The organism is Galactobacter sp., assembly GCF_022712295.1.
Lineage (GTDB): Bacteria > Actinomycetota > Actinomycetes > Actinomycetales > Micrococcaceae > Galactobacter.
Map to the genome: position 1 here is coordinate 1 of NZ_JALAGT010000111.1, position 55797 is coordinate 55797.

General features: G+C 66.2%; 54 protein-coding genes, 1 tRNA gene, 1 pseudogene and 1 riboswitch (1 of these 57 only partly in view). Of the genes and pseudogenes, 24 read left to right on the forward strand and 32 right to left on the reverse strand.

The window, feature by feature from the left end:
• Positions 1-1358 (forward strand): bifunctional 3'-5' exonuclease/DNA polymerase (locus Q0A15_RS08275; protein ID WP_291279054.1); only part of this gene is annotated, 1358 nt, incomplete at its 5' end.
• A gap of 5 nt (positions 1359-1363) precedes the next feature.
• Here Q0A15_RS08275 and Q0A15_RS08280 read toward each other — a convergent pair.
• Positions 1364-2059, reverse strand: coding sequence for a CoA pyrophosphatase (locus Q0A15_RS08280; protein ID WP_291279055.1), 696 nt, complete (start codon positions 2057-2059; stop codon positions 1364-1366).
• A complete protein-coding gene (gene nth, locus Q0A15_RS08285; protein ID WP_291279056.1) occupies positions 2056-2880 on the reverse strand; it encodes an endonuclease III in 825 nt (274 codons plus the stop codon). The genes Q0A15_RS08280 and nth overlap by 4 nt, the downstream gene beginning before the upstream one ends.
• Positions 2881-3059: 179 nt before the next feature.
• Here nth and acs point away from each other — a divergent pair, with 179 nt between their 5' ends.
• Positions 3060-5057: an acetate--CoA ligase gene (gene acs / locus Q0A15_RS08290; protein ID WP_291279057.1), complete on the forward strand. Its 1998-nt coding sequence runs from the start codon at positions 3060-3062 to the stop codon at positions 5055-5057.
• Positions 5058-5150: 93 nt separating this feature from the next.
• On the opposite strand, the gene Q0A15_RS08295 is transcribed toward acs, so the two are convergent.
• Entirely contained in the window at positions 5151-6338 is a 1188-nt protein-coding gene (locus tag Q0A15_RS08295; protein ID WP_291279058.1) for a MarP family serine protease, read from the reverse strand.
• 226 nt (positions 6339-6564) lie between these two features.
• Here Q0A15_RS08295 and Q0A15_RS08300 point away from each other — a divergent pair, with 226 nt between their 5' ends.
• Complete coding sequence (locus tag Q0A15_RS08300) at positions 6565-7242, forward strand: Crp/Fnr family transcriptional regulator (protein WP_291279059.1); 678 nt, start codon at positions 6565-6567, stop codon at positions 7240-7242.
• Positions 7243-7311: 69 nt separating this feature from the next.
• On the opposite strand, the gene Q0A15_RS08305 is transcribed toward Q0A15_RS08300, so the two are convergent.
• From Q0A15_RS08305 to Q0A15_RS08315, 3 genes are read right to left on the reverse strand one after another with little or no spacing between them, the layout of a single operon-like run.
• Entirely contained in the window at positions 7312-8343 is a 1032-nt protein-coding gene (locus Q0A15_RS08305) for an NUDIX hydrolase (protein ID WP_291279060.1), read from the reverse strand.
• Positions 8324-8797 (reverse strand): RidA family protein, encoded by a 474-nt coding sequence (locus Q0A15_RS08310; RefSeq protein WP_291279061.1) that lies wholly within the window; start codon positions 8795-8797, stop codon positions 8324-8326. The genes Q0A15_RS08305 and Q0A15_RS08310 overlap by 20 nt, the downstream gene beginning before the upstream one ends.
• A 33-nt stretch (positions 8798-8830) precedes the next feature.
• A complete protein-coding gene (locus Q0A15_RS08315; RefSeq protein ID WP_291279062.1) occupies positions 8831-9031 on the reverse strand; it encodes a DUF4177 domain-containing protein in 201 nt (66 codons plus the stop codon).
• A gap of 54 nt (positions 9032-9085) precedes the next feature.
• Here Q0A15_RS08315 and Q0A15_RS08320 point away from each other — a divergent pair, with 54 nt between their 5' ends.
• Both Q0A15_RS08320 and Q0A15_RS08325 read left to right on the forward strand, forming a co-directional pair.
• Complete coding sequence (locus tag Q0A15_RS08320) at positions 9086-11614, forward strand: transglycosylase domain-containing protein (protein ID WP_291279063.1); 2529 nt, start codon at positions 9086-9088, stop codon at positions 11612-11614.
• Positions 11598-12554, forward strand: coding sequence for a metallophosphoesterase (locus Q0A15_RS08325; protein WP_291279064.1), 957 nt, complete (start codon positions 11598-11600; stop codon positions 12552-12554). The genes Q0A15_RS08320 and Q0A15_RS08325 overlap by 17 nt, the downstream gene beginning before the upstream one ends.
• Positions 12555-12643: 89 nt before the next feature.
• Here the strand turns inward: Q0A15_RS08325 and Q0A15_RS08330 are convergent, their stop codons facing one another.
• Positions 12644-13573, reverse strand: coding sequence for a phosphoribosylaminoimidazolesuccinocarboxamide synthase (locus Q0A15_RS08330; protein WP_291279065.1), 930 nt, complete (start codon positions 13571-13573; stop codon positions 12644-12646).
• Positions 13570-14841: a phosphoribosylamine--glycine ligase gene (gene purD / locus Q0A15_RS08335; RefSeq protein ID WP_291279066.1), complete on the reverse strand. Its 1272-nt coding sequence runs from the start codon at positions 14839-14841 to the stop codon at positions 13570-13572. Before purD ends, Q0A15_RS08330 begins: the two co-directional genes overlap by 4 nt.
• A 42-nt stretch (positions 14842-14883) precedes the next feature.
• Here purD and Q0A15_RS08340 point away from each other — a divergent pair, with 42 nt between their 5' ends.
• The 4 genes from Q0A15_RS08340 to purM are packed head-to-tail and all read left to right on the forward strand — an operon-like array spanning position 14884 to position 17894.
• Entirely contained in the window at positions 14884-15924 is a 1041-nt protein-coding gene (locus tag Q0A15_RS08340) for an asparaginase (protein WP_291279067.1), read from the forward strand.
• Between the two features lie 3 nt (positions 15925-15927).
• A complete protein-coding gene (locus Q0A15_RS08345; protein WP_291279068.1) occupies positions 15928-16320 on the forward strand; it encodes a sterol carrier family protein in 393 nt (130 codons plus the stop codon).
• 33 nt (positions 16321-16353) lie between these two features.
• Positions 16354-16752 (forward strand): hypothetical protein, encoded by a 399-nt coding sequence (locus Q0A15_RS08350; protein ID WP_291279069.1) that lies wholly within the window; start codon positions 16354-16356, stop codon positions 16750-16752.
• Positions 16749-17894 carry a phosphoribosylformylglycinamidine cyclo-ligase gene (gene purM / locus Q0A15_RS08355; protein WP_291279070.1) on the forward strand — a complete coding sequence of 382 codons (1146 nt, stop codon included), beginning with the start codon at positions 16749-16751 and terminating at the stop codon, positions 17892-17894. Before Q0A15_RS08350 ends, purM begins: the two co-directional genes overlap by 4 nt.
• A gap of 21 nt (positions 17895-17915) precedes the next feature.
• Here the strand turns inward: purM and Q0A15_RS08360 are convergent, their stop codons facing one another.
• The 3 genes from Q0A15_RS08360 to clpB all read right to left on the reverse strand — a co-directional run bounded on the left by Q0A15_RS08360 (position 17916) and on the right by clpB (position 21975).
• The gene (locus tag Q0A15_RS08360; protein ID WP_291279071.1) at positions 17916-18881 is read right to left on the reverse strand and encodes a Sir2 family NAD-dependent protein deacetylase; all 966 of its coding nucleotides are present in this window, start codon (positions 18879-18881) and stop codon (positions 17916-17918) included.
• A gap of 104 nt (positions 18882-18985) precedes the next feature.
• Positions 18986-19204 (reverse strand): DUF3073 domain-containing protein, encoded by a 219-nt coding sequence (locus Q0A15_RS08365; protein WP_291279110.1) that lies wholly within the window; start codon positions 19202-19204, stop codon positions 18986-18988.
• Between the two features lie 158 nt (positions 19205-19362).
• Complete coding sequence (gene clpB, locus Q0A15_RS08370; RefSeq protein ID WP_291279072.1) at positions 19363-21975, reverse strand: ATP-dependent chaperone ClpB; 2613 nt, start codon at positions 21973-21975, stop codon at positions 19363-19365.
• Positions 21976-22183: 208 nt separating this feature from the next.
• On the opposite strand from clpB, the gene Q0A15_RS08375 reads away from it, so the two are divergent.
• Positions 22184-22525, forward strand: a complete 342-nt coding sequence (locus tag Q0A15_RS08375; RefSeq protein WP_291279073.1) for an ASCH domain-containing protein — start codon at positions 22184-22186, stop codon at positions 22523-22525.
• A gap of 81 nt (positions 22526-22606) precedes the next feature.
• On the opposite strand, the gene Q0A15_RS08380 is transcribed toward Q0A15_RS08375, so the two are convergent.
• From Q0A15_RS08380 to Q0A15_RS08400, 5 genes are all read right to left on the reverse strand, one after another.
• Complete coding sequence (locus Q0A15_RS08380) at positions 22607-22855, reverse strand: hypothetical protein (protein ID WP_291279074.1); 249 nt, start codon at positions 22853-22855, stop codon at positions 22607-22609.
• 106 nt (positions 22856-22961) lie between these two features.
• On the reverse strand, positions 22962-23321 hold the full coding sequence (locus Q0A15_RS08385) for a hypothetical protein (RefSeq protein WP_291279075.1): 360 nt from the start codon (positions 23319-23321) through the stop codon (positions 22962-22964).
• Positions 23322-23441: 120 nt separating this feature from the next.
• Entirely contained in the window at positions 23442-24200 is a 759-nt protein-coding gene (locus Q0A15_RS08390; RefSeq protein WP_291279076.1) for a methyltransferase domain-containing protein, read from the reverse strand.
• Between the two features lie 40 nt (positions 24201-24240).
• Positions 24241-25797, reverse strand: a complete 1557-nt coding sequence (locus Q0A15_RS08395) for an HNH endonuclease signature motif containing protein (RefSeq protein WP_291279077.1) — start codon at positions 25795-25797, stop codon at positions 24241-24243.
• Between the two features lie 170 nt (positions 25798-25967).
• Positions 25968-26705, reverse strand: coding sequence for a hypothetical protein (locus tag Q0A15_RS08400; RefSeq protein WP_291279078.1), 738 nt, complete (start codon positions 26703-26705; stop codon positions 25968-25970).
• 88 nt (positions 26706-26793) lie between these two features.
• On the opposite strand from Q0A15_RS08400, the gene trmB reads away from it, so the two are divergent.
• Positions 26794-27666, forward strand: coding sequence for a tRNA (guanosine(46)-N7)-methyltransferase TrmB (gene trmB, locus Q0A15_RS08405; RefSeq protein ID WP_291279079.1), 873 nt, complete (start codon positions 26794-26796; stop codon positions 27664-27666).
• Between the two features lie 212 nt (positions 27667-27878).
• Here trmB and Q0A15_RS08410 read toward each other — a convergent pair whose 3' ends face one another.
• The 4 genes from Q0A15_RS08410 to dnaK form a co-directional block, all read right to left on the reverse strand.
• Positions 27879-28358 carry a MerR family transcriptional regulator gene (locus tag Q0A15_RS08410; RefSeq protein WP_291279080.1) on the reverse strand — a complete coding sequence of 160 codons (480 nt, stop codon included), beginning with the start codon at positions 28356-28358 and terminating at the stop codon, positions 27879-27881.
• Positions 28359-28398: 40 nt separating this feature from the next.
• Entirely contained in the window at positions 28399-29379 is a 981-nt protein-coding gene (locus Q0A15_RS08415) for a DnaJ C-terminal domain-containing protein (protein ID WP_291279081.1), read from the reverse strand.
• Positions 29380-29500: 121 nt separating this feature from the next.
• Positions 29501-30154 carry a nucleotide exchange factor GrpE gene (locus Q0A15_RS08420; protein ID WP_291279082.1) on the reverse strand — a complete coding sequence of 218 codons (654 nt, stop codon included), beginning with the start codon at positions 30152-30154 and terminating at the stop codon, positions 29501-29503.
• A gap of 13 nt (positions 30155-30167) precedes the next feature.
• Positions 30168-32033, reverse strand: coding sequence for a molecular chaperone DnaK (dnaK, locus tag Q0A15_RS08425; RefSeq protein ID WP_291279083.1), 1866 nt, complete (start codon positions 32031-32033; stop codon positions 30168-30170).
• 289 nt (positions 32034-32322) lie between these two features.
• Here dnaK and Q0A15_RS08430 point away from each other — a divergent pair, with 289 nt between their 5' ends.
• The 4 genes from Q0A15_RS08430 (at position 32323) to Q0A15_RS08445 (ending at position 35630) form a co-directional block, all read left to right on the forward strand.
• Positions 32323-33159, forward strand: a complete 837-nt coding sequence (locus tag Q0A15_RS08430) for a class I SAM-dependent methyltransferase (protein WP_291279084.1) — start codon at positions 32323-32325, stop codon at positions 33157-33159.
• A 48-nt stretch (positions 33160-33207) separates the two neighbouring features.
• Positions 33208-33876, forward strand: a complete 669-nt coding sequence (locus Q0A15_RS08435) for a LysE family transporter (protein WP_291279085.1) — start codon at positions 33208-33210, stop codon at positions 33874-33876.
• A gap of 603 nt (positions 33877-34479) precedes the next feature.
• Complete coding sequence (locus tag Q0A15_RS08440) at positions 34480-35025, forward strand: low molecular weight protein-tyrosine-phosphatase (protein WP_291279086.1); 546 nt, start codon at positions 34480-34482, stop codon at positions 35023-35025.
• Entirely contained in the window at positions 35025-35630 is a 606-nt protein-coding gene (locus Q0A15_RS08445) for a hypothetical protein (protein WP_291279087.1), read from the forward strand. The genes Q0A15_RS08440 and Q0A15_RS08445 overlap by 1 nt, the downstream gene beginning before the upstream one ends.
• 32 nt (positions 35631-35662) lie before the next feature.
• Here Q0A15_RS08445 and cls read toward each other — a convergent pair whose 3' ends face one another.
• Entirely contained in the window at positions 35663-37144 is a 1482-nt protein-coding gene (gene cls / locus Q0A15_RS08450; RefSeq protein WP_291279088.1) for a cardiolipin synthase, read from the reverse strand.
• Positions 37145-37238: 94 nt separating this feature from the next.
• On the opposite strand from cls, the gene Q0A15_RS08455 reads away from it, so the two are divergent.
• Positions 37239-38153, forward strand: coding sequence for an aminodeoxychorismate lyase (locus Q0A15_RS08455; protein ID WP_291279089.1), 915 nt, complete (start codon positions 37239-37241; stop codon positions 38151-38153).
• A gap of 132 nt (positions 38154-38285) precedes the next feature.
• On the forward strand, positions 38286-38606 hold the full coding sequence (locus Q0A15_RS08460) for a hypothetical protein (RefSeq protein ID WP_291279090.1): 321 nt from the start codon (positions 38286-38288) through the stop codon (positions 38604-38606).
• A gap of 19 nt (positions 38607-38625) precedes the next feature.
• Here Q0A15_RS08460 and Q0A15_RS08465 read toward each other — a convergent pair whose 3' ends face one another.
• The 4 genes from Q0A15_RS08465 to Q0A15_RS08480 form a co-directional block, all read right to left on the reverse strand.
• Positions 38626-40065: a hypothetical protein gene (locus tag Q0A15_RS08465; RefSeq protein WP_291279091.1), complete on the reverse strand. Its 1440-nt coding sequence runs from the start codon at positions 40063-40065 to the stop codon at positions 38626-38628.
• Positions 40066-40130: 65 nt separating this feature from the next.
• Positions 40131-40943, reverse strand: coding sequence for an energy-coupling factor transporter transmembrane protein EcfT (locus tag Q0A15_RS08470; protein WP_291279092.1), 813 nt, complete (start codon positions 40941-40943; stop codon positions 40131-40133).
• Positions 40940-42544: an ABC transporter ATP-binding protein gene (locus tag Q0A15_RS08475; RefSeq protein ID WP_291279093.1), complete on the reverse strand. Its 1605-nt coding sequence runs from the start codon at positions 42542-42544 to the stop codon at positions 40940-40942. Before Q0A15_RS08475 ends, Q0A15_RS08470 begins: the two co-directional genes overlap by 4 nt.
• 14 nt (positions 42545-42558) lie before the next feature.
• On the reverse strand, positions 42559-43179 hold the full coding sequence (locus Q0A15_RS08480; RefSeq protein WP_291279094.1) for an ECF transporter S component: 621 nt from the start codon (positions 43177-43179) through the stop codon (positions 42559-42561).
• 57 nt (positions 43180-43236) lie between these two features.
• Positions 43237-43350: riboswitch (TPP riboswitch) on the reverse strand.
• Between the two features lie 105 nt (positions 43351-43455).
• On the opposite strand from Q0A15_RS08480, the gene Q0A15_RS08485 reads away from it, so the two are divergent.
• Entirely contained in the window at positions 43456-43725 is a 270-nt protein-coding gene (locus Q0A15_RS08485; protein WP_291279095.1) for a DUF4235 domain-containing protein, read from the forward strand.
• A gap of 50 nt (positions 43726-43775) precedes the next feature.
• On the opposite strand, the gene mnhG is transcribed toward Q0A15_RS08485, so the two are convergent.
• From mnhG to Q0A15_RS08515, 6 genes and pseudogenes are all read right to left on the reverse strand, one after another.
• On the reverse strand, positions 43776-44159 hold the full coding sequence (gene mnhG, locus Q0A15_RS08490; protein WP_291279096.1) for a monovalent cation/H(+) antiporter subunit G: 384 nt from the start codon (positions 44157-44159) through the stop codon (positions 43776-43778).
• Between the two features lie 3 nt (positions 44160-44162).
• Complete coding sequence (locus tag Q0A15_RS08495; protein ID WP_291279097.1) at positions 44163-44429, reverse strand: monovalent cation/H+ antiporter complex subunit F; 267 nt, start codon at positions 44427-44429, stop codon at positions 44163-44165.
• Positions 44426-45118, reverse strand: a complete 693-nt coding sequence (locus Q0A15_RS08500) for a Na+/H+ antiporter subunit E (protein WP_291279098.1) — start codon at positions 45116-45118, stop codon at positions 44426-44428. Before Q0A15_RS08500 ends, Q0A15_RS08495 begins: the two co-directional genes overlap by 4 nt.
• Positions 45118-46791 (reverse strand): Na+/H+ antiporter subunit D, encoded by a 1674-nt coding sequence (locus tag Q0A15_RS08505; protein ID WP_291279099.1) that lies wholly within the window; start codon positions 46789-46791, stop codon positions 45118-45120. Before Q0A15_RS08505 ends, Q0A15_RS08500 begins: the two co-directional genes overlap by 1 nt.
• Before the next feature lie 38 nt (positions 46792-46829).
• A pseudogene (locus tag Q0A15_RS08510) lies at positions 46830-47174 on the reverse strand (Na(+)/H(+) antiporter subunit C); the annotation flags it as partial.
• On the reverse strand, positions 47171-50287 hold the full coding sequence (locus tag Q0A15_RS08515; RefSeq protein WP_291279100.1) for a Na+/H+ antiporter subunit A: 3117 nt from the start codon (positions 50285-50287) through the stop codon (positions 47171-47173). The gene Q0A15_RS08515 and the pseudogene Q0A15_RS08510, both read right to left, overlap by 4 nt.
• 125 nt (positions 50288-50412) lie before the next feature.
• On the opposite strand from Q0A15_RS08515, the gene Q0A15_RS08520 reads away from it, so the two are divergent.
• Positions 50413-51744 carry an MFS transporter gene (locus Q0A15_RS08520; protein WP_291279101.1) on the forward strand — a complete coding sequence of 444 codons (1332 nt, stop codon included), beginning with the start codon at positions 50413-50415 and terminating at the stop codon, positions 51742-51744.
• 25 nt (positions 51745-51769) lie between these two features.
• Here the strand turns inward: Q0A15_RS08520 and dcd are convergent, their stop codons facing one another.
• Entirely contained in the window at positions 51770-52351 is a 582-nt protein-coding gene (dcd, locus tag Q0A15_RS08525; protein ID WP_291279102.1) for a dCTP deaminase, read from the reverse strand.
• 51 nt (positions 52352-52402) lie between these two features.
• On the opposite strand from dcd, the gene Q0A15_RS08530 reads away from it, so the two are divergent.
• The 5 genes from Q0A15_RS08530 to Q0A15_RS08550 all read left to right on the forward strand — a co-directional run.
• Complete coding sequence (locus Q0A15_RS08530) at positions 52403-53359, forward strand: hypothetical protein (protein ID WP_291279103.1); 957 nt, start codon at positions 52403-52405, stop codon at positions 53357-53359.
• Positions 53360-53401: 42 nt separating this feature from the next.
• Positions 53402-54211 (forward strand): M15 family metallopeptidase, encoded by an 810-nt coding sequence (locus Q0A15_RS08535; RefSeq protein WP_291279104.1) that lies wholly within the window; start codon positions 53402-53404, stop codon positions 54209-54211.
• An 84-nt stretch (positions 54212-54295) separates the two neighbouring features.
• Positions 54296-54748, forward strand: coding sequence for an SseB family protein (locus Q0A15_RS08540; protein ID WP_291279105.1), 453 nt, complete (start codon positions 54296-54298; stop codon positions 54746-54748).
• Positions 54749-54856: 108 nt separating this feature from the next.
• Positions 54857-54927 (forward strand) — tRNA-Gly (locus Q0A15_RS08545).
• 115 nt (positions 54928-55042) lie between these two features.
• A protein-coding gene (locus Q0A15_RS08550) for an AEC family transporter (RefSeq protein WP_291279106.1) crosses the window boundary here: on the forward strand, positions 55043-55797 show its 5' portion. The gene runs 175 nt beyond the window's last position; only the first 755 of its 930 coding nucleotides appear in the window; it begins with the start codon at positions 55043-55045; its stop codon lies off the right edge, out of view.

Here is a 55797-nt window from a genome sequence, read left to right on the forward strand (position 1 = left end):
ATCTGCAGGAACGTGTGGACACCCAGGACACCCTCTTCGCCGCGCTCGCCCCCGCCGGCCCGGATGCCTCCACCCTCGCCGCCGAATACCGCCGCCAACTCGCAGCCCGGTCACGAGCAACGGACGGCGCCCCCGCCCTCGACGGCCGCAGACTCTGGCTGCTGGCAGGCCTCGACTCGGCGGGCGCGCTCGCCGCCGCCGAGATGCACCACACGGGCATTCCGTGGGATCGATCCACGCATGAGCGCATGCTGACCGAGGCCCTGGGGCAACGTGTCCCCGAGGGGCAACGTCCCGCCCGCCTGGAGGCACTCACCAACAGCATCCGCACCTCCCTGGACGCGCCCCAGCTCAATCCGGACTCCCAGCCGGACCTGTTGCGGGCCCTGCACCGGGCCGGGATCGAGGCCACCAGCACCCGGAAATCGGATCTGGAACAGCTTGCCCACCCGGTGATCGCGGACGTGTTGGAGTACCGAAAACTCGCCCGCCTGCATGCAGCCAATGGTTGGGCCTGGCTCGACGCGTGGGTGAAGGACGGGCGCTTCCACCCCACTTACGATGTCGCCGCGGTGGTCTCCGGGCGTTGGGGCGGCCACGGCGGCGGGGTACAGCAGCTGCCCAAGGAGATCCGCTCGGCCGTCCGGGCCGATCAGGGACACACCCTGGTGGTGGCGGACGCCTCGCAATTGGAGCCCCGTGTGCTCTCCGCGGTGAGCGCCGACCGCGCCTTGGCGGCCGCCGGCGACGGTCACGATCTCTATCAGGGCATCGCGGACCTCGCCTTCGGCGGTGACCGAAAGGTCGCCAAGGTCGCGATGCTCGGGGCCATGTATGGCGGCACCACCGGCATCTCCGCCCAGATGGCGCCCCGACTGGCTCACGCCTTCCCCACTGCAACCGCGTTCCTGGAGTCAGCGGCCCGCACGGGCGAACGCGGCGGCGTGGTCGCCACCTGGTTGGGCAGGGTCTCCCCGGCTCCGCGCGAAATGCCCGACGACGCGGACGGCTCCCGCGGTTCCTCACCCGACGCGGGCGCCGCGCGCGCCAGATCTGCGGCACGGGCGCAGGGGCGCTTCACACGAAATTTCGTGGTGCAGGGCAGCGCCGCAGAGTGGGCGGCAGCGTGGCTGGCCACGCTGCGGACCCGACTGCATCGCGCCGTGCCGCAGGCACGGCAGGTGCTCTTCCTGCACGACGAGATCATGGTGCACACGCCCACTGAGTCCGTCGCGATCGTCGAACAGGTGATGAAGGACGCGGCCTCCGAGGCCTCCACACGGCTCTTCGGAGGCCTGCCTGTGCAGTTCCCCGTGGACGTGGGGCACGGCCAGGACTACGCCACGGCCAAGGGGTAGCCGCGTCAGAAGCCGGGCACGGGGAACTCCCGCTCCCGATCCCAGTCCTGGTCCCAGCCCAATTCGGTGAGCAGGGAGGAGACGATCCCGGCGGTGAACCCCCACAGCAGCCCCTGATCCAGCCGGAAGGCGTCCATCACGAGCGTCATCCCACGCCGCTGCAGGCGGGTGACGCCGCGGACGGCCGGGTCCACCAGATCCGCCACGGGAGCTCGGAACACCTGCGCGGACTCCCCCAGATCCACCACGCCGATCGGGCTCTGCCGCTCCCACCACCCCAACACCGGGGTGACAGCGAAGCGAGAGACGGTGGGGGCCTGCGGGAGGACCCCCAGGATTCTGACTCCGTCCGGATCCAGACCGGTCTCTTCCTCCGCCTCCCTCAGTGCCGTGGCGACCACGTCAGCATCGCCCGGATCCGCGCCTCCGCCGGGGAAGGCGATCTCTCCGGCGTGATGGCGCAGGGTGTCGGCGCGCAGGACCAGCAGCAGGTCGAGGTCTTCCGGCACCACGCCCGGTCTGTTCGTCTTGGCCGGAACGTCGTCCAGCACGCCGAAGAGCACCAGTACCGAGGCCGAGCGCAACCCTTCATGCCCGGAGGTTGCCGGCCGCATCCGTTTGGCGTAGCCAGGCGTTCGGGCGGGGTCCTCCCGGTAGGACCTGGCCAGTCTCGTCAGGTCAGCCAGCGCGTCCACGCTCATGCGCCGAGTCCGTAACCGAGGGCTCTCAGCTCCCGACGGGTGTGACCCTCCACCATGAGCCGATGCAGCTCCTCACGACCGGGCGCCAACTCGTACTTCAGCAACGTCCTGGCGGTCTCAGGGTCGGTCTCCCCAGCCCCGTACGACGGGCAGAGGTCGGCGATGGGGCACACACCGCAAGCCGGCTTCTTCGCGTGGCAGATCCGGCGACCGTGGAAGATCAGGTGGTGCGAGAGCATGGTCCAGTCACGTGGTTCGAAGAGGTCCGCGATCTCCTCCTCCACCTTCACCGGGTCTGTCTGCTCGGTCCACGCGAAGCGACGGGCCAGCCGCCCGAAGTGCGTGTCCACCGTGAGCCCGGGGCGCCCGAAGGCGTTACCGAGCACCACGAAGGCCGTCTTCCGCCCGACGCCGGGCAGGGTCACCAGGTAGTCCAGCTCCTCGGGAACCTCACCGTCCCGCTCCGCGACCAGGCGACGGGAGAGCTCCTGGATGTTGGCCGCCTTGGTCTTGTAGAACCCGGTGGGCCGCACCACGTCCATGACCTGATCCGCCGGGGCCGCGGCGAGGGCCACCGCATCGGGCCAGCGGGAGAAGAGCAGCGGGGTGACCTGATTGACCTTGACGTCCGTGGTCTGTGCGGAGAGCACGGTGGCCACCAACAATTCGAAGGGGTTCCCGAAATCGAGCTCGGGCACCGCATACGGGTAGGTGTCCGCCAGGACCCGATCCATCTTCCGTGCCCGGCGTTTACGCCCCAGGTGCGTTTCGGTGGCGTACTTCTTCGCGGCGCGTTGGTCCGGGGTGAGGCGTGCGGGCATGCGTCCCAGTCTACGAGGGCCGTTCAACGCGCCAGGGGCACCGCTCACCGACCCGCGCCGCCCAGGAAAGGCCCAGCGTGTCCTTCGCATCACATCTGCAACCTTCATGGATGTAACCTGACTCACAAGAAGGAATCACGCACGTGTTCCCACATCGACAACGACGTCTGGAAGGACCCATGGCAGAGAACCCCACCCTGGACAACCTGCTCCACGAAAACCGCACGTTCCCCCCGTCGGCCGAATTCGCAGCCAACGCCGTGGCGAAGGCGGACCTGTACCAGAGGGCCTCGGAGGACCGCCTCGGATACTGGGCGGACCGCGCACACGAGGCCGTCACGTGGGACACCGATTTCACGCAGGTGCTGGACGACTCGGAGGCACCCTTCTACAAGTGGTTCGCCGACGGCAAGCTCAACGCCGCCTACAACGCTCTGGACCGCCACGTCGAGGCAGGCAACGGCGACCGCGTTGCCATCTACTTCGAGGGCGAACCAGGCGACACCGTCACCTACACCTACTCCGAGCTCACGATCGCCGTGAAGCAGGCGGCCAACGCCTTCCTCTCCCTGGGCGTGAGCACCGGCGACCGCGTCGCCGTGTACCTGCCCATGATCCCCGAGGCCGTCATTACCATGTTGGCGTGTGCCCGCATCGGCGCCGTGCACTCCGTGGTCTTCGGCGGCTTCTCCGCGGACGCCCTTCGCCAGCGCATCGACGACGCCGAGGCCAAGCTCGTGGTCACCGCAGACGGAACCTGGCGCCGCACCAAGCCCTCCTCCCTCAAGCCCGCCGTCGACGCGGCGCTCTCCGCCCCCGGCCACACGGTGAACAACGTCCTGGTGGTCAAGCGCAACGGGCAGGACGTGACCTGGAACGACGACCTGGACAAGTGGTGGCACGACGTGGTCCCCGCTCAGAGCAAGGACCACACACCGGAGGCCTTCGAGGCCGAGCACCCGCTGTTCATCCTCTACACCTCCGGAACCACGGGAAAGCCCAAGGGCATCCTGCACACCACCGGCGGCTACGTGGTCCAGACCGCGGTGACGCACAAGGACTCCTTCGACCTGCACCCGGAATCAGACGTGTACTGGTGCACAGCGGACGTCGGCTGGGTCACGGGCCACTCCTACATCACCTACGGCCCGCTCGTGAACGGCTCCACGGTGCTGCTCTACGAGGGCACCCCGGACACGCCGGACAAGGACCGCTGGTGGGACCTCGTGGAGAAGTACAAGGTCACCATCATGTACACCGCCCCCACGGCCATCCGTGCGGCCATGAAGTGGGGTCGCGAACACGCTGACAAGCACGATCTGTCCTCGCTGCGCGTGCTCGGGTCCGTGGGTGAGCCCATCAACCCGGAGGCCTGGATCTGGTACCGCGAGGTGATCGGCGCCAACGCCGGGGCCGGCACCGACGGCGAGCCCGGTCCCCGAAAGGAGAACCCGGCGCCCATCGTGGACACGTGGTGGCAGACGGAGACCGGCGCGCACATGATCGCCCCTCTCCCCGGCGTCACCAACGCCAAGCCCGGTTCCGCACAGGTCGCCGTACCCGGCATCAGCGTGGACGTCGTGGACAACGACGGCAACTCCGTGGGAGACGGCGAGGGCGGCCTGCTGGTCATCCGCGAGCCGTGGCCGTCCATGTTGCGCGGGATCTGGGGCAACCCCGAGCGCTACAAGGAGACCTACTGGTCCCGCTTCGAGAACATGTACTTCGCAGGCGACGGCGCCAAGAAGGATGAGGACGGCGACATCTGGCTGCTCGGTCGTGTGGACGACGTCATGAACGTGTCCGGCCACCGCCTCTCCACCACGGAGATCGAATCCGCACTGGTCTCCCACGAGTCGGTCGCCGAGGCCGCCGTCGTGGGCGCCCGTGATGAGACCACGGGTGAGGCTGTGGTCGCCTTCGTGATCCTGCGCGGCGAGCCAGGGGACTGGCCCGACGACATCAACGAGACCCTGCGTCTGCACGTGGGTAAGCAGATCGGCCCCATCGCCAAGCCCAAGGCCGTGTTCCCGGTTCCGGAGCTGCCCAAGACCCGCTCCGGAAAGATCATGCGCCGCCTGCTCAAGGATGTCGCAGAGGGCCGTCCGGCCGGCGACTCCTCCACGCTGGCGGACACCACCGTCATGGATCAGATCGCCAAGACCATGAGTTCATGAGGTGCGGGGCCTTGAGGCCCCGTTCCGAGCCCGACGGCCGGCGCCCTACCAGCGGTAGGCGCGCCGGCCGTCGGGCCTTTGTACGTCAGGAGGTCAGTGGACCTGGCACTGACCGGTGTCCACCGCCGACTCGAGGCTCTCCGCACGGTCAGCCACTCGCTTGAATTCGTGGGTGCTGAGGGCGTACCCCACGTCCTTCTTGTCAGCTGCCCTGGCGAAGACCAGGCCCTGGACCCGGCCGGAAGCGTCCAGCAGCGGCCCGCCGGAGTTGCCCTGCTCAACGTCGGCGGCGAGCTGGTAGACCTCGAGCGTGGACTCCGATTCCCCGTAGATGTCCGGGACGCTCACTCCATGCAGCGACTGCACAGCGGCGGGCAGGGAGGAGAACGGGCCGCCGCCGGGGTACCCCATGAACACGCCGGTGTCCCCCACCGCCATCCCACGCCCCATGGGCAGGGCAGGCAGATCCAGACCGTCCACGGCGATCACCGCGACGTCACGGACCGGGTCGAAACTCACGACCTTCCCGGTCAACGCCCGACCGTCCTCCGTCTCGATCACAGGCTTCTCCACGCCCTGCACCACATGGGCATTGGTGACCACCCTGTCCTCTGCCACGACGAAGGAGGATCCGGTCTGGTTGACGCCGCATGCCACCGCGGTACCCGTCACCCGAGCCACCGAGTCGCGAGATTCGTCGATCTCCTGGCCTTCGGCCTCCTCCGACGGCACCGCCACGTCCTCGGTGGGCGCCAGTGGGACCAACAAGGAAGGCAGGTCCACGCCACCCACCACGCTGCGAGCCTCACCGAGGATCCTCTGCGCCCCCGGCGGCGTGAACGTGCGCGCCATCGACACGATCTTGGAATCGGCGATCTGCGAGGAAACCGTGGGAAGACCCAGCGGGGTGAAGGTGAAGGACAGTGCTGCGATGGCGACCAGGGACATCCCCGCGTGGACCATGGCGCCGGCCGTACGCCCCCACCAGCGAGGCCGCGGACGGTCCAACCAGCCGCGGATCGTGGACGCCAGCGCCTCGCCCGCGCCGTGACCCAGCGTCATCAGGACGATGAAGGCGGCCACCAGACCGGCGACACGCCAGCCGGGGTGGGGAACCCAAATTGACACGAGCGGCACCGCGAAGAAGGCGGTGACCGTACCGGCCACCATGCCGATGACCCCGCCCAAGGAGACCACGAAGGACTTGCGCCACCCGGAGAATCCGTACAGGACCACGACGACGAGCAGCACGTAGTCCAGGATGTTCAAGCCGAGGAACACTGTGCGGATCGTCCCCTTGTCGCGTCGTCAAAACCCCAGGTCAACGGACCAAGGCGTGTAGCCGTTGTGACGGCCAGGAGGTGCTCGCACTAGTCTATCCAGTGGGCTCTGTTCCCAGCATTCCGTAATGAACGCCACGCGGAAAGACGTTGTGGGGGTCGTCACAAGTGCAGACATGCGGCACAATGGGCTGCGAATACCAATCGATTTTTTGAACAGGAGCATCATGGATATCGAGGTCCTGCGGCGAGCACCGCTGTTCGTTCACCTCAGTGACGAGGCCTTCAGCGTCTTGACGGACGAACTGACCGAAGTGGACCTCTCCCGCGGAGCTTCCCTGTTCCACGAGGGCGATCAGGGCGATCAGCTGTACGTGATCGTGTCCGGCAAGATCAAGCTGGGCCGCACTTCTTCCGACGGCCGCGAGAACCTTCTCGCGATCCTCGGCCCCGGCGAGCTCTTCGGCGAGATGGCACTCTTCGACCCGTCACCGCGTAACGCGACCGCCACCGCCGTCTCCGAGACACGCCTGGCCGGCCTGCGCCACGAGAACCTGCGCAAGGCCATCCAGTCCTCACCGGACCTGTCCGTGCAGTTGCTGCAGGCTCTGGCCCACCGTCTGCGCCGCACCAACGACTCCTTGGCCGATCTGGTCTTCTCGGACGTCCCCGGCCGCGTCGCCAAGGCGCTGCTGGACCTCGCGGACCGTTTCGGTCGGCCCACCACCGATGGCATCCTGGTGCCCCACGAGCTCACGCAGGAGGAACTCGCCCAGCTGGTCGGCGCATCGCGAGAGACCGTGAACAAGGCCCTGGCCGATTTTGTTCAGCGTGGTTGGTTGCGGCTCGAGGCCCGTGCCGTGGTCATCCTGGATCTCAACCGTCTGCGCCAGCGTTCCCGCTGAGCGCCGCAGGCACAAGGGCCCCTACCGCCTCATGGCGGTAGGGGCCCTTTGCTCATGCCGGAGGGAGAATCAGCGGGCCTTCGCGACCCCGCCGCCTTCGGCGGCCTCGACCGTGGTGACGTCCAACCACAGCCCGTCGCCTTCAGTCACCAGTTCCGGCTTGTAGGTGCTCAGCGGCCGATTCGAGGAGAGGTAGGCCACGCAACCGCGAGTGCGTTGAAGTTTGCTCAGGAAGACCTGGGTGGCCGGGGTGGCGAGACCGGAGAGCGGGATGCCCTCGGTATCGGCAGACCCGATTTCCTCGCCCAGCCCGGTGGAGTCCGGAGCCGCTACCGGCTCCTTGACGCCGACCCAGCGGCCCCAGCGGGACTCACCGCGCTCACCGGACATCGGTGTGGACTGCTGGCCCGTGGGCAGCGCCGCCGCGAAGTACCAGGTGTCGAAGCGGAAGAGCTCGTAGTCGGCGGAGATCCACCGACCCAATGGCTTCAGGAGGTCGCTGCGGACACCCCATCCCCTGCGCTCCAGGAACTCTGCGAATCCGAGGTCGCCGTCGGCCAGTTGCTTGCGGGCGGATTGCATCTCGTCCGCAGGGGCGTCTTCCACCAGGGACAGATCGTCGGGCCCGGCCAGCAGGACGCCGGTGGCTTCGAAGAGTTCCCGCACGGCAGCGACCACCCGCCGCCTGGCTTCCACGAAGTCCGTGAACCCCAGTCGTGCGGCCCACTGGGTGGGCGTGGGACCGAACCACAGGGGCGCTGCGTCATCCTGCGCAGTGGATGATCCCCCCGGAAAAGACACAAGACCCAGCGGCGAGCGGGTGCTGCGCTGGCCCAGCCAGGTCTGCAGTCCATCGGGAGAATCCCTGATCAGGACGACCACTGCAGCTGCTCTGGGGTGACGAGGGGGACGTGGTGCGGCGGACTCGTCCAGCCACGCCCTTGCGGCGTCCTGACGCGAGGCAGGCACGGGAAAGAGCCTCCGCAGCAGACCCGTGGGCGCAGCAGGACGCTGCGCCCGGGAGGACTCCGCTCCGGAGGCGGCCCAGGTGCGACTTCCCCAGCGGCGCCCCGCCTCAGGGTCAGGCGTAGGCCAGGACAAGTTCCACTTCCACAGGCGCGTCCATGGGCAGCACTGCCACGCCCACGGCGGAGCGTGCGTGCACACCGGCATCCCCGAAAATCTGACCGAGAAGCTCCGACGTGCCGTTGATCACGCCCGGCTGCCCCGTGAAATCGGTAGCGGAGGCAACGAAGCCGACCACCTTCACCACGCGGGTGACGCGGTCGAGGTCACCGAGCACGCTCTTGGCGGCGGCGAGAGCGTTGATGGCCGAGATCTGTGCAAGCTCCTTGGCCTGTTCCGCGGTGACCGTGTCCCCGACCTTTCCCGTCACGCTGAGTTCGCCGTTGACCGAGGGCAATTGCCCCGAGGTGTAGACGAGGCCTTCATGGGCCAACGCAGGCGTGTAGGCGGCCAGCGGCTTGGCGACATCCGGCAGGGTCAGACCGAGTTCGGCCAGACGTGCCTCGACGCGGCTGGAGGATTCAGACATGAGGGTTCCTGTTCTTTCTCGAGTGGATGAGGGTCAGTCGAGGGGGCGCTTCAGGTACGCCACCAGGTTCACGTTCGGGGCCTGAACCATCTCCGAACCGGTCATACTCGGTCCGCCTGCCGACGGCATGGTGAGCACCTGAACGAGTTCCCAACCGTCTTGGCCCCAGTTGTCAAGGATCTGCTTGGTTGCATGCACCATGAGCGGCACAGTGGCGTATTCCCATTTCGTCATGGGGTTCAGCCTAGCTTCAGGATGAGTACAGAGTCCCCTTGTAGACTCACCACCATGGCCTCCCGTAAGTCTCCCCTGCTCAACACCGCCTCGACGCTGGGCAAGATCGTCGCATTCTTTGCTGCCTCTGCAGTGGCCGGAGTCCTGGTGGCCGGAACCTTGGTCCCCTTGGCCATCGGCACCTCGACCGCCACCACCGTGGCTCAGGACACCTACGACTCCATCGATGTGTCTGAAGAGAACTCTCCTGTGGCGCAGCCGTCCTACCTGCTGGACCGCGACGGCAAGCAGATTGCGAAGTTCTTCAAGCAGAACCGCAAGGAAGTGAAGCTGGACAAGGTCTCGCACTGGATGCAGAAGGCCATCATCGACATCGAGGACGAGCGTTTCTACGAGCACGGTGGCGTCGATGCCCGCGGCATCGCGCGCGCCCTCTACAACAACGTCTCTGGCGGCGGCCGTCAGGGCGCCTCCACCATCACGCAGCAGTACGTTGCCAACCTGAACGTCAATGACCAGGTCGCGGCAGGCCTGGATCCGGATCAGGTGGCCCGCAGCGGTAACAAGAACGTCTCCGACAAGGTCCTCGAGATCAAGTGGGCCAACGAGATCGAGACCAAGATGTCCAAGGACGAGATCCTGGAGGGTTACCTGAACCTGGTGCCGTTCGCAGGCGCCACCTACGGTATCGAGGCAGCCAGCCAGCGCTGGTTCTCCAAGCCCGCTTCGAAATTGAACCTCTCGGAAGCCGCGCTCCTGGCCGGCATGGTCCAGCGCCCCACCCTGTTCAATCCGGCGGTGAACCCCGAGGAGTCCACGAAACGTCGCAACGTGGTGCTGGGCACCATGTTGAAGAACGAGGACATCACGCAGAAGCAGTACGACAAGGCGGTCAAGGCCAAGATCTCCCTGAAGCAGTCCCAGGAGGAGTCCGGTTGCGAACAGGCCGGTGACAGCGCCTACTTCTGCTCATACGTCTTCAACACCATCAGCCAGGACAAGACTTTCGGCAAGACCGTCCAGGAGCGTCAGAATCTCCTCTACACCGGTGGCCTGAAGATCAAGACCACTCTGGACTCCAGGCTGCAGAAGGTTGCGGCCAAGGAGGTCGCCAATACGGTGCCGGTGGGCGACAAGGGCGGTACGCATGACGGGAACGGCGCTGGTTCGACGCTGGTCACGCGTAACAACAAGACCGGCGAAGTCCTCGCCATGGCCCAGAACACCAAGTTCGGCGAGAACAAGGCCAAGAACAACATTTACACACAGGTGAACTACAACACCACCAGGTTCCAGGGCGGTTCCACGGCCAAGCCGTGGACGGCCGTCGCCTGGCTGGAGGACGGTAAATCCCTGGGTAACACCGTCAACGCCACGCGCAAGGACTACTCCAGTGCCAAGTGGAAGGCCTCCTGCCTCCCTGGAGGTCAGGCCAGCAGCCCAGGGTGGACGGTCAACAATGCGACGGCCGGTACCAACAACGTCATGGCGGCCTCTGCGGGTCTGTTCTGGTCCATCAACACGGCCACCGTGGCGGAGGCTCACCAGCTGGATCTGTGCGACATTTTCGAGGTGCCCAAGCGTCTGGGGCTGCTGGACGGCAGCGACACCACCGTCAAGGACATGGCAGCCAATCCTGCGAACCTGATCGGCTCCACGAACGTGTCTCCCCTGGCCCAGTCCAGGGCCTTCGGCGCCTTCGCGAACGAGGGCAAGCTCTGCGGCACCACGCCACTGCTCAAGGTCACCGGGCCCAAGGGCGAGATCAAGTTGCCCAAGACCTCGTGCAAGCAGGTCATCGACGCAGATGTCGTCAAGAAGCTCAACGGTACGTTGAAACACATCGCCGGTGACCGCGTTGCCCCTGGGATCGCGGCCGATATAGCAGGCAAGACCGGCACCAACAACGGCGCGACCTCCACGTGGTTCGCCGGCTACACCTCGGATATCACCACCATCGCGTGGGTGGGGCGCAAGGACGGCAAGATGACCGATCCCACCGCCAACGCCCAGCGCCCGGCCAACGAGCGGATCTACGGCCTGAACAACGGACTCACCGTCAACGGTGTGGCCCGGGGTGACGCGGACTCCTCGACCTACGCCTCGCCGCTCTGGAAGCGGTACATGACCCAGATCCTGGATTACTACCCGCACGAGTCCATTCCGTCCGAGGGTCCGTTCAGCCGCAGCCTGAAGGGCGGCGGAACTTCCTCTGCCGAGGGTGCGAGCGCTGGGACCACGGGCACCACGGGAACCGCCCGGACCACCACCGGGCGGACCACCGGCTACGCAACCACCGGTGGCACGTCGAACGGTGGCACCAAGGCAGGCGACGCCAAGAAGGAGGCCGCCAACGGCAGTGAGACCAAGGGTGGGGCCACCAAGACTGAGGCTGCCAAATCTGAGGCCTCCAAGGGCGAGGTCACCAACAGCGGGAACGCCAAGGCCGGCGGTAACGACTCGGGTGCGGCCACCAAGGAGAGCGCGCCCAAGCCCACCAAGGCGGCTGCCCCCAAGGCCACCAAGGAGACCGCACCCAAGAAGGAAGCTCCTAAGAACGAAGGCAATGGTGACGGAGACTGATCGCGTACATCGGCCGGCCGTGGCCGGCCTGAGCAGGATCGGCTCGGGACTCGGCGCCGTTGCAGCGGCCGGCGTCGGTGCGCTGGCCCTTGCGAATGCGCAGACCCGCAATTTCCGGCTCAGGGAGGAGCACCTTCCGATCCTGCCTCCGGGGCAGCAACCGCGTAGGGTTCTCCACCTCTCCGACATCCACATGGTCCCTGGCCAGGACGCCAAGACCGCTTGGCTGCACAGCTTGGCTGACCTGGAACCCGACCTCGTGGTGAACACCGGTGACAACCTCAGCCACCGTCACGCTGTGGACGCGCTGCTGAATGCGCTCCAGCCGTTGATGCGTTTCCCCGGGGTGTTCGTCCCGGGTTCCAATTGTTACTTCGCTCCCCGGCCCAAGTCCCCCTTGCGGTACTTCCGAAAGGTGAAGCCGGGTGACGATCCGCGTGGACCCCGGGACGAGCTCGACTGGCGACGTATGCACCAGGCCTTCGCCCTGGCAGGTTGGCACGATGCCAGCAATCGCTCGCTCTCCATGCCCTTGGGTGGCATGCGCCTGGATGTGACGGGAGTCGACGACCCGCACCTCGGACTGGATGAGTTCCAGGGGTGGCCGCGCGGCTCATCGACGTCCGCGGATTCTCCGCATCTTCGTCTGGCACTGGCGCATGCCCCGTACCGACAAGTCTTGGACACGTTCGCGCGTGCCCAGCCGGATCTGGTGCTGGCCGGTCATACGCATGGAGGCCAGGTCTGCTCCCCCGGCTACGGCGCTTTGGTGTCCAATTGCGACCTTCCCACCGGGCTGGCCGCCGGGCTCAACTGGTGGCAGGTCGACGGACACCGTGTGCCCGTGAACATCTCGGCAGGGCTTGGTGCTTCTCGGTTGGCCCCGTATCGGCTGGCATGCCCGCCTGAGGCGATCCTGCTGACGCTCACCTCGCGCTGAATCGCTAGCGGAATGGCCGACGGGCGGTGCTCACCGAATGGGTGAGCACCGCCCGTCGCGCAGTGGGGCCGCTGTCGCGGCCCGAAAGGTCAGGCAGTGAACGTCCGCCCGGTGAGAAGCTCGTAGGCCTCCACGTAGCGTGCACGGGTCTTCTCCACGATCTCCGTGGGAAGCGCGGGCGGCTCGTCGCCGGAGTTCCGGTCCCAGCCGGATTCGGCAGAGGTCAGCCAGTCGCGGACGAACTGCTTGTCGAAGCTCGGTTGTGAGTGCCCCGGCTCATAGGCAGCCGCATCCCAGAAGCGGGAGGAGTCAGGCGTCAGGACCTCGTCGCCCAGGGTGATGACACCGCTGATGGGGTCCAAGCCGAACTCGACCTTGGTGTCTGCCAGGATGACGCCGCGTTCACGGGCGATCTCCTCGGCCTTGGTGTAGACCTGCAACGTGAGGTCACGCAGCGTTGCCGCCACGTCCTCCCCTACGCGGGCCACGGTCTCGGCGTACGTGATGTTCTCGTCGTGTTCGCCCACCTCGGCCTTGGCGCTCGGCGTGAAGATCGCTGGGTCCAGCCGGGACCCGTCCACAAGGCCCTCGGACAGCGGCTGCGAGCAGACGGTTCCGGATTCCTTGTACTCGGCCAGTCCGGAGCCCGTCAGGTAGCCGCGTGCGATGCACTCGATGGGGTACATGTTCAGGCGTTTGACGATCATGGCACGCCCGGAAACGGCCTCAGGAACGTCCGTGGAGATCACATGGTTCGGGACGTCGGAGAGCTGCTCGAACCACCACAGGGACAGTTGCGTCAGGATGGCGCCCTTGTCCGGGATGGTGGTGGAGAGGACGAAATCGTATGCACTGATGCGGTCGGAGGCCACCACCAGGACTCGGTCGGCCGGACCGTCGCCTTCCGGCTCGTAGAGGTCCCTGACCTTGCCGGAGTAGACGTGCGTCCATCCGGGCAGTTCCGGTGCGGAGGCGGCGAAGCCTGCACCCTGTCCCAATCCCGAGTTCTGTTCGCTCACAGGACGATCTTCCCTTCCGCAGCCTTCGCCGCGATGTCGGTTCGATGGTGGGACCCCTCCAAGTGAATGGCCTCCACCCCCTGATAGGCCTTGGCTCGCGCAGCTGACAGGTCCTCGCCCAGGGCAACGACGGCGAGCACGCGGCCACCCGCAGAGACGATGCGGCCCTCCTCATCACTCGCCGTGCCTGCATGCAGCACGCTCACGTCCGCGAGCGCCTCTGCATCCTCGATACCCGTGATGGGGTCCCCCTTGCGTGGTGAGGCCGGGTAGCCCTCCGCCGAGATCACCACACCGACCGCCGGGCGGGGATCCCATTCGAGCTCGGTCACGGCGTCCAGTTCCCCACGGGCTGCTGCCTTGAGCACCAGACCGAAGGGGGAACGCAGGCGCTGCAGCACGGGCTGCGTCTCCGGGTCGCCGAAGCGGACGTTGAACTCGATGACCCGCAGGCCACGACTGGTCACGGCCAGACCGCAATAGAGGACGCCCACGAAGGGCGCTCCGCGGCGGGACATCTCCTTCAGAGTGGGGAGTGCGACGCGGTCCATGACCTCGTCCACGAAGCCTTCGGGAAGCCAGGACAGCGGCGTGTAGGCACCCATGCCGCCGGTGTTGGGCCCCTCGTCGTCGTCGTCGATGCGCTTGAAGTCCTGCGCAGGGGACAGAGGGACGGCATTGGTGCCGTCGGAGAGGACGAAGAGGGAGACCTCTGGGCCGTCCAGGAACTCCTCGATGACGACCTTGGAGCCGGCTTCGAAGCACGCTACGGCGTGGGCCAGCGCTTCGTCGCGGTCCGAGGTGACGACCACTCCCTTGCCCGCCGCCAGGCCGTCGTCCTTCACCACGTGCGGCGCCCCGAACGCATCCAGGGCGTCTGCGACCTCGTCCACGTTGGTGGCGACGCGCGCCTTGGCGGTGGGAACCTCTGCGGCCGCCATGACGTCCTTGGCGAAGGCCTTGGAGGCCTCCAGCTCCGCTGCGGCCTGGGAGGGTCCGAACACATCGAAACCAGCTTCGACGAGAGCGTCGGACACCCCCGCAGCGAGCGGCGCTTCGGGGCCCACCACCACCAGGTCGGCCGTCAATTCCTGCGCAAGGGCCGTCACCGCCGCCGGGTCCGAAGCGTTCACCTGGTGTACGGGAACGTCCTGCGCGATTCCCGCGTTGCCGGGCGCGGCGTGCACCTCGGTCACCGAGGGGTCTCGCAGCAGGGTGGTCACAATGGCGTGTTCGCGGCCGCCTGGGCCGATGACGAGAACCTTCACGAGCCACGAGCCTACCGGCAGGGGACGCCTAAGATGAAGATCATGTCTCCCTCGTCAGACCTTCAGAACACCGTCTTATCTCCCGCAGGCCGGCACCCGTTGACCGCGGCCGATTGCGTGGAATTGGCCACTCTGGACCGCAACGGCGTGATCGAGTCACGCCATTCGGGGGTTCTGACCGTGGTGAATGCAGCGGGCGAGACCATCGCTTCTCTGGGTAACCCTGCGGCCACCACGTACCCACGCTCCAGCCTCAAGCCCTTCCAGGCCATCGCCTCGCAACGATCCGGCGCGAATCTGAGCGGGGAACGTCTCGCCATCGCCTGCGCCTCCCATGTCGGATCGCAGCGTCATCAGGACCTGGCGCTGGCCATGCTGCAGGATGCCGGGCTGGACGAGTCCGCGCTGCGCTGCCCTACCGCCTGGCCTCAGGACACGGAAACGTTCCACAGCATGATCCGAGGGGGCAGGGACAAGAATCACCTGGCCTTCAACTGCTCCGGTAAGCACGCAGGATTCCTCACCGCCTGCGTGAACTCCGGATGGGACACCGAGACCTACCTCTCCGCCGAACATCCACTGCAGCGCGAGGTGATCTCCGTTGTGGAGGAATACACGGGAGAACCCGTCGGCACTGTGGCCGTTGACGGCTGTGGCGCTCCGGTGCCGCAGATCAGTGTCACGGGACTGGCCCGCGCGGTGTCTCGCCTCATGACGGCGCCAGAAGCCGATCCGGCCGGCGCGGTGGCACCCGCGATGCTGGCTCACCCCTGGGCCGTGCACGGAGAAGGCGCAGAGAACACCGTGGTCATGGAACGCCTCGGAGTGGTCTCCAAGCTCGGTGCAGAAGGAGTGCTGATCCTCGGGCTCCGCTCCGGTACGGCCCTGGCCATGAAGATGCTGGACGGGAATTCTCGTGCCAACACCCTGGTAGGCCTCTCCGCACTCGTGGCGCTGGGCGAGCTGGATGCCGCCGAGGTGGCCTCCGTCCTGGCCGATGTGGTCAAGCCGGTCCTCGGAGGCGGCGAGCCCGTGGGTTCCTTGCGGGCCACCGACGCCGTCACGACCCTCACCCGGGCCTGAATCATGGCGGTCAAACGACGCATCGACGCGGCCACGGGCCGCGAGGCCGTGCGCGCGTGGGTGAACGCACAGCAGGAGCCGGGCACCACGGCGTCGGGCATCGGTGTTCCGCGCTCCGTCACCGCCACCGCAGTGCGGTACCTGCTGGAGGAGCTCTCCGAGGTCGCCGAGGGGAACTCCGTGGAGGTCCGCGTGCCGCCGTTCGGGGTCACGCAGTGCATCGAGGGGCCCCGACATACCCGAGGCACCCCACCCAATGTGGTGGAGACCGACGCGAGCACATGGCTTGAGTTGGCCACCGGGCGTCTGAACTGGGCGGATGCCGTTGCGGCCGGCCGGGTCTCCGCCTCCGGAACCCGCGCCGATCTGTCCGGTGTGCTGCCTCTCACTCGGTGAAGTCGTCACGGTTGCGGCGATAGAATCGACACCATGCCCACCTCTGGTTCCTCCCCCGAGACTCCCTCGTCGCAGACCCCTGCGCCGGCATCCGCCACGGGCCATCGCACCGTGTCCGTGCGCCTGCGCACCGCCCCCAAGATCTGGCCGTTCCTGGCCGCCGGAGCCGTCGTCGGCGCCCTGATCGCCTTCGTGGTCACGTGGATCTCCCACGCCGACCTCGTGGCCGCGTCTGAGGACGGAACCACCGAGCACTCCTTCGCATCCACCTTCGGATTCATGTTCATGATCTTCGCGATCGTCTGCATGGCTTTGGCCGGTCTGATCTTCCTGCTGGTTGATCGCGTTGGTCGCCGCCGCATGCGCACCGTGGACATGGTCGTGGAACCCGTCACCGATGAGGGCGAGGACACCGCCCCCGTGAAAGAATGAGCAGCATGAGCACCCAGCATGAGCCCACCGGGATCACTTACGCCCAGGCGGGCGTCGACGTCGAGGCCGGCGACCGCGCCGTCGAACTCATGAAGGCGTCAGTGAAGGCAACACATGGACCCAACGTGTTGGGAGGCGTGGGCGGGTTCGCCGGCCTCTACGACGCGTCCGAGCTGCTGAAGTACCGCAAGCCGTTGCTGGCCACCTCCACCGACGGCGTGGGAACCAAGGTCGCCATCGCGCAAGCCATGGACATCCACGACACCATCGGTTTCGACCTGGTCGGCATGGTCGTGGACGACATCGTGGTGGTGGGCGCCAAGCCCCTGGTGATGACCGACTACATCGCCTGCGGTCACGTGGTGCCCGAGCGCATCGCAGGGATCGTCTCCGGAATCGCCGCAGGCTGCAAGCAGGCAGGCACCGCCCTGGTGGGCGGCGAGACCGCCGAGCACCCCGGGCTACTGGCTCCCGATGAGTACGACGTGGCCGGCGCAGCCACCGGCGTCGTCGAGGCCGACGCCCTGCTGGGCCCCGAGCGCGTCCGCGCCGGCGACGTGGTCATCGCCATGGCCTCCTCCGGCCTGCACTCCAACGGCTACTCCCTGGTACGTCGCGTGATCTCCTCCGCAGATTGGTCCCTGGACCGTCATGTCGACGAGTTCGGCCGCACCTTGGGTGAGGAACTGCTGGTTCCCACCAAGGTCTACGCCGCCGACTGCCTGGACCTGATCGGTTCTCTCAATGTGGACGGAGCCTCACCCGTCCACGGCTTCTCCCACATCACCGGCGGCGGGTTCGCTGCGAACCTGGCCCGGGTGTTGCCGACTGGTCTGGCCGCCACTGTGGACCGTTCCACGTGGACCCTGCCTCCGGTGTTCCAGGTGGTCTCCTCGCTGGGTGGCGTCCCGCAGGCGGACCTGGAGCGCACCCTGAACGTGGGTGTGGGCATGGTCGCCATCGTTTCGGCCGACGCCGCCGACGCCGCCGTCTCCCTGCTCAACGCCCGCGGCGTGAAGTCCTGGGTGGCCGGCTCCGTGACCTCACTCTCCGACGAGATCCTGGCCGATCCGGAGACCGTACAGGGCGCCAAGGGCGTGGACGGCGGGGCCGTGCGCCTCACCGGCAACTACGCCGGCTGAGTTCGGACGCCGGCTCGGCCGTCAGACCCCGGCCCGCCGCAACGCCGCGTCCACCTCTTCCAATGCCGGCGTGAGCGGTGTGCGCCAGAGGACGCCCACCTTGGTGTCGGCACGTCCCGGTCCGCCGTTGATGACCGTGGTCCGCTTCCCTGCCTTCTCCGCATCCAGCACGAATCTGTAGCCGCTCATGACGGCCAGGGAGGAGCCGAGTACCAGCAAGGAACGCGAGTGACTTGCGAGGTCGCGGGTTCGTTCCCGCGTCTCCGCAGCGACGTTCTCACCGAAGTAGACCACCGAAGGCTTGAGCCGGTCCGACCCGCAGTTCAGACAGTGCAGGATCACGAAGCGATCTACGTCCGCCTGGTCCAGGTTCACATCGCCGTCTGCGTTCACCACCAGGTGCTCCGACATGACCGACTCACGGAACCCCGGGTTGGCAGCCTCCAGCCGCACCTCGAAATCGGTGCGAGCCTCGCGGTGGCCGCAGGCCAAGCAGTCCACCCAACTCATGTCTCCGTGGAGGGCCACCACGTCGGTGGCTCCAGCGGCCGAGTGCAACCCGTCCACATTCTGCGTGACGATTCCGGCCAGCAATCCCCGCTGCTGCCAAGACGCCACGATGCGATGAGAGAGATTGGGCTCGGCCTGACGCATCCTAGTGGCTCCAACGAAACCCCGGGCCCAGTAGCGCTTCCTGGCTTCGGGCGACGCCGCGAACTCCTGGAAGGTCATGGGCCGGGACCGGCGCAGAGAGCCGTGGTCCCCCCGATAGTCCGGGATGCCGCTGTCGGTGCTGATACCGGCCCCGGTCAGGACGAGTACCTCGCCGGAGCTGAGCTGATCCACGGTGGACGCGAGTGCCTCACCCGGTGGCGTGGGCGCTGCGGTCTCCCCCACGACCCGGTCCAGGCTCCGCAACGCAGCCCTGTGAGCCGCACTGATCCGTGTGTCCTCGAAACGAGGTTGTGGGTCCGACCTACTGGGCATGCTCGCTCCCTTCCGGAGTCCGGGGTACGCGTCAGGGCCGCCGGGGTGAAACCCCGACGGCCCTCGTCCGCGCCGCTGCTGCGATGCCTGACGTGGAGTCCAACTCAGCCGCGCTGAGCTTCGTCCTCGTCATCGTCGTACTCGCCGGCGTAGCGCGCATACGGATCCTCGTCCTCTTCCGGCTCCTCCCATTCGGGTGCGCCGGAATACCGGTTCCCCCCAGCGAGTTCGCGTTCCAAGGCGTGCAGATCCGTGCCCGGAGAGTAGTACTTCATCTCCCGGGCCTGTCGCGTTGCTTTTGCCTTCTGACGGCCGCGCCCCATGGCGTGACCCCCTTTATCGCTCGACATCGGGGGAGGTCCACCGTTCACACGGCGAAGGCCCCGATGGATGTGTCCATTTGTTCCGTGCTGCAAGCCTACACGTTCGGATGCGCGGGAACGCATGTACAGCGTTCCCGCACATCCTTATGCGTCATACATCACGCCACGATCTCGGCTTCCTCAGCGCTTCCACGCCGAACCACAAGGCCCTTGGCCTGCTCTGCATCGACGTCGACCACGACGTCGTCGCCGTCCACGATCTCACCGGCCAGGAGCTGGCGGGCCAGCTTGTCGCCGATCTCGCGCTGCATCAGGCGACGCAGCGGGCGGGCACCGAAGGCGGGGTCGTACCCGGTCAGCGCCAGCCACTCACGGGCGCCGTCCGTGACGGTCAGCTTCAAGCGACGATCGGCCAGCCGGGACTGCATGGAGTCCACCTGCAGGTCCACGATGTGGCCCAGGGCCTCGAGGGATAGCGGGTCGAACATGATGACGTCGTCCAGGCGGTTCAGGAACTCCGGCTTGAAGGAGGCGTTCACCACGCCCATGACCGCATGGCGTTTGGCCTCATCCGTCAGTTCCGGATCCACCAGGAACTGCGAACCAAGGTTGGAGGTCAGCACCAGGATCACGTTGCGGAAGTCCACGGTGCGTCCCTGGCCGTCCGTCAGGCGGCCGTCGTCCAAGACCTGCAGCAGGATGTCGAAGACCTCAGGGTGAGCCTTTTCGACCTCGTCGAGCAGCACCACGGAGTACGGGCGACGCCGCACGGCCTCGGTCAGCTGACCGCCCTCGTCGTAGCCCACGTATCCGGGAGGCGCACCGACCAGACGGGAGACCGAGTGCTTCTCGGAGTACTCGCTCATGTCGATGCGCACCATGGCGCGCGGGTCGTCGAACAGGAAGTCCGCCAGCGACTTGGCCAACTCGGTCTTGCCGACGCCGGTGGGACCGAGGAACAGGAAGGAACCGGTGGGGCGCTCCGGGTCGGAGAGACCCGCGCGGGAACGACGAACGGCGTCGGACACCGCCGCGACGGCGGCCTTCTGGCCGATCAGGTGCTCACCGAGGTGTTCCTCCATCGTAAGCAGCTTCTGGCTCTCACCTTGCAGCATGCGTCCGGCCGGGATGCCGGTCCAGGCGGAGATGACCTCGGCGATGTCGTCGGCGGTGACCTCCTCGGAGACCATGCGGTCTGCCTGTTCCTGCTTCTGGTCGGATTCAGCGGCTGCCAGTTGCTGTTCAAGCTGAGGGATCTCGCCGTAGAGGATGCGGGAGGCCTCGCCCAGGTCGCCCTGGCGCTGGGCCACCTCCGCTTGGGAACGCAGGTCGTCCAACTTGGCGCGCAGGTCACCTGCGGAGTTCAGCGTGGCCTTCTCGGCCTCCCAACGGGCATTGAGCGCGGCGAGCTTCTCCTTCTCGTCTGCCATCTCTGCCTGGAGGGCCTCGAGGCGCTCCACCGAAGCCGGGTCGGTCTCGTCCTTGAGCGCCAGTTCCTCCATGGTCATGCGGTCCACACTGCGGCGCAGCACGTCGATCTCCTCCGGAGCGGAGTCGATCTCCATGCGCAGACGGGACGCTGCCTCGTCCACGAGGTCAATGGCCTTGTCCGGCAACTGGCGTCCGGAGATGTAGCGATCGGAGAGGGCTGCGGCGGCCACCAGGGCGGAGTCGGAGATGCCGACCTTGTGGTGGGCCTCGTAGCGTTCCTTCAGGCCACGCAGGATGGCGATGGAGTCGTCCACGGAGGGCTCACCGACGTAGACCTGCTGGAAGCGGCGCTCCAAGGCTGGGTCCTTCTCGATGTTCTCGCGGTACTCGTCCAGGGTCGTCGCGCCGATCAGCCGCAACTCTCCTCGGGCCAGCATGGGCTTGAGCATGTTGCCGGCGTCCATGGAGCCTTCAGACGCGCCTGCGCCGACCACGGTGTGGATCTCGTCGATGAAGGTGACCACCTGCCCGTCGGAGTTCTTGATCTCCTCCAGAACGGCCTTGAGGCGTTCCTCGAACTCGCCGCGGTACTTGGCGCCGGCCACCATGGACCCCAGATCAAGGGAGATCAGGCGCTTGCCACGCAAGGACTCGGGGACGTCGCCGGCCACCATGCGCTGGGCCAGGCCCTCCACGACGGCGGTCTTGCCCACACCGGGTTCGCCGATCAGAACGGGGTTGTTCTTGGTGCGGCGGGAGAGCACCTGCACCACGCGACGGATCTCCTGGTCACGGCCGATCACCGGGTCCAGGTCACCCGATCCTGCGATCTCGGTCAGGTCCGTGCCGTACTTTTCCAGGGCCTGGAAGGTTCCTTCAGGGTCAGCGTTGTCCACCTTGCGTTCGCCACGCACCGTGGTGAGGGCTGCGGTCAGGGCCTCCACGGTGGCGTCGGCCTCGCGCAGGGCCTCCCCCGCACGAGTCTGGTCGGCGGCCAGGCCGATCAGCAAATGCTCGGTGGACACGTAGGAGTCGCCATTGCGCTCCGCAGCCTGCTGGGCCGCGGAGACCACCTGAAGGGTCTGGCGGGAGAACTGCGCCTGAGCCACGGAGGATCCGGAGCTCTTGGGGAGCGCGTGGATCGCGGCCGACGCCTGTACCGACACCGCATCGGGATCGGCGCCTGCGGCCTTGAGCAGGGCCACCGCGACGGATTCGCGCTGGTCCATGAGGGCCTTGAGCAGGTGTGCCGGTTCGATCTGGGGGTTGCCCGCAGTCGAGGCATTCATGCCTGCCGCGGAGAGCGCCTCCTGGCTCTTGGTGGTGAATTTTGCGTCCACGTGAGCTCCCTTCTGTTCCGTGCTCCGGACTGCGTCCGTCGGGCAATGCCCGACGGGTGGTGCCCGCCCTGGCGGCGGGCCTCATCTGAACTTGAGTCTACTCTGCTCAACTCTGGTGGCGCATGGTTTATTCCACACCCACTGCCTCATTTCCTGGGCACCAATGTGGGATCTCTGCAGCAGAACCTGCAGGGCGATAATGGTCGCCATGGGTAAGGATCACGTTCAGATCATCAACTTCCACCCGAAGCACTACACCGCCATAGCTTCAGGACAAAAGGTCTCGACCACACGCTGGAACGAAAGAGTTCGTACTGGCCCGGCACTCTTCCACTTCGAGGGAGAACCCAACAACGACCTGCACGGACAAGTCCTTGCCGTCCACTCCCACCCGATAGCCACGCTCACCCCCGAGCAGGCACACCAGCCACCAGAAACCGACATGGACAACTTCGCTGCACAACTGCGCGAGAACTACTACGCCGACATGCCCGACACCGCCATCGTCGACGTCGTCACGATCTCCCTGGACCCCCAGCCCCAAGCATGAGGGAGCGGCGGAGGCCAACATGGGTGGGATCGGCACGCTGTTCGGAAGTTGCTCTGAACGTGCTTCTTGGTGGCGTCACGCTCACGTGTCCGCCTGGCCGGGGTCTTCCTTCTCGGAGGCGTCGGCCGCGGCTTTGCTCCTCTCGGCTCCGAGTCTGGAGACGATCGTGTCGATGGTGTACTGATGTTGAGCTGCCGCCACGAGCATGACTATCCCGAGGATGGTCAGCGCGCTTCCTGCGGTCGCCGGAATCCAGGCAACATCCCGTCCGACAGTGCGTTCCGAAGTGACGACGTCGATGATGTAGATCGCCCAGACGGAAAAGATCACACATCCAATGGCCGTGAACACTCGCCCGGCGGTGCGCATGGGGGATCGCAAAGAATCTGGTTTCGTCGTGGTTTTCCTCCCGCACGGTAAGCACTCCCGCGAGACCCTACCGGTTCCGTGCTCCAGTGGCCTTGTGGCTGGGGTAGCCGCGGAACGTCAGATACTGGTCAATGGAGCCCGGCAGGGGCAACGACCATGGCGATGCCTGCGCCCCCAGATGCCATCCACGTTGCGGGTCGATCGCCCAAAGCGTCTGCACCTCACTGACGGCTCGCTCGGCCAGCCACACACCGCGACTGCGAAGCCCCTTCGGCACCTCGTGAAACAGCGGCAGGCGAGCATCGGTGCCCGGTTCGAGGTAGTCACCCGGCTCGGGATCCTGACCCCAATCGATGTTCACCCCTGACGCGTAGACGTCGCGTCGAAGCACATTGCCTTCCGGCACGAGAGCCTGGGAGAGGCCCACCGTATGCAGCTTGTCGGGCGAGAGCGCGTCGCCCTCACCGATACCGCCCCATTCGCGCCAGGCGCTGTCGGGGGGGATCGATTCCGAGTTCTGCGTACAGTTCGACTGCGCACATCACGATCAGTCCGCGATCAGGCTCAGGTAGGCCATACCCAGAACACCTCGGTACCCGTTCATGTACCGATCGCGCTGATCCTGCAGCTGCCTGTGTACCTCCTGCTGATCCTCGTGATCGGCAGGATGTGCGTGGATCCAATGTTCAAAGCCGGCCCTGAAACCCGCTTCGAAGGCATCCCATTCTCCTTGGGTTGCCACTTCAACGTTAGCCACGCTGAAACCGTGTTGCCGTGCCAGAGCGACGACGCTGTCCACCGCAAGGTATTCGTCCGGTCGCCCACCCAGTGCCGACATGGCCGCAGCTGTAGGCGGAACCGACCACACCGCCTCGCCGTAGACGAGACGCCCACCGGCGGGCAGCAGCTGCCGGAGGGCGACAAGCGCGGCGGTGTAATCGAGTGGCTGTTCCTCGTCTACCTGTGGCCCCCAGATCTGAGACGCGCCGATGCACACCACTGCATCGAAGGAACCCGTGAAGGTGCGTGCGTCACGTGCGTCGAACGACGCCCAGTCTGCCAGGCCCCGTTCGACAGCGCGTCTCCGCGCGTCCTCGAGGTGCTGAGACTCCAGATCCACTCCGAGTCCCCGGGCTTCCGGGACTGCGGCCAGTGACCGCAGCAACAGCTCACCCCAGTCGCACCCGATGTCCAGCACAGTGTCAGGGTGGGCGTCTGCGATGAATCCGACCAGGGATGCTGCACGCTCGTCCGAGAGCGGCGAGAGGAAGGTCAGGTCGTCGTAAAGGGGTGGCAGGTCAACCATGGCCTAGACAGTACGGCGCACCGGAAATGGAGTCGACCCTTCATCCGGTTCGAGGAAACACTCCAGGTGGGTTATCGCTGTTCTTCGCCAACGTTCCAGGGGTCTCCTGGGGCAGGCCGGGTGGTGCCCCGGACCGGATTCGGGTGTGTTCTTTGGCCTGGTTGCAGGCGGTGCAGAGTCCTTGGCCGTTGGTTGCGGTGGTTGCTCCACCTGCCGAGTGAGGTTTGATGTGGTCGATCTGCCTGATCGGCGCCCCGCAATACGGTGTCCTACAAACCTGGTCGCGGGCGCGGATGAATCTGGCCAGGCCCTTGGGGAAGAACCGGGATCTGGACTCCATCTGCGTCAGCGTCCCATCCTTCGGGTCGCTCCAGAGCCTGCGGAGGGTGGCCCGGTCCTGGGCCGCCGCGTCGCGAATGATCTGCCGGGCCAATCCGGCAGGGACGGCACCGTAGCCGTCCACGTGGGCCGGGGTATCGCTGAAACCCAGCAGGCCCAGGTCGGTGATGGTGATCAGCACTTCCACGCTGGGCCCGTGCTGGCACGTGGCATCGTCCCCGGTATCACGCGACGTGGTTCCTGGAGCACTGGCATCAACGTCAGACTGTTCAACTCCAGCGCCACCGTCGGTGAACGAACCGCTGCCGGTGCCACTGCCAGCGGCGAAGCCAGTTATCGCATCCGCGTCAGGGGTACTGCCGGGCTCATGGCTGTCGGTTTCGGTGCCTCTGGCAGTGGCGTTGCCGCTGCCTCCTGCGGGGCCAGCCAGGCCGCAGTTCCAGCGGGTGTCGTTCTGGTCGGCCTGGGCCGCCCCGTCGCGGACCCAGGCCACCAGTAGGGCGGCCTTGATCTGCCCCAGACTGCGGGTATCGCCGTGGGCCTTGAGCTTCTGCGCGTGCCGGGTCAGAGCCACTTCGATCGCGACCCCGTCCTTGAGGGGCAGGAGGGCGGAGAGTCTGGTCATGCAATCCGGGGCCGGTCTCACACTGACGTGGGCGTGTCTGGCCGCGCGTTCGGCCCGCTCCACCATGGTCGCCGCATCCAACTCCGCCGCACGCTTGAACGCGGCCGCCTTCGCCGCCCCCACCGTCAGGTCGGGCAGTTGATGCGCGAGGTCGTGATCCATGCGGGCCTGATCCTCCGGTTCCAACACGACGGCCTCGCGGAGAACGGCTGTGAGGTGGTCTTCTGTGGCCTCACCCCTGCGGACCTGGTCCACGCACTCGGGGAGGGCGTCGGTGGCGGTGCGCGCCAGTCCCACGCGTTTGCGGGAGGCGTTCGGGGTCATGTGCCAGGCCGGGGAAAGGTCCTGCCCCGTCACCCGCCGAGCCTGCTCGGCCAAACGCTGCCCGGTCAGCGGCGCCCTCCACCCTGCCGGATCAACAGCGGCCAGATCCTCGGTCACCAAATCCCGGTACCGATTAGCCAAATCAAGGTTCAGCGCCTCCAGCATGTTGTGCACCCGAGTCACCCGCGCGGCGGCATCGTAGAGCCCGGCACGGGTGAAGGAGGCATCACTGTTCAGAAGGTCGGCGACCTCCCGCAACACCTGCAAACTGTCCACCGCCAGGGCGATGGAACCGCTACCCGTTTCCATGAACCAAGTGTCCCGGGGACCCCTGACAAATTGATCGCGGTCAACTCCTCAGCCCCCGTCGCGGCAGAACGCCAACGTGCCTGCGGAAGAGCTGGACACACCTCGTCGGGCACAATGCGGGGCCGGTGCCGGTCGACAAACTCGCCGTCGTCTCCGTGGAATAGCCGACCTCAGTCCTGCGGCGCAGCGAGCTTCGCCAGCTGCGCGTCCGCGATCTGCTGAGCCACTTCCGCGTCCACGTCCGTGGTCTCCACGAGCACGTGGTTGGCACCCCAGTCCCCAGCAGCCACGGTGAGCTGCTTGGAGCCAGTCACCACGGACACGCCACTCAGCCCCCGCTGCGCTGGCGAGATCGAGTCCGGCTCCGCGACCGTCCCGGAGCAGGTGTCAGAGACCAGGCCTAGACCCTGCGCGGCCTTGGCATCGGCCCGTGTGGTGAAGATCGTGACCTTGACGGTTCCGACCTTCGAAGTCCCCGACGCGTCCTTCGGCACCGTCGCAGAGGCCTCCGCGCCGGACAGCACGGACACTCGCTGCTTCGTGGTGCTGCGGATGGCCGTGGAGCACTCTGAAGGCACACCGGATACTTCGGTCAAGATGCGCCCGAGATTCAGCCGCTGCGCCCCGACCCTTTTCTCCCGGTATCCCTGCACACCACCCGGGAACTCCTGCGCGGTCAGCACCTTCTGCTTTGACTGCGCCACGGTGAACGCCTTGGTCGGGATCCCCGCACCCTCGTTGACAGCTTGCTGTCCACTGCCCGACGGTGTGGGCTCGGGATCGCTCTCGGAGCCACTGCAGGCGGTGAGCACCAAGGCGGCCGCGGCCGCCACGGCTGCGGCGCCAAGGCGGACGGACCGCGGGCCGGGCACACGTCGTCGGGCATTGGTGGTCTTGTTCCCAGTCACTTCGCGGCCCATTCCTTAGCGTTCTGCGTCCACTTTCATCCTGCCCTCCCGCTGGGCGCTGGTCCAATCCCCGGTATCCTTGGGAGGCGTGACCGATCAGCCCGAATCCGCCCAGAACCACCGCCGCCAGCCCATCCAGGGACGCGCCGCCACCGACCCGAGTTTCCACCGGGCCGAGCCCGTCAGCTTCGTCCGCCGCGGCGACCGCATGACCACCGGGCAGCAACGTGCGTGGGATTCCATGAAGGACACCGTCCTGATCGACGTCCCACGCCACCACGCCTCCACTTCGATCCTGCCCAGCGCCGAGATCGACGTGCCCGGTGCGTTCGACGACCCGTCGGCGCCGTTGACGGTGGAGATCGGCTCCGGTCTCGGAGAGGCGACCGCGTACGCTGCGGCCCAGCATCCCGAACGGAACTTCCTGGCCGTGGAGGTCTACACGCCCGGTCTGGCCAAGCTCATGGAGGAGATCTCCAACCGTGGCTTGAAGAATGTGCGCTGCATGCAGGCCAACGCGCCCGAGGTGCTGGACATCGCCCTTCAGCCCGGCCAGGTGGACGAGCTCTGGGTGTACTTCTCCGACCCGTGGCACAAGAAGCGCCACCACAAGCGGCGCCTGATCACGGACGCCTTTGCCGAGCGTGCCGCGCGCGTCCTCCGCCCCGGAGGTGTGTGGCGACTGGCCACCGACTGGTCCAATTACGCGGAGCAGATGCGTCAGATCATCGCCGACTCCCCCGACTTCGACAACCCGCACGAGGGCGAAATGGCCGGGGAGACGTCCCCGCTGACGGACATCCGACGCAAAGACATCGAGAAGCGCGAGGCCGACCCCTCCTTCGTGGACGAGGTGGGCGGCTGGGCACCTCGCTACGACGGGCGGACGTTGACCAGCTTCGAGGCAAAGGCCGGGCGAGCCGGGCGGAACATCTTCGACCTCACCGCCGTGCGACGCTGACCTAGGCGTCCGGACATGAAGGAGGGCGGGTGCGGAATCCTAGGACTCGACGCACCCGCCCTCACCGCGTCCAGGGGTGGTGTGAACGGCGCTGGGGGGCTGGCCGTTCAACATGGACGCGTTACGGTGGCCACTGATGGGGGGATGTGGCCACCACTTGGGTAGCCTATCGCCTTTTGCTCGGGCAACGTCAAGTTACCCGCGGCACCGAATCAGATTCTCCTGTGTCCCTGCTGCCTGGAACTCGGCCCCGCAGTGAGTTCGAAGGGCCGCTGCCTGGTGACCTGTTCCCACAGGAAGGCGGCCCGCGCCTGAGCCAAGCGGGCGGACTCCACGGACACCTCGCCGGTGGCGCCGGCCGTGAACACCCTGTTCTGACCGTCTGCCTGGGCACGATCGCGCCAGTGGAGAACCGACGCGCGCAGCACCTGGATCTCCTCACGCAGGGCCTCTGCCTGAGACTCCAGATCCAGCACCCGCCGGGCACCCTCCAACGAGATACCCTCGTTGGAGAGTTCCTGCACCCGCCGCAATCGGGCGATGTCCGCAGCACTGTAGCGACGGTGCTTACCGCCTTGCCGGCGGGGCACCACCAGACCCATACGGTCGTACTGACGCAGGGTCTGAGGGTGCATGTGGGCCAGCTTCGCGGCCACGGAGATCACGTAGATCGGGTCATTCCGTTCCATCATGTCTCACCACCTTCCTGCTCAGTTTCCCTCAGGCCGTCCCTCAGAGTGTGGCGCGCTCGGCCAGATCCTTACGGGGATCCTCGCCGACCGTTGCCTCCGCGAATGCCTCCAACGCAGCCTTGGCTTCCTTGCTCAGCCGGGAGGGAACGGCGACGTCGAGCACCACGTACATGTCACCGGACTTCTTGGCCGTCTTCACTCCCCTGCCCCGAAGGCGCAGGGTCTTGCCGGAGGGAGAACCGGACGGAACCTTCACCTTGACATGGTCGCCGTGAATGGTCGGCACGGTGATCTGCCCGCCCAGCGCCGCCTCGGAGAAGGTCACCGGCACATGGACCGTGATGTCGTTGCCGTCGCGCTTGAAGAACGGGTGCTCCTTGACCCGCACCTTGACCATGAGATCACCGGGACCAGCGGCCCCTGCCTGCCCCTTCCCCTTGGCCCGCACGGACTGGCCGTCGCGGATACCTGCGGGGATGCGCACGTCGATCGTGGCACCGCTGGGTTCCCGCAGTCCGATGGTGGTGCCCTCGATGGACCCCTTGAAGGAGATGGTGGTCTCCGCATGCCGGTCGGCGCCGCGCTGCGGCTGCTGTTGGAAACCTCCGAAGCCGCCACCACCGCCGCCGAACATGCCGCCGAAGAGGTCGCACAGCTCCGGGCCGGCCGCACCGTTGGTGGAGTAACGCACACGCTGACCGCCGCCACCGCCGAACATGCCGCCGAAGACGTCGTCGAACCCGCCGGCGCCGCCGCCTGGCCCACCGGCCTGGAAGCGCGCTCCGGAGCCCATGGCCCGGATCGCGTCATACTGCTGACGTTCCTCGGGATCCGAGAGCACCGAGTTGGCCTCGGTGATGTCCTTGAACCGCTGCTCGGCAGCGGCATCCCCCGGGTTCGTGTCCGGGTGGTACTGGCGCGCCAGCTTCCGGTACGCCTTCTTGATCTCTGCGGAGTCAGCGTCCTTGGACACACCGAGTACCGCGTAGAAGTCCTTGTCCACCCAGTCCTGACTGGCCATGTGGGCGCCTCCAACACATACAGGATCGAAAACTTATGAAAAATACTTGGATGTGGCAGCGGTGGGGTAACTCGAAGCTACCCCACCGCCCCACGGGACCCGCGTCACGCGGGCCTAGCGATCACTCGCCGTCCGACACCATGACCTGCGCTGCACGCAGCACGCGGTCACCGCGCTTGAAGCCCACTCGGAGCACCATGCCGACGTGATCGGCAGGGATCTCAGGGACGGGCTGGCGCAGCAGCGCCTCGTGGATGGCCGGGTCGAACTCGACCCCGACCTCGTTGACCTTCTCCAGGCCGATGCCCGCGAGAGCGGTCTCCAGCTTGGTGGCGATCGAGGCGAACGGGCCGTCCTCGAGGTCACCCGCGGAACGGGCGGCCTCGATGTCGTCCAGCACCGGGATCAGTGCCGACACCGCGGCGTTGAGGCCGTTCTCCTTGGCCTGCGTCTTGTCACGATCGACTCGACGCCGGTAATTGGTGAACTCTGCCTGCAGTCGCAACAGGTCGGTCCTCAGTTCCTCGGCTGCAGGGTCGGAGGACTCTTGCGAGTCCTCCTCACTCTGCTCCGCAGCTGCGGCGTCGAGGATCTGCTCAGCCTGGCTCAGCGCGTCTGCACCCTCGGTGCCGTCGGTGCTGTCCGCGGCTTCGGTGTCGGCGTCCTCACCGCGCACGGCGCCCGTCTCCGGGTCCACCTTGCGCTTGTCGGTGAAGCGAACCGGCTCCTCGTCCGAGTTGCCCTGCTGCTCTGGGTTCAGTTCCTCGTTGCTCATAGCGTGTGGTGCCTCAGTTCTTCTTCTCGTCGTCCTCGTCAACGACCTCGGCGTCGACGACGTCCTCGTCAGCAGAGGCGCCGGAACCGGTGGAACCGGCATCGGCGCCGTCGGCCGGAGCCTCCTGCTGGGCCTGGGAGTAGAGGGCCTCACCGATCTTGACCTGAGAGGCCTGCAGCTTCTCGAACGCGGCCTTGACCTCGTCGTCATTGTCCTGGGACTCCAACGCCTTCTTCAGGGCGTCGACGTCGGCCTGGACCTCGGTCTTGACCTCCTCGGAGAGCTTCTCATCGTTGTCCTTGAGGAGCTTCTCCACGGAGTAGGCGGAGGACTCGGCTGCGTTGCGGGTCTCTGCTGCCTCGCGACGCTTCTTGTCCTCTGCCGCGTGCTCCTCGGCCTCCTTGACCATGCGGTCGATGTCCTCCTGCGGCAGCGAGGAGCCACCGGAGATGGTCATGGACTGCTCCACGCCGGTGCCCTTGTCCTTGGCGGAGACGTGCACGATTCCGTTGGCGTCGATGTCGAAGGTGACCTCGACCTGCGGGACGCCACGGGGAGCCGGCGCGATGCCGGTCAGCTCGAAGGTGCCGAGCGGCTTGTTGTCACGGGTGAACTCACGCTCGCCCTGGAAGACCTGGATGGACACGGAGGGCTGGTTGTCCTCGGCGGTGGTGAAGGTCTCGGAACGCTTGGTCGGGATGGCCGTGTTGCGCTCGATGAGCTTGGTCATCACACCGCCCTTGGTCTCGATGCCGAGGGAAAGCGGGGTGACGTCGATGAGCAGAACGTCCTTGCGCTCGCCCTTCAGCACGCCTGCCTGCAGTGCTGCGCCGACGGCGACGACCTCGTCGGGGTTCACACCCTTGTTGGCTTCCTTGCCCGCGAGCTCCTTGACGAGCTCTGCCACGGCGGGCATACGGGTGGAGCCACCGACGAGCACCACGTGGGCGATGTCGGAGACCTTCACGCCGGCCTCGGCAATGACGTCGTTGAACGGCTTACGAGTGCGCTCCAGCAGATCGTTGGTCAGATCCTGGAACTTGGCGCGGGAGAGGTGCTCGTCCAGGTGGACCGGGCCCTCGGGCGTCACGGACAGGTACTGCAGGGAGATGTTGGTGGAGGTGGCGGAAGAGAGTTCCTTCTTGGCCTGCTCTGCTGCCTCACGCAGACGCTGAACGGCGATCTTGTCCTTGGACAGGTCGGCACCCTTGGCCTTGGCCTGAGCCAGCAGCCAGTCGACGATGCGCTGGTCCCAGTCGTCGCCGCCCAGGCGGTTGTCACCGGCGGTGGCACGGACCTGGATGGTGGCGAAGCCGTCGTCGTCCTTGCCGACCTCCAGCAGGGACACGTCGAACGTGCCGCCGCCCAGGTCGTAGACCAGGATGAGCTCGTCCTCGTTGCCCTTGTCCAGGCCGTAGGCCAGAGCAGCTGCGGTGGGCTCGTTGACGATACGCAGGACGTTCAGGCCTGCGATCTCGCCGGCCTCCTTGGTGGCCTGACGCTCTGCGTCGTTGAAGTAGGCGGGGACGGTGATGACCGCATCGGTCACGTCCTCACCGAGGTAATCCTCGGCGTCGTGCTTGAGCTTCATCAGGGTACGCGCGGAGACTTCCTGCGCGGTGTACTTCTTGCCATCGATGTCCACGCTCCAGTCGGTGCCCATGTGGCGCTTGACGGAGGCGATGGTGCGGTCGATGTTGTTCACGGCCTGGCGCTTGGCGATATCGCCGACCAAGACCTCGCCGCCCTTGGAGAAGGCGACCACCGACGGGGTGGTGCGGGAGCCTTCAGCGTTGGCGATGACGGTGGGCTCGCCGCCTTCCAGCACGGAGACGACAGAGTTGGTGGTTCCGAGGTCGATACCCACGGCACGGGACATGGTGTTCCTACTTCCTACTCGGTTCAAGAGTTCTGTGGCCTGCAGGTCCGCGTCGGGACCCTTGAGCCATCTGTACTCAAGTCTTGAGCAGCCCGTTCAGGGTGTCAAATTAACTTGAGCCAAGGTGACTCAACTTTGGCCTTTGCTCTATACAACCGGATGCTCACTCATTTCATTCCACAGGGGTCTCCTCCTCTTGAGTGACCCTCGCCACTCTCGCTTCCATGCCCGACGGCGGGTCCCCCGTCCGCGCGGAACCGCACCTTCGGTGCGGGTCTAGCCTGAATGCATGAGCGATACCCCCGACACCTCCCACTACGCTCACGGGCATCATTCCTCCGTCCTGGCCTCGCACGCCTTGCGAGGGATCAAGGACTCCGCGCCTCACCTGGCACCACTGCTCAGGCCCAGTATGAATATCCTCGACCTCGGCTCGGGCCCCGGTTCCATCACGCTGGAGCTTGCCAAGGCCGTTGGCCCGGACGGGCACGTGACCGGCTTGGACTTCTCCGCCGAGGCTGTCCGTACGGCATCCGCCGCCGCGGAAGAGCGGGGGACCTCCAACGTTGATTTCCGCATCGCCGACCTGTATTCGCTGAGGCCGGGAGGAGACGGATTGCAGTCCGGCTACGACGTGGTGCATGCACACCAGGTACTGCAGCATCTACCCGATCCAGTCCAGGCCATCCGGGTGGCCGCATCGCTGGTCTCCCCGGGTGGGATCCTGTCGCTACGCGAGGTGGATTACTCGGCCACCACGTGGTCGCCACCGTCCATCGGGCTGGACACCTGGCTGCGCGTACTACGCGGCTACATGAGTCTCGAGGGGCATGATGCCGACGCGGGAGGCAAGATGGCCACATGGCTGGACGAGGCGGGTATCCCGGCCTCTGCGGTCAGACTCACCCAGCGCGAGCAGACCTACACCACCCCGGAAGCCCGCAAGGCCTGGGGAGAGTCCTGGGTGCAGCGCGCCCTACACTCAGCGTTCAGGGACCTCTCCATCAAGCATGGTCTGCTGGACCAGGCTGGAGTGGGGGCCGTGGCCCAGGCATGGCAGGACTTCGCCGATGCACCTTCGGGGAACTTCACGTTCCGGCATACCGAGGCGCTGGTTCGGTTCTGAACTGGCGCAGTTTTTCAGGTCCGCCCTCCACGCGGCACACTTGAACACGTGTCTCTTTCCGTCTGGTGGACCCTCTTCGCCGCCGCCACCGTCATCTCCCTGACGCCCGGCGCCGGAGCCGTGAACACCATGGCCAATTCCATGAACTACGGGTGGCGCCGCAGTTTCTGGGGTATCACCGGCCAACAGATCGCCCTGATCATCCAGGTGGTGATCGTGGCCGTGGGCGTGGGTTCCGTCGTGGCCGCGTTCCCTGTGGTGCTGGAAGTGGTGCGGTGGCTCGGCGCCGCCTACCTAGTCTTCCTCGGCGTGCGGATGATGCTCTCTCGCCCCACTCCCGCGGCCACCGTTGAGCACGCTGAGCTGGACACCTCGCAGATTCCCGTGGTGACCTCATCGCACGGCGAGCGCAGGGAAGGCGTCTGGGCCATGATTCGCCGCGGAATCCTGGTGAATCTGTCGAATCCAAAAGCCATCGTCTTTTTCCTGGCCTTCATCCCCCCTTTCATCGATCCCACTCGTGGGGCAACACTGCGGTACGTGATCATCGGGACCACGTGTGTTGCGGTGGACATCCTGGTGATGTGGTTCGGGTTTGCGGCCTTGGCTCGCCCGCTGGCGCGTTTCACGGGTTCGGAGCGAGGGCAGCGGGTGCTGAACATCGTGTTCGGTTGCTGCTTCATCCTGGTGGCTGCACTGTTGTTGCTCACCCACTGAGCGTCCCGAAAACAGGGCCCGTGCCCGTGCCCACTGCCGCATCGGTCCAATTGCCCTCTCCGTCGTACTCGATCACCAGCCGCAGCCCCGGCCAGTAGAAGTCCACATACATAACCCCTTTCCCATCCCGGAATTCGGTCTGGATCTCGGGCGGTTGGAAACCATAGCACTGTCTCCACGCAAGCGATCCCAGGTGGCACCACATTGAATTGGCCCGCCCGAATCGGCTGACCATCCCAGGGGACTCCTCTCCGATGAACAAATCTTCGGAGAGCTCCCTTCACTTCCTTACCGCGCGCACCGAGGATGGTCTGCGGCAGCAGCCCTGCATGCTGCCGATTGGTTTGATCCAGATGGACCTTGGAGGGCCTGGTCTCCCCGGGCAGACCAAGGAGCTGTGCCGCAGTGAGACCGCAGGCACTGCCACCAACTCTCGAAAATGCTCGCCCCACTCATCCGGCAACGCGGGAACCACGTGTCCAGATGGGTACGAAGGGCAAAACCAGAAGCGAAGAGGGTGGGCCCAAGAACGGAGACAGAAACGCAGCGCCCCATGGGCGGCCACGGACCGGTAGCGTTGGGCAGGTGAGAACTCTTGCCGTCATGGCTGTATGCACCGGGAACATCTGCCGTTCCGCGTTGGCCGAGTACGTCTTGCGTGATGCCCTCGAGAAAGCCGGCCTCGGCGACCAGGTCCAGGTCACCAGCTCAGGCATCTCCGACGAGGAGGAGGGCCGCCCCATGGACCCTCGGATGGCAGCCATCGCTCGGAGCCTCAACCTGGACCCCAGCGCCCACCGGGCACGTCCCATGCCCCATTCGGCATGGGAAACCCAAGACCTGTTCCTGGCCGCTGACCTGAATCACCTGCGTACGCTGCGTCGTTGGGCGCCCACCCCTGAGCTCCGTGGCAAGATCCGCCTCCTGCGCAGTTTCGACCCTGCTTCCGTCGCGCTCACAGAAGAACAGCAGGGCATGGCGGACCCTTGGTACGGCGGCCAACAGGACTTCGAGCTCACGCGCGACCAGGTCCTGGCCTCGATCCCCGGGGTCGTGGACCACCTGATGGCAACGCTCAAGGGGACCCACCTCAACAGCTCCGGCCCTGGCATCACCCGCATTCACAGCTCACGCCTCCGCCGCCACTGATGGCCCACCCCCTCGACCGCCCGGTTCTGCTCGCCATCGACGGCCGCTCCGGCTCCGGGAAAACGTCCCTCGCCGCTGCACTCCAGCGGGCACTGGCCGCACAGCACCACCTGGATGTCGAGGTCTTCCACGTGGAGGACACGTACCGCGGGTGGGAAGGCCTCCAGGCCGGAGTGGACCACTACGTGCAGGCCGTGCTGCCGCCCCTGCACCGGGGTGAGACAGCGACCTGGCATGCCTGGGATTGGGCGGCAGGCAGAGTGGAGACCACGCAGCGCGTTGCCCGCCCGGCTTCGGTGGTGATCTGTGAGGGAGTCGGCGCCGCCTGCAAACAGGCCCTTCCCATGCTGGATGCCGCACTGACCTTGGACGTGCCGGCAGACCACCGCAAGCAGCGCGCCCTGGCCAGGGACGGCGAGACCTACCGTCCGTACTGGGATGTGTGGGCAGCGCAGGAAGACGACTTCCTTCGCGACCAGGAAACGGTGCCGGAACCGGCTCGCGGCTTGGACCTGACGTTGGCACCGCCAACGACCGCCGATCTCGCCGCTACATACCAAGCGGCCGAGACCTGGGCGCTTCAAGTCATCACGTCAACGCTCTGACTCGAGGCGTGCGTCGTCACGGTCGGCAGGAGCTACTGCATCACAGAACTGAGCCGGGCGATGTTGTCCAGCCACTTCTGGGTCCGGCTGCGCTGCGCCCAGACCTCCTGAGTGAGCTGCGTGCAGTCCTCGCGGTAGCCGTCCATGACCTTGTTCAGCGCCATGACCGGTGCGGAACCCATCAGCATGAGGGAGACTTCCGCGTTCAGGGAGAAGGAGCGGATGTCGAAGTTGGAGGAGCCGAAGATCGCGGCCTGGTCGTCAACGGTGATGCACTTGGTGTGCAGCACCATGGGGTCCCTGTAGCGGTAGAGCTTCACCCCTGCGTTGAGCAGATCCTCGTAATAGGACTGCTGTGCGTGGTTGGTGAGGGCGTGGTCGCCGCGCGCGGAGACGTAGACCTCCACGTTCACCCCACGCTGAGCCGCCGTGGTCAACGCATACAGCAGCGAATCGTCCGGCACCAGGTAAGGGCTGGTGAGCCTGATCTGCGACTGGGCGTTGTAGATCAGGGTGTTGAACAGACGCAGGTTGTTCTCGGTAGGGAACCCCGGCCCGGAGGGGACCACCTGCCCGGTGACGCGTCCGGGACGGTGACCGGTGTCCAGTTCCAAGGACCCGAACAGGTTCTCACCGGTCTCCAGCATCCAGTCCGTGGCGAAGACCAGGTCGAGGTGGTCCACGAGCGGACCCTGGACGCGCCCCAGGATCTCGACCCATTCTCGGCCGATCTTGGCCGACTTCTTGCGCTTGTATCCGGGTTCGATGAGGTTTTGAGAACCGGTGAAGGCCACACGCCCGTCCACGACCACGATCTTGCGGTGGTTACGCAGATCGGGACGGCGCCAGCGCCAGCGGAGAGGGGCGATGGGCAGCATGACATGCCAATCCACTCCCCCACGCGTGAGTTGACGCTTGAGCTTGCGGTAGCCGGGGATGCGCCATGAACCGATCTGGTCGTAGAGGAAGCGAACCTTCACACCGCGCCCGACTGCCCTGATCATCGCGTCGAACACCGGACCCGCATAGTCGGGGTCCGATCCCACGATGTAGAACTGCACGTGGGCATAGTTCTCGGCGGAGTCGATGGCTTCCACCAGCTGGCGCATGGAGGTCTTGTAGTCGGTGGACAGCTCCAGCGTGTTGCCGGGAACCGGCGGGAAGGCTCCGAGCATACGGTTGAGGACCACCGCCGAATGCACCCATTCCTTGGCCGAGGTCGGCACGTCCTTGGGGTCGAAGTGGTCCGTGGTGGACTTCATGATGGCCTGATTGATCGAGGCCTGCCGCTTGAGCCGGTTGGCGCTGAGCCGGTTGGATCCGAAGAGCAGGAAGGCCAGCAGCCCCACGTAGGGGATGAAGAAGATGGCGAGCAACCATGCCATGGCCGTGGTGGGCCGGCGCCGCCCAGGCACGATGCCGAGCATCAGAACGCGCACCAGAATATCCACTGCGAAGGCGATACCCACGACAACGCTCGGCCACCCGTCGGGGACACCCGTCCACAGGAACATGCTGCTCTTGGACTCCTCACCTGCACTCGTACTCCGCGGTGCCAACGAGTCTATCGGTAGCAGGCATCCGGCCGGTCGGTTCTACCATGAGGACATGCCCACAACACCTGAGACCGTGGTGCTCTCCGCCGTCATGTTGACCGAGGCCCACCCCAGAGGAGTGCTGGTGGATGTGGAGCAGCCGCAGTTGCTGCTCTCGGACCGGGCAGCGAGTCGTGGCGACGGAGTCTTCGAATCCCTGCTCCTGCGCCGCGGTGCACTACGTTCCCTCGAGGAGCACCTGGCCCGGCTGCGCCGCTCGGCTGAGGCGCTGCGCCTCCGCGGTCCGGATGACGCCGCGTGGAAGGCGGCGATCGGCACCTGCCTGGATGCCGCCGTCGGGCAGTGGGACGCGCCTACTGCACCCGAAGTCAGCGTGAAATTGGTGCTCTCGCGCGGCCCGGAGGGCCGTGGACAAGGCCCGACGGCGTGGGTCCTCGTGGCACCCGTGCCTCACCGGACCCGGTACGGGCCCGAGCGTGGGCTCAAGGTCATCACGTTGGACAGGGGGTATCCGGCAGGAATCGGGCAGCGCGCGCCGTGGCTTCTGATCGGCGTGAAGACGTTGTCCTACGCCGTGAATCTGGCGGCCCAGCGCTGGGCCGTGGAGCACGGCGCGGATGACGCGATCTTCGTCTCCACGGATGGAGTGGTCCTGGAGGGCGCGACGTCCTCGGTGATCCTGGCGAACGTCGGCCAGGACGGCGTTGTCACGCTGACCACCCCGGCGGACGAGGACGGCCTGCTCCCTGGCACCACCCAGGCGGCCGCCTTCCGGGTGGCCACGTCCCTCGGTTGGAGGGTGGAAGCACGGCGCGTGAGGGTTGATGACCTCGAGCGAGCCGACGCACTGTGGCTGGTTTCCTCTGTGCGGTTGGCCGCCGCGGTCACAGAGCTGGATGGGGTGAAGATCCCCTGCGACCCGAAACTGCATCGCCAGTTGTGGGAGGGATTGGACCGCGAGCTCTGATCGACGGTTAACAAAAGTAAAACGTTGTGACATAATGGTCTGCACCACTCGTGCTGTTGTCCTGGATCACATCTGATCCCAAGAGCACCGTTCAGTGGTCAAAGGAACTAGATCGACCAATGGAGGTCGTCGATGTCGATCAATGCAGCCGTCGTGAGCGCCGGAGGCGCTTCGGTGTTCCGACGCCCAACCACCCGTTCCTTGCAGCTGCTCTGCATGACTCCGGACCAGGTGGAACAGCTTGAACTTCCCACCACTCGTTCGGGGCACCGATACGCCGTCCAGAGCGTCGATGACCTGCTGGCCTCGGTGGTGTTCTCGATGCGCAACGACAGCCGACCGGTGCACGTGCTCCGCCCCAAGACCGCAGGAATCTTTGCCACCGGGTATCCGGCCGACCGCGTCGATCGGCTCCTCAAGCGACTGCGCGCCCAGGGCGCCCTCACCTACTGAACCTGTTCGGTCCGGGCCTTCAGAAAGTGTTGTAGGCCTTCCGAGACATGAAGACCCCGTGCCCCGTGCGGGTGTCCCAGCACGTCATCCCGGTGTCCAACATGGCGCAGACGTTGTCCCTGTAGTAGACGGTCTCCCCGTAGTCCATCTGATGCGGCTTGGCGTCCTCGGCCTGGAAACGCGCCAGGCTGTTGTGCTCCTGCAGCGAACTGTCGTCGCCACCCTCCAGATCGAACCACCACTGGCCGGAATTCGAGTCCGTGCTCTCGGGGTCGTCTCTGTAGGACAAAAGGCCACAGCCCTTGCTCGTCTCGGTGAACTCGCAGCCGATGTTCCCCGCCGGGCTCATCAGCATCGCCAGCCCTCCTTCGGATTCGTTGAGCTGCTGGGCGTTGGCGGGCCTTGGACCACCCGCACCAGGTGCACCACCGGCGTCGATCGCGGCACGCACCTGCGATGAAGGGAACGACAGAGAACTGCGGCCGTCATCACCCGAGGTCGGTAGCACCGTCACCGTGGAATCCACATAGTTGACGCCCTCCCTGGAGCTGGCTGCGACCACGTCGTAGTCGCCGGGGAGAGCGGCCAGCCGAACCTTGTCCTGGTCCGAGGGCAACGAGACGTTCTGCCCGTTGACCGTCACCGAGGACACAGGCTGGTCCACCACGAGCTCCTGCTCGGGTCCATCCGTGACCTTCCAGGACGCGCCGGACTGATCCTTTCGCCGCAGGTCGAAGGAGACCGGGAAGGTCTCGCTCGACTGGGTGAGATCCGCCTTGACCGTCACCTCGTCATCGTCCGCCGTCACGCTCTGGATCTCATAGCGTGTCGGGCGGTTCTTGGAGGCGGAATAGATCTCGGGGTCGAGGATGAGGTCCTCGCCGCTGACGGTATCGGGGCGCCAGATCTTCAGTGCGGTAGCGGCATCGCCGTCCACGAGTGCGTCCAAGTAGCCCTCGACCGTGTCCTGAGCCGCGACCGTATCCGTCTTGGTCTTGTGGTTATTTGTCACGGCCAGGACAACCACCACAGCCACCACGAGCACAACGGCGAGGACGGGCACCCACCACCAACGACGCCAGCCGGGAACCACCGGCGGAGTCGGCTTCCGCGCAGCCGACGCTCCCGCGTCGACCCCTTGAGCGGAGAAATTCGGCGCGGCCCAAGGAAGGACGGGCTCTCGGATGGACACGAAGGTCTCGTCCGGATCCGATTCCGGGATGGTGTGACGCTCCGGCATCGTGGAGCGCACCGATTCTCGACCTGGGTCCGGAACCGGGGGAAGGCCCACCCGAGTGGCTTCAGGATCCACCGGAAGACCTACCCGGGTGGCGTCGGGATCCACGGGGATCCCCACGTGAGTGGCATCCGGATCCCAGGTCAGCCCAACACGTGTGGCGTCGTCATCGTAGCCACCGGAACCCTCCCCAGACCGGCCCGCGGGTGACGGCTGCGCCATACGTATCCTGCTCCTCGACTCTTCAGGGGACGGCCTCCATCATGCCATCCCGCCGTGGTCCAGGTTCACCAAACGAGGTTCCAGGTGCCCAGCGTCACCGAGGTCACGACCGCCAGAACAGCCACGATGACGGATCCCAACAGAAGCACCAGGTCGGACGGCCCGGTCACCACCGGCCGCGCCCAGCTGCGAGCCCAGCCCCGCCCGGATCCTGCGAACCCCTTGGCATCCATGGTGGTGGCCAACCGCGTTCCACGCCGGATGGCCTGGACCAACAGTGCGAAGGCGACGGACACGAACCCGGCACCACTCAGTCCCCTGGCGCGCCGCGCCGAGGCCAGGATCCGCCATTCCTCGGTGAGTACGCCACCGAGCCGCAGCGCACCGAGGGCACCGAGCACAAAACGCACGGGCAGTCTCAGCCGTACGGCCAACCCGTCCGCCAGACGGGTCGCGTCGACACTGCCCAACAGGACCACTGCAGGCACGGCCACGGCCAGGGCACGCAGCCCCACCAACAGACCCAGGTAGAGCGACCCAGCGGTCACGGTGTAGGGGCCAAAAGCAAAGAGTTCCGGCCCCGAGTCGGTGGCGATGAGGGCCGTCCCCCAGACGGCCATGAGCCCACCGAGGACGAAGGCCAACACGAACAGGGCCAGGCGTTTGGGAGGTACCGAGGAGAACGGCAGCGCGATCACCGCTGCGGCCAACACCACGGCGGCCGTAGCAGGGTCCAGCGACACCACGATCGGCACGGCGAGCACCAGCGCGCAAGCTGCGATGATCAGCGGATCACGACGGGCCAACCAGGCACCAGGGCGCAGCTGCTGCGCGGCCTCGGCCGGGAATTCGACGGGGGCAATCACGGTTGCCTTCATGCTGCGCCGACCTCCTCTGCTCGTCCGGCTTCCACGAGGACCCGCCGGGCGCCAAGAGCCGCAGAGAACTCCTTGTCATGGGTCACGGCGATGATCCCGGTCCCACGGTCCAGTTCCTCCCCCAGCAACCGAACGAGGTCTCCCCAGGTGTTGGCGTCCTGCCCGAAGGTGGGTTCGTCCAGGACCAGTAGGCGTGGACGCGTAGCCAGTGCCGTACCGACCGAGAGCCGACGCTGCTGGCCACCGGAGAGCTGATACGGATTCAGTTCTGCGACGTGTTCCAGGTGCAATCGCCGCAGCAGGGATTCCACACGGGCCTCGATCTCGGCCTGGTCCAGTCCCACGCGTCGCGGTCCGAACGCGAGTTCGGCGCGCACGTTCCGCGTCAGGAATTGATGCTCGGGGTCCTGGAACACCATGCCGATGCTCTGGACCAGTTCCTTGGGTTTGAGCCGTTCGGGTTCCCTCGACGTCCCTCCGAGCAACGCCTCGGTTGCGGTGAGGTCACCGGAGCGTTTGCGCTGCAGGCCGGCCAGCGTCAGCGCTAGCGCGGTCTTCCCCTGGCCGTTGCTGCCCACCAGGCATACCGCCTCACCCGCGCGCACGTCCAGGTCGACATGCTCGACGGCGGCACTCACCTTGGTTCGTTTGCCCGCCCTGCGGGGCAGAGCAGCGCGGGTCGCGGAGAGGTCGCGTGCACTCAGCAGTACGTCGCCGTCTGGCCTTGACCCGAGTGGCCGAACGGCAGCACCCGGCACTCGGCCGGGCACTCTCACACCCGCGCTCACCAGGGTCTCCACGACCTCGGTCCGCCCGAGCAGTTCCGCCGGATTGCCGTCCGCCACCAAGCCGGCCGGCTCACCCGGTTCCGCCGCAGCCAGTACCATCAAACGGTCCACGTGGCCCAGCCACAAGTCCAAACGGTGCTCCACCACCATCACGGTGGCCCCGAGGTCACGCGCGGTCGACACGACGACCCGGCGCAGTTCCTCCGCGCCTTCCGGATCCAGGTTGGCCGTGGGCTCGTCCAGGAGCCACAGTCTGGGCCCCATGGTCAACAGCCCGGCGACGGCTAGACGCTGTTTCTGGCCGCCAGAGAGCGCGTTCGTGGAGTGGTTCAGGGGTTGTGTCCCCAGCCCGACGGCGGCGAGCGACGCCCGCACCCGCGGCCAGATGGCTGCGGGGTCGGTGCCGAGGTTCTCGGCTCCGAAGGCCACGTCGTCGCCCATCCGAGCCATGACCACCTGGGTCTCCGGATCCTGTTGGACCAGGCCGGCGCGCCCGGCGCTTGGCTGCTTGCCATCCACCGTGAGGCTGCCTGACATCCGGATTCCGTGGGGAGCCTCAGGATCGACGTTGTTCCCGTCGGCCTCCTCCGGTTCCAGAACGCCGGCCAGTGCATGCAACAGGGTGGATTTCCCGGCGCCGGAGGGCCCTGTTAGCAGGACGATCCGGCCAGGCTCCACTCGGAAGTCGAGCCCATCGAGAACCGGAACCTGGGAGCCAGCGGGCGTCAGCCCGAAGTCCTCGGCGACCACGGCGGCACCGGCCGCTGCCGACCACCGAGTACCGCCGTCGGGCAGAGAATCGCCGCTGGGCATGACGGAAAACGTCATCAGCCCAGCAAGGGCTCACGGTTGGCGCTGCGGGAGCGCAGCGCGGAGAGCGCTCCGGTGGCCGCGAGGCCCCGCGTGGCGAACCACATCAGCAGCCCGATCACCAGGCCGGACAGGGTCACGGACCCCACATACGCCCACTTCCAGACGGTGGAATACTCCGGGTACCAGTTGGCGATAAAGGCGTCGTTGATACCGCAGGCGAAACCGGTCAAAGCGCCGGCCAGAAGGCCCACCTGGATCCCGAAGCGCTTGTATCCGCCCGCGAGCGCGACACCCAGTTCGGCACCGGCACCCTGGATCAGGCCGGAGAGCAGCACCGTGGCTCCCCACGACGAACCGAAGACCGCGGAAATCACCGCAGCGACGATCTCGACGAACAGGCCGGCGCCCGGGCGACGCACCACCAAACCGGCCAGGACGCCGGGGAAGAGCCACAGGCCGCCCTTGAGACCGGACAGCGGGGGGAAGCCCACGAACACCGGGTCCCAGAGGTGATCGGCCCAGTTGACGACCGCGAAGATGACGCCGCCTGCCACCGCGAGCACGGCGGCGACCACGATGTCCACGGTTCGCCACCGAGCCACCTTGATGGGGGCAGACGTTGAAGTATCGGTCATGATGTCCTCCTTGAGTCCCCTGGTAAGGGGTGTTCAGGAGGGGAGGCGAGCGCGAGCCCACCCGAGATCTCGACTCCCTATCGCCGGTATGACCCGGATCAGGTTCGAGGGTCTGCGGACCGTATCCGCACTCTCAGCGCCTGTTCATGGGGCGCTCCCCTGTCGTATGTAGCAGCACCCATGATAGTCCACTTGGCGTTCGGGGTCTGAGCCCGATGCGTCATGAGCGGATAGGCTGGGGACCAGTTCAATGCACACCTCGTGAGGAGTCCCCAAGTGAAGCCCCTGATCAAGATTCTCTCGTCCGTGGCCGCCATCGTGGGCGGCATCGTGGGCGGCAAGATGCTCACCAAGACGTGGACGCAGGTCACCGGGGAAGACGCCCCAACCAAGAAGAACAAGGAAGCGCAGGCCGAACAGTCCGTCACCCGCGTGGCCGTCTTCACCGCCGCGTCAGCTGCCCTTGCCGTGGTCATCAAGCTCGGGACCCAGCGTGCGGGAGAACGGATCATCGCCCGGGGGAAGCAGAACCCGGAAGAGGTCTGAGAAGCATCGCTGGAAGAATGCCCGCCCGGTCATGACCGGGCGGGCATTACTCATTTCTTGGGTGCTTCGCTCTTGCCGGCGGCCTCTTCCGCGTATTGGACCACCTCGGCCAGATCATCAGAGACCAAGGTCCCGGAGTCCAAGTGCTTGGAACGGTAGGCGGCACGTCCCACCATGTGAGCGCTCACGGGAGCCGTCAGCGCCTGCAGCACGAAGATCAGCACAAGAATGGGCAGCCAGGACCACATGGACTGGTGCACGGCCACGGCCGCCAGCAGACAGGCCAGGCCGAGCACCTGCGGCTTCGTGGCCGCGTGCATGCGGGAGAGGATGTCGCCGAAGCGTAAGAGGCCGATGGCCGCGCCGAGGGACATGAGGCAGCCCACGATCATCAGCACGGACACGATGACGTCCCTGACCAGGATCCAGTCCATGACTCAACCCTCCTCTCGTGCGGCCACGGTGCGGGCCACGGTCACGGAACCGAGGAAGCCCACGGCAGCCACCAGCAGGACGAAGACCAAGTTGATCAGGTCGCCGGTCACGGCGGCACGAAGCAGCAGTGCGGACGCGATCACCACCAACAACACATCCGATGCCAGCATGCGGTCCAACAGACTGGGGCCGCGCACGATCCTGATGATGGCTGCTGCAGCGCCCGCTGCCAGCATGGCCGAGCAGACCCACACGATCACGGTGATCATCGGTGTCCCCCTTCCTTGGTTCCTGCATTGGTTCCTGCCGGTGCTTTCCGTGAACGCGTGAACGCCGCGTAGGCGTCCGCCACGGACTGTGAGGAGTCATCCGCGTCCCCAGCAGCGACGCGCTCCTGGTCTGCGGCAGAGCCCATGATCTTCACCAACCGTGCCTCGGTCCGCAGCACGGAGGCACGGAACCCTTCTGCCTGCTCCGGGGTCTTCACGTTGAGCACGTGCAAGAAGAGCACCGAGTTGCGTCGGTCCACCTCCACCACCAGCGAACCAGGAATCAGGGAGGTCACGTGCCCCACAGCCGTCAGCAGCAGGTCGTCACGACTGCGCAGCGGGACTCGGACCACCGCGTTGTGGACCTTGCGTCCCTGCGAGATCGCAACCCACAGCACCTGGAAGGAACCGAGCACCACCTGCCAGGCGAACCAGAGCAGGAAGAGCAGTCCCCAGCCCAGGTGGAAGCGACCGGAGAGTCGCACGGGTGGAAGCCGGAAGCTCCTCACCACGATCACGGACACGATCAGTCCGAAGATCAGATTGGCCGGGGACCAGTCCTGCCAGATGGCGCCCCAGACCAGGAGCAACCAGACCAGCAGTGGGAGTTCCACCAGCAGGCGGTGGGCCTCGGCGCGCCAATAGCCGCGCAACGCGCGGCGGTACCCGCGCCCTCGTGCAGATCTCATCAGTGCCCTCCCTCGTCACCGTCGTGAGCATCGGGGACGTTGCCGCCATGGTGTTCCGGGATCTCGTCGTCGGAATCCATGACGGTTTCGACGTAGTCGCTCGGATTCATGAGGCTGTGGGCGCTGCGTTCGGCGAAGTCGAACAGTGGACCGGCGAACACGGTCAGCGCGATACCCACCGCCACGAGCGCGCCCGTGGTCCAGACCATCACGGCAGGAAGCACCTTGGTGTCGCCGCGATGGGAATACTTGGACTCCGGCGTGTCAGCGACGACCTCGTAGGTGCGCACGCGAGCCCCGGACTCTGCGGTGGCCAGCAGCAGCGGATCCGGGCGTTCGGCCTGGGAGGCTGGCCGCCAGAAACCACGGTTGAACACACGGGCCACGGCCAGCAGCGTCAACAGCGAGGTGATCATCGAGGCGGCCACCAGCGTCCAGGACAACGGCGTGTCCAGTTGAACGCCGGCCTGCACCAGGCCCAACTTGCCCAGGAAGCCGGAGAACGGAGGGATACCGGCAAGGTTCATGGCCGGGATGAAGTAGAGCACCGCCAAGACCGGAGCCACCTTGAGCAACGAGCCAAGGCGGTCGAGGTTCGAGGTGGCCGCCCGACGTTCGATGAGGCCGACCACCAGGAAGAGCGACGTCTGCACCACGATGTGGTGTGCCACGTAGTAGATGGCAGCGGTGAGCCCGACCTCCGTTCCGGTGGCCAGGCCGAAGACCATGAAGCCGATGTGGCTGGTCAGGGTGAAGGAGAGCATTCGTTTGATGTCCGTCTGTGCCACGGCACCGAGGATCCCGACCACCATGGTGGCCGCCGCGACCCACATCAGCAGTATTGAGACATCATCGTCCGGGAAGAGCAGCGTCTCCGTACGGATCATCGCGTAGACGCCCACCTTGGTCAGCAGGCCAGCGAACACCGCCGTGACGGGCGCCGGAGCCGTTGGATAGGAGTCCGGCAACCAGAAGGACAGCGGGAAGACCGCGGCCTTGATCCCGAAGGCCGTCAGCAGCATCAGGTGCAGCACGGTCTGCGTGCCCAGGTCCAGATCCGCCAGCTTCCCCGACAGATCGGCCATGTTCACGGTTCCGGTTGCACCGTAGATCATGGCGATCGAGGTCAGGAACAACAGCGAGGAGATGATGGAGACCACCACGTAGGTGGTTCCGGCGCGGACCCGCTCCCGGGAACCGCCCAGGGTCAGCAGCACGTAGGAGGAGGTCAGAAGGATCTCGAAGCCCACGTAGAGGTTGAACAGGTCCCCGGCCAGGAAGGCGTTGGACACGCCCGCGATCAGGATCATGAAGGCAGGGAAGAAGACTGACACGGGTCCGTCCTCGTCGCCGTCGGCGGAGCCCTGAGCGGTCGCGTAGACCAACACGGCCAGGGACACCACGGAGGAGACCACCAGCATCAGCGCGCTGAACTCGTCCACCACCATGGTGATGCCGAAGGGCGGCGCCCAGCCGCCGAGGAATACGGCGGAGGCTCCGTGGACCCATGCCCACGCAAGCATCAGGGACTCGAGCACCAACACCGCCGACAGGGTGGAGATGGACACGATGCGCTGGGCGATCGCGTGCTTACGCAACACGAACGTCACGGCTGCAGCGAAGAGCGGAAGCAGGACCGCCAGCGGCGCCAGGAACGTCAGGTCGAGATTCATTCCGCACCGCCTTCCTCGTCGCGGCGAAGATTGAGTCGAACGCGCACGTCCTCGGGGTCCACCTGGACCTCGTCCCGGCGGGACAGCCACCAGGAGCGGTAGATCAGGCCGAGCATGAACGCCGTCATGGCGAACGTGATCACGATGGAGGTCAGGATCAGGGCCTGCGGAAGCGGATCAGAATAATCCTCAGCGGCGGCGGACTCGTCATAGATCGGTGCCAGCCCCGGGACCCCTCCCGTGGCCAGGATCAGCAGGTTCACGCCGTTGCCCAGCAGGATGATCCCCAACAGCACGCGCGTCAGGGAGCGTTCGGTGATGAGGTAGATCCCGGCTGCGACGAGCACGCCCATGATGACCAGCAGGGTCACGTTGACGGTCATTTCCCCTCCTCCCCTGAACGTGTGGTGGTGGCTGTGCCCGACGGCGGTGTCGGCGCCGTGGGGGGTTCGTCCGGCCCCGCGGGGGCCGGTTTCGCAGCCGACTTCGCGGCGACGACCGGCACCGCTCCGGTGGCGGGCGCGATGTCCGCGACCACGACGTCGCGCCGGTGGTCGATCTCCGCGCCCAAGGAGGTCAGGACGTCAAGCACCAGCCCGAGCACCACCAGGTACACGCCGATGTCGAAGGCCGTTCCTGTGACGAAGGTGTGCCACCCGAAGAACCAGAAATCGACGTGGGCCGATTGGAAGACGTGGCCGCCGAAGAAGACCGGGGCGACCACCGTCAGCGCCGCGATCCCGAGGCCGGTGCCCATCAGGGTACCCGGACCGATCCGGATGGCTTCGAAGAGCTCCACGCGGCCGCCGGCCAGGTAGCGCAGGGCCAGTGCGAGGCCGGCCACGAGGCCGCCGGAGAATCCGCCGCCCGGAGTGTTGTGTCCCGTCAGCAGCAGGTACACGGAGACCAACATCAGGGTGTGGAACATCAGCCTGGTGATGACCTCCACGATGATGGAGCGGCGCTCCGGGGCCAGCGTCTTACCGGCCACGAGCCAGTTGTTGCGCGGTTCGTCCTCCGCCACGGAGGCGAAAACCTTCGCGATGCGGTGACGAGTTCCCCGATTCAGGCTGCGGTCCACGCTGCCCACCGGGATGTCCCGGCGCCCCGGGACCCGGTCGCCACGCCCGGTCACGAAGATCAATGAGGCCACACCGGTGGCCGCTGCTGCAAGCACCGTGATCTCGCCGAAGGTGTCCCAACCACGCAGATCCACGAGGGTCACGTTGATGATGTTCTTGCCGTGGCCGCCCAGGTAGGCCAGATCCGGCATGGACAACGAGATGGGGTCGGCGGTGCGGGCGCTCATGGCGACGGCTGCGACCGCCACGACCACCAGGGCGAACCCGATGGAGATGATGGCCCGGATCAACCGGTTTCCGCGTTTGACCTGCTTCCGGCTGCCCGGTTCCCGTTTGCCGTCCATACGAGAGGGCAGAACACGCAAGGCAAGCACGATGGCGATGAGGGAGGCCGTCTCCACCAGCAACTGCGTCACGGCCAGGTCCGGGGCACCCTGGAAGGCGAAGATGGCAGCCATGCCGTATCCGGTCACGGACACCATGAGCACGGCCATGAAGCGCTTGTTGGCGCGCAGGGCTCCGACGGCCCCTGCGATCATGCACGCGCCGATGAAGACCTGGACCAGGCTGTCCGCCCAGACGATCTGGTCGCCGCTGGGCCAGGAGATGTCCAGCACCACTCCCGCGGCCAGCGGGGCCACCATGGCCACCGCCACGATCACCAGAACGTAGTAGCTCAACTGGCCGCGCTGCACGGTACCCGTGACCCAGGAAGCCACCCGGTCCGTGCCCGCAAGACAGGCCTGGTAAGCCCGGTCCGCGGCAAGCGGGAACTCGACCTTGGCCTGCGCCTTCTCGATGGGCTTCCTCGCGACGAAGAGGAGTATTCCGAGGACGATGACGATGGCACTCAGCCCGAGTGCAGGGGTGAAGCCGTGCCACAGTGCCAGATGCTCCACGTGTGCCTCATGACCGGGTGTTGCAAGCGACTCCGCATAGTGCTCGAGTGCGGGCGCCATCAGCCCGGGGACCAGTCCAAGGGCCACCGAGCACGCGGTGAGCAGCAGAACCGGCGCCGCCATCCAGAAGGGCGTGGCATGGCTCGGCGTGGCCGCGACCCCTGGTTTGGTCGCGAACGCGCCCCAGACGAAGCGTGCGGAATAGGCAAAGGTCAGGACCGATCCGAGCACCACGACCACCACCAGGCCGGCCGCGCCGGCGGAACTGAAGCCGGCGTCGTCGGGCAGTTCGAGCAGGGCGCCAAGCACGGATTCCTTGGCGACGAAGCCGAGCAGCGGCGGGAAACCCGCCATGGAGGCCGCCGAGAGGCAGGCTGCCCCGAAGAGCCACGGGTTGGAACGCCACAGACCGGAGAGACCGCGCAGGTCACGCGTTCCGGTCCCGTGATCGATGGCGCCCACGATCAGGAAGAGCGCCGACTTGAACAGCGCGTGCCCCACCACGAGCGCCAGCCCGGCCAGGGCCGCGGCGGGCGTGCCGAAGCCCACCACCAGCACCATCAGGCCCAGCTGGGAGACCGTGCCGTAGGCGAGGACCAGTTTGATGTCGTGCTGGCGCAGCGCCCGCCAGCCGCCCACCAGCAAGGTGGCCAGACCGAGCGTGATGACGATGGCCTGCCATGCCGTCTCACCGGCGTAGCCGGGTGCCAGGCGCGCCACCAGGTACACGCCCGCCTTCACCATCGCCGCAGCGTGAAGATAAGCGGAGACCGGGGTCGGTGCCGCCATGGCCCCGGGGAGCCAGAAGTGCAATGGAACGAGTGCCGACTTCGAGACGGCGCCGGCCAGGACCAGGACCAGCGAGGTGGAGACGAGTGCGGAACCGCTCAGCTCGGGGGCGGCCGCGACGATGTCCGTGAAATGCGTGCTCCCCGTGGCCACCGAGAGGCCGATCAGGCCCACCAGGAGGGCCAGGCCGCCCGCCGTGGTCACGATCAGCGCCTGCAGCGCAGAGAACCGGGCCTTGGCGTCTGCTCTGGTGAAGCCGATCAACAGGTAGGACAGGATGGTGGTGAATTCCCAGAAGACGAACATCACGATGACGTCCTCCGCCAGCACCAGGCCGAACATCGCTCCGGTGAAGGCGGTCAGGGAACCCGCGAATCCGGGGAGGCCGTCCTCATCCCCGTTGAAGTACTTTGCGCAATAGGCCAGCACCAGGGCCCCCACCCCGAGCACCAACAATGCAAGAACCGCGGACAACGCGTCCATGCGGAAATCGATCCCCACCCCCAACTGAGGAATCCAGTCGAACTCGAACGAGGGTGGGGCGTGCCCTCCCTGGTTCGCTGCCAACGGGTCCGCCTTGAGCACCTGCGGCAATCGGGTGGCCACCCACACCGCACCGCCGGCGGGGAAGAGTGCCAGCACCAAGAACGCCTTGGGCCCCATCCGGTTGACGAGCGGAGGCGCGATCAACCCCGCTAGTAGCAACATGATGAGGATCTCCGGCACGGTGCACACGCTCCTGTTCGTCGGGGAAAACCACCCGGCGGACGCCCGAGCTGCACAGACGGGCCAGAAAAAGACCACACGAGTGGGTAGTCCATTCTACATGGAAGACAATATCGTTTGATGACATGAGTGATACAGCCCGCCCGGGTCCCGAAGCCGCTCCGAGAGAGCGGTTACGTCTGGACCGCAAGATCGTTTCGTGGTCGCTGTGGGACGCGGGCTCCGCTGCGGTCAACGCCGTCATGACCACATTCGTCTTCACGGTGTACCTGACCTCGTCCCTCTTCGGGGACAAGGACGCCAATACGTCCGCTCTGTCCACGGGGATGACCATCACCGGCGTGATCATTGCGCTCGTGGCCCCGGTCCTCGGGTTACGGTCCGATCGCGGCGGTCGGCGCAAGTTCTGGCTGGCCGTCTACACCGGCATCATCGTGGTCTCGTGCGGGCTCTGCTTCTTCGTCCAGCCGTCTCACTCATTCCTCTGGCTTGGCATCATCCTGTTGTGCATGGCGACGCTTGGCGGGGAGCTGGCCAGCGTGAATTACTACGCGATGCTTCCGCAGATCTCCTCGCCAGCAACCATGGGTCGCGTCTCCGGGTTCGGTTGGTCCTTCGGCTACTTCGGCGGCATCCTCGCCTTGTCCTTGGTGCTGTTCCTGTTCGTCCAGCCGGCCTTCGATTGGCCCGGCGGATCGGACGAGAACGGGCTCAACCTACGGCTGGTCGCCGTCTTCTGCGCGGTGTGGACGCTCGCGTTCTCTCTGCCCGTGTTCTTCGCAGTGCCGGAAGTGGACTCGGTTCCCGGTCCCAAGCGCTCCGTCCTGGGTTCCTACAAGGAGTTGGGCCTGGTCATCGCCAAGTTCTGGCGAGAGGACCGCCCCACCCTGTATTTCCTCGGTGCCCAGGCCGTCTACCGCGACGGGCTTGCCGCCGTCTTCACGTTCGGCGGCGTCATCGCGGGCACCGTGTTCGGCATGGGCCAGGCAGACGTGATCATCTTCGCGATCGCCGGGAACGTGGTGGCCGCACTCGGCGCGCTGGCCGGTGGATGGTTGGAGGACCGTGTGGGCCCACGAGCCGTCATCAGCTTCTGCCTTGGCGGGCTGGTCCTCACGGGCTTCGGGATCTTCTTCTCCCCCGGCCCGTCCGGGTTCTGGGTTTTCGGGCTGGTGATGTGTGCACTCGTTGGACCCGCCCAGTCCTCCTCCCGGTCCTTCCTCGCCAGACGAGCCACGCCGCACACCGCGGGTGAACTCTTCGGCCTCTACACCACCACTGGGAGGGCCGTGTCCTTCCTGGCGCCGGCCCTGTTCACGCTCGGGGCTGTGATCGCCAAGGCGGCGGGTGTCACCGGTGAGGGCAATGCCACGCGTTACGGTGTGCTCGGCATCGTCGTGGTGCTGGCGCTGGGGCTCTTCCTGTTCTGGCTGGGCCGTGAACGCCGCAGGGCATGACCGGTCGGCGCCGACTACTGCGGGATCAGTCCCCGAGGAGCGTCCGATGGAAATTCAGGTGCGAACGCGAGGCCGTGGGGCCGCGCTGACCCATGTAACGGTTGAGGTTGTCCCCCGTGCCGTACGGGTGCTCCGCCGGTGATGAGAGGCGGAAGAAACACAACTGCCCGATCTTGGAGCCTGGCCACAGCTTGATGGGCAGGGTCGCCACGTTGGACAGCTCCAAGGTGACATGCCCCGTGAAGCCCGGATCCACGAATCCGGCCGTGGAGTGGGTCAAAAGCCCAAGCCTGCCCAGGGAGCTCTTGCCTTCCAACCGAGCCGCGACATCGTCGGGCAGCGTGACCTGTTCATACGTGGAACCGAGCACGAACTCGCCCGGGTGGAGCACGAAGGGCTCGTCGGGAGCCACCTCGACGAGTCGAGTCAACTCCGGCTGATCCTGTGACGGATCGATGTGGGCGTACTTGTGGTTGTCGAAGAGCCGGAAGTACCGGTCGATGCGCACGTCCACGGAGGACGGCTGGATCATCGAGGTGTCCAGCGGGTCCAGGCGGATACGGTCGGCGTCGAGTTCGGCGCGGATGTCACGATCTGAGAGGAGCACGCCCCCAAAACTACCGTGTGGGTGGGCTGATGCACGTGTTAATGTCCCTGCATGCGAATCACCCCGTTGATTCTGACGTCTGCAGCGGCCGTACTCCTGGTCGGCGTCGTCGGCTGCGACGGCTCGAAACCCGAGCGGGTGGAGGCCGCGGACGTCAGTCAGGCCAAGGGCCTGCCTCAGCTCCTGTCCACGATGCCCGCCGCCATCTCAACCGACACAGCCATCACGTTCAGTGCTGAGTCCGTTCTGGCCAAGGATGATGCCCTGTCGGACCTCAAGCAGGGGGTGCGGGGCATGGGTGCCCCGTCCTTGGCCCGTTACACACACGTTCTCAAGGAGGATCTGGCCATCGACCTCATGGGTGCCGACGTCGTCGTCACGGTGGGCGCCCCTCCGAAACAGGTCACCTTGATCAGTGGGGGGCAGGATGCGGAGGCCATCATCGAGGCCGCCAAGGAGCAAGGCTGGGAGGGCGACAAGGTCCTGAGCCAGGAGTTGGACATGCAGGGCAACGTCCTGACCGTCTCCGTTGGCCACATCCTGGCGAAGGGAGACTCCGTGATGTTGGGGGGCCAGTCCGCCGATCTCACGGCAAAGCCGGGGAACGTACCTGAATCGATGAAGGCCCTGTCGAAATGCCTCGGCTCCTCGCCGGTCGCGAGCATCGACGGGAGCGATGCGGTCGTCAGCGCTATCGGCCTGAAGCAGGGCTCGCCTGTTTCCGGTGTCATCTGCACCTTCGACACCAGCCGGTCAGCAGCGAAATCTCGCGGCGAGGGCATCGAGGAAGCTGTAGAGAACGACTTGAGCGTGACTCGGCTTCGGTACAGCGACATGCTGAGCGTCGACAAGGTCAGCCATCCGACGGCGACCACGAGCAGGGTCGATGTCAGCTTCCCGGACCAGCGGCCTCCGTCCGTGCTGTGGCAGATGCAGCAACGCCGTGACATCCCCGGTGTGAGCGGCCCCGACCCCTTGGATAGCTTGAGGGGCCGCTCCTCCCCGTAGGATGAATCGACACTCCGCAGCCCGACCACGATAGAGGTACCCGTGCCCACAGCCGGTCGGCCCATCCAGGTGACCGGGCCAAGCACCTTCAAGCGCATCGTCATCGGTACGTGCATCGTGATCATCATGACCGCCATCACCGTCATCGCCTTGAAGCTCGGGATGCGAGACGGAAGCCCGGCATCGCCGAACCCCGGTTCCCCGGCGTCGCCGACAACGGCACCGAGCACGGGCACGTCGGCCGAGCCCACCGTCGGCACCTTCGCCGCACCCAAGACCACCAAGGCGGCCGGTCACCGGACCGCTCCCACGGATCCATCCGATCTCGGGGTTCTCGTCAACAAGGAACATCCTCTGCGGCCCTCCACCTACGAGCCCAAGGATCTGGCGAGTCTGGGCGATGAGAAACTGCGCAAGCAGGCGGCCACAGCACTGCGTGAGCTGATCGCAGGAGCCAAGGAGGACGGTCATGCCCTCATGCTGGTCTCGGGGTATCGCTCCGCGGAGCGCCAGGAAAGCCTGCACCAGAGCTATGTGGAGCTCAATGGAAAGAAGAAGGCTGAGCGCTTCTCCGCCCGGGCCGGACAGAGCGAACATCAGACGGGCCTCGCAGCTGACGTCGGCAGCGGAACCTGCGACGTGAAGAAGTGCTTCGCCAACACCTATGCAGGCAAGTGGGTTGCCAAGCACGCCCATGAATACGGCTTCATCGTCCGATATCCCAAGGGGCAGGAGAAGGTCACGGGGTACGACTACGAGCCGTGGCACCTACGCTTCCTCGGCAGGGAGGTCACCGAGGACTACGTGGCCTCCGGAGCCAAGACCCTCGAGGCCTACTACGGCATCGAGTGAGCCCACCCTGTAGCGTGGAACCAGCCGCGGTCGCCAGGCCGCAGGCCACCTCGACCCAGATCCAATCCCTGACCAGGAGCGTGCATGACCGAGCAGCCGCAGAATTCCGAGCAGCCCAACGAGGACATCATGACCCCGTTCAACGACGTGGAGCGAGCCATCGTGGAGGGATCAGAGGGCAAGCTCTCGAACAACGACGTCCTGGCGAAGATCGCGTCCTCCAGCCTGTTCTTCCTCTCCACGGAGAAGATCGAGGACAAGACCCAGAATGTGATGCCTCTGATCCTGAAGGGTCCCGAGGAACAGCACTTCCTGGCGCTGTTCACCCATCCGGAACGCGTGGCGCAGCAGTTCATCGACTCCGCCCCGTACGCCGTATCCATCCCGGGCGCCGAGGCCTTCAAGCAGGCCGGATCCCTTGGCGTGGCCATCAATCCCGGTCACCCGATCGGCCTCATGCTCGACGCCTCGAACGTGTCCACCATCCAGGGGCTGCTCGCGGACGAGCCGGAGGGCCAGGACCCCGCCGGCGCCTGAATCCTCACATGAGATGAAGATGACCTGCCGGGGTAGGGCCCGATTGGACGGACCCTACCCCGGCCGGGTTATGCTTATATCGTCTGAGCCGGAATCCGGTTTGGTCGCGCGGCTGTAGCTCAATGGTAGAGCGCACGCTTCCCAAGCCTGATACGCGGGTTCGATTCCCGTCAGCCGCTCGCACACTGACTTGGCCTCGCACCGCATCTTTCGAAAGAAGAGCGGCGGCGGGGCTTTCGTGTGTCCCGACCCCGGATCCGTTGAGACGAGGCCCACCCACCAGAAAGGTGAACCATGTACGGCGTGCTCGAGGGTTTCGCGGCCATCTGGTTGGTCATCCTCACCGGCTACATCGTGGGCCGGATGGGCCTCTTGGGCCCGCACGGCCGCGAAGTGCTGAATATGCTCACGTTCTCCGTGGCATCGCCCGCACTGCTCTTCACCACCGTCGCCAAGGCCGACCCATACAGTGTGCTCGGCCCTCAGCTGGCGGTCGCCGGGCTCTCCGCCTGCGTGGTCCTGGCACTGTACTGGTTCGGGACCCGTTGGTGGCTGCGCCGGGATGCTGGAGAACGCACCATCGGGGCCATGTCGGCCTCCACCGTGAACTCGGCCAACCTCGGCCTTCCGATCGCCACCTACGTCCTGGGAGATCCCGCTTGGGCGGCGCCGGTGCTGCTGTTCCAGTTGGCCATCTTCACTCCAGTGAACCTCTCCATGATGGACGCCGCGACACAGCGCGCGGGCAAGGGGATCACGGGCGTACTCAAGGGCATCGTCACCAACCCGATGATCATCGGCGCCCTCGCCGGACTCGTGGTGAGTCTTCTGAAGTGGGACGTGCCCACCATCATCTGGACTCCCCTTGATGTCCTGGCCGGCGCCTCCGTCCCGGCCATGCTGCTGGCCTTCGGCATCTCCTTGGTGGGGTCCCGGCCGCTGCAGAAGGATCTGGGACGCCGCCGGGACGTGTGGTCCGCGGTGGGCATGAAACTGCTGCTCCACCCCGTGATCGCGTGGCTGCTGGCGACCTTCGTGTTCGGGATGGA

Excerpts from the sequence above, each read along its gene's own strand:
- Q0A15_RS08300 (WP_291279059.1), top strand. The coding sequence starts at position 6,565 with ATGGATATCGAGGTCCTGCGGCGAGCACCGCTGTTCGTTCACCTCAGT.
- Q0A15_RS08310 (WP_291279061.1), bottom strand. The coding sequence starts at position 8,797 with ATGTCTGAATCCTCCAGCCGCGTCGAGGCACGTCTGGCCGAACTCGGT.
- Q0A15_RS08505 (WP_291279099.1), bottom strand. The coding sequence starts at position 46,791 with ATGAATCTCGACCTGACGTTCCTGGCGCCGCTGGCGGTCCTGCTTCCG.
- Q0A15_RS08410 (WP_291279080.1), bottom strand. The coding sequence starts at position 28,358 with ATGATGGAACGGAATGACCCGATCTACGTGATCTCCGTGGCCGCGAAG.
- Q0A15_RS08415 (WP_291279081.1), bottom strand. The coding sequence starts at position 29,379 with ATGGCCAGTCAGGACTGGGTGGACAAGGACTTCTACGCGGTACTCGGT.
- Q0A15_RS08540 (WP_291279105.1), top strand. The coding sequence starts at position 54,296 with ATGACCGAGCAGCCGCAGAATTCCGAGCAGCCCAACGAGGACATCATG.
- acs (WP_291279057.1), top strand. The coding sequence starts at position 3,060 with ATGGCAGAGAACCCCACCCTGGACAACCTGCTCCACGAAAACCGCACG.
- Q0A15_RS08430 (WP_291279084.1), top strand. The coding sequence starts at position 32,323 with ATGAGCGATACCCCCGACACCTCCCACTACGCTCACGGGCATCATTCC.
- nth (WP_291279056.1), bottom strand. The coding sequence starts at position 2,880 with ATGCCCGCACGCCTCACCCCGGACCAACGCGCCGCGAAGAAGTACGCC.
- Q0A15_RS08530 (WP_291279103.1), top strand. The coding sequence starts at position 52,403 with ATGCGAATCACCCCGTTGATTCTGACGTCTGCAGCGGCCGTACTCCTG.
- Q0A15_RS08320 (WP_291279063.1), top strand. The coding sequence starts at position 9,086 with ATGGCCTCCCGTAAGTCTCCCCTGCTCAACACCGCCTCGACGCTGGGC.
- Q0A15_RS08280 (WP_291279055.1), bottom strand. The coding sequence starts at position 2,059 with ATGAGCGTGGACGCGCTGGCTGACCTGACGAGACTGGCCAGGTCCTAC.
- Q0A15_RS08465 (WP_291279091.1), bottom strand. The coding sequence starts at position 40,065 with ATGGCGCAGCCGTCACCCGCGGGCCGGTCTGGGGAGGGTTCCGGTGGC.
- Q0A15_RS08325 (WP_291279064.1), top strand. The coding sequence starts at position 11,598 with ATGGTGACGGAGACTGATCGCGTACATCGGCCGGCCGTGGCCGGCCTG.
- purM (WP_291279070.1), top strand. The coding sequence starts at position 16,749 with ATGAGCAGCATGAGCACCCAGCATGAGCCCACCGGGATCACTTACGCC.
- Q0A15_RS08345 (WP_291279068.1), top strand. The coding sequence starts at position 15,928 with ATGGCGGTCAAACGACGCATCGACGCGGCCACGGGCCGCGAGGCCGTG.
- Q0A15_RS08360 (WP_291279071.1), bottom strand. The coding sequence starts at position 18,881 with ATGCCCAGTAGGTCGGACCCACAACCTCGTTTCGAGGACACACGGATC.
- cls (WP_291279088.1), bottom strand. The coding sequence starts at position 37,144 with ATGTTCCTGTGGACGGGTGTCCCCGACGGGTGGCCGAGCGTTGTCGTG.
- Q0A15_RS08315 (WP_291279062.1), bottom strand. The coding sequence starts at position 9,031 with ATGACGAAATGGGAATACGCCACTGTGCCGCTCATGGTGCATGCAACC.
- mnhG (WP_291279096.1), bottom strand. The coding sequence starts at position 44,159 with ATGGACTGGATCCTGGTCAGGGACGTCATCGTGTCCGTGCTGATGATC.
- Q0A15_RS08470 (WP_291279092.1), bottom strand. The coding sequence starts at position 40,943 with ATGAAGGCAACCGTGATTGCCCCCGTCGAATTCCCGGCCGAGGCCGCG.
- Q0A15_RS08350 (WP_291279069.1), top strand. The coding sequence starts at position 16,354 with ATGCCCACCTCTGGTTCCTCCCCCGAGACTCCCTCGTCGCAGACCCCT.
- Q0A15_RS08455 (WP_291279089.1), top strand. The coding sequence starts at position 37,239 with ATGCCCACAACACCTGAGACCGTGGTGCTCTCCGCCGTCATGTTGACC.
- Q0A15_RS08445 (WP_291279087.1), top strand. The coding sequence starts at position 35,025 with ATGGCCCACCCCCTCGACCGCCCGGTTCTGCTCGCCATCGACGGCCGC.
- Q0A15_RS08440 (WP_291279086.1), top strand. The coding sequence starts at position 34,480 with ATGGCTGTATGCACCGGGAACATCTGCCGTTCCGCGTTGGCCGAGTAC.
- Q0A15_RS08420 (WP_291279082.1), bottom strand. The coding sequence starts at position 30,154 with ATGAGCAACGAGGAACTGAACCCAGAGCAGCAGGGCAACTCGGACGAG.
- Q0A15_RS08340 (WP_291279067.1), top strand. The coding sequence starts at position 14,884 with ATGTCTCCCTCGTCAGACCTTCAGAACACCGTCTTATCTCCCGCAGGC.
- Q0A15_RS08475 (WP_291279093.1), bottom strand. The coding sequence starts at position 42,544 with ATGCCCAGCGGCGATTCTCTGCCCGACGGCGGTACTCGGTGGTCGGCA.
- Q0A15_RS08480 (WP_291279094.1), bottom strand. The coding sequence starts at position 43,179 with ATGACCGATACTTCAACGTCTGCCCCCATCAAGGTGGCTCGGTGGCGA.
- Q0A15_RS08375 (WP_291279073.1), top strand. The coding sequence starts at position 22,184 with ATGGGTAAGGATCACGTTCAGATCATCAACTTCCACCCGAAGCACTAC.
- dnaK (WP_291279083.1), bottom strand. The coding sequence starts at position 32,033 with ATGTCCCGTGCCGTGGGTATCGACCTCGGAACCACCAACTCTGTCGTC.
- Q0A15_RS08495 (WP_291279097.1), bottom strand. The coding sequence starts at position 44,429 with ATGATCACCGTGATCGTGTGGGTCTGCTCGGCCATGCTGGCAGCGGGC.
- Q0A15_RS08395 (WP_291279077.1), bottom strand. The coding sequence starts at position 25,797 with ATGGAAACGGGTAGCGGTTCCATCGCCCTGGCGGTGGACAGTTTGCAG.
- Q0A15_RS08500 (WP_291279098.1), bottom strand. The coding sequence starts at position 45,118 with ATGAGATCTGCACGAGGGCGCGGGTACCGCCGCGCGTTGCGCGGCTAT.
- Q0A15_RS08460 (WP_291279090.1), top strand. The coding sequence starts at position 38,286 with ATGTCGATCAATGCAGCCGTCGTGAGCGCCGGAGGCGCTTCGGTGTTC.
- Q0A15_RS08365 (WP_291279110.1), bottom strand. The coding sequence starts at position 19,204 with ATGGGGCGCGGCCGTCAGAAGGCAAAAGCAACGCGACAGGCCCGGGAG.
- Q0A15_RS08390 (WP_291279076.1), bottom strand. The coding sequence starts at position 24,200 with ATGGTTGACCTGCCACCCCTTTACGACGACCTGACCTTCCTCTCGCCG.
- Q0A15_RS08520 (WP_291279101.1), top strand. The coding sequence starts at position 50,413 with ATGAGTGATACAGCCCGCCCGGGTCCCGAAGCCGCTCCGAGAGAGCGG.